Here is a 57,105-nt window from a genome sequence, read left to right as displayed (position 1 = left end):
GCACGGCGGCGCCGATCATCAGCGTGATCCGGGCGCCGATGGTGGCGATGAGCCGGCCGGAGACCGGCGCGAACAGCATCATCACCAGGCCGCCGGGGGCCATCCACAGGCCGGCGGCGAGGACCGACTGGCCCAGGCCGTAGCCGGTGGCCTCGGGCAGCTGGAGCAGCTGGGGGACGACGATCGCCTGCGCCATCATGCCGAAGCCGATCGCGACCGCGGCGACGTTGGTCATGAGCACCGGCAGCTTGGCGGTCGCGCGCAGGTCGACCAGCGGCTCGGCCTGGCGCATCTCGAAGGCGCCCCAGACGAGGAGGACGACGACGCCGGCGACCATCGCGCCGAGGGTGCGGGCGTCGCCCCAGCCCCAGGTGGTCGCCTTGGAGACGCCCACGAGGAGCGACACGAGACCGACGGCGAGGCCGATCGCGCCGACCCAGTCGAACCGGCCGGGCGCCCCGTCGTGGATGTGCGGGATCGCCAGGGCGGTGAGCACGGTGATGAGCGCGGCGAGCACGGTGGAGACCCAGAAGAGCGCGTGCCAGTCGCCGACCTCGACGATCCAGGCGGACAACGGCAGCCCGATCGCGCCGCCGACGCCGAGCGTCGCGCTCATCGCTGCCACCGCGCTGCCGGCCATCTGGGGCGGCACGATCTGGCGGATCAGCGAGATGGCGACCGGGATGAAGCCCATGGCCAGGCCCTGCAGCGCCCGGCCGGCGAGGACGGGGACGAGGGTCGAGGAGAGCGCGACGAGTGCCGAGCCGACCACGAGGAGGGCCGCGCTGGCGACCATGACCCGCTTCTTGCCGAAGAGGTCCGCGAGCCGGCCGGCGATCGGCATCGCCACGGCACCGGCGAGCAGGGTGACCGTGACGACCCAGGCGGCGTTCGCGGCCGAGGTGTCGAGCAGGCGCGGCAGGTCGCTCTGGATCGGGATGACCAGCGTCTGGGTCAGCGCGGCGGTCAGGCCGCCGGCGCAGAGGACGGCGATCGCGAGACGCGGGTTCGGCGTCCGGGTGGGGCTCGGCACAGGTGTTCCTCTTCGGTCGGTGAGGTGCCTACCGTAAAGATGATTGCCTTCGACAACCAACTACTCGTGATGTGATCCCGGCCGCACACCACTTCTCCGGGGAGTCCTGCACATACCGGGGCGAATCTGCCCCGGGATGTGCAGGGGTCACCGGTGAACCGGTGACCCCTGCACGCGGACGGTGCGGCTCAGACCGCCGTCGGGAACCGGTCCCAGACCCGGTGGAAGGCCATCTGCTCCGAGACGCCGGTGAAGACGTCGGCGGGGGAGTCGCCGGTCACGATGCCCGCGTCGTCGGCCGCGATGCCGGCCCCGTCGAGCGCGGTGACGCCCTCGCCCCAGGCGCCGATCACCTTGGCGTGGCGGTGGCACTCCTGGACGAGCAGCGCGACGCGCGGGTCGAGCGCGGGGGAGCCGGGCGTGCCGGCCTTGGCGTCCCGGTTGGTGAGCGCGTCCGGCGCCGGCTTCGGGGCCCCGGCCAGCAGCAGCACGTCGACCTCGACCGAGCGGCCGGTGGCGAAGGTGCGCTGCACCGGCATGCCCCCGATGGTGCCGCCGTGCGGCCCGAAGACCAGCGGCACCATCCCGGCGCCGTGGATCGTGCGGCGCAGCGCGTCCACGCCGCTGAGGTCCCCGTCGGGGTCCACGACGATGCCGACCATCCGGCCGTCGGGCGGGAACGGCCCCTTGACCTGTGACAGCGCCGGGCTCGGCTCGAGGTCCTCGAGCGGCACCGTCGGCTCCGGCGCGGGCAGGCCCAGGCCGGTGGCCACCTCCTGGCACAGCACCGGGTCGATGTTGGCCAGGCTCTGGAGCTGGCGCTCCTTGACGGCCTGCTCGTAGCACTTGCCGAGCTCGAAGGTGTAGGCCCGGATGATGTGCTCCTTCTCCACCGGCGTCATCGACAACCAGAACTGGCGCACCTGGCTGTAGTGGTCGTCGTACGACGCCGGGTTGGCACGCACCTTGGTCGCCTCGGAGACCTTGACCGCCGCCTCGACGAACGCGCGGGTCTCCTCGTCGGAGAGGTCCGCACCCGCGGCGAAGGGGCAGCCGCCGTCCAGCGAGTTCGGCTTGTACGGCGCCACGCCGGAGTGCACCGCGTGCTGGTGGAAGCCGTCGCGGAACATGTCGTTGGTCGGCACGTGCGGCCGGTTGACCGGGATCTGGTTGTAGTTCGGGCCGCCGAGCCGGGACAGCTGGGTGTCGACGTAGGAGAAGAGGCGCGTCTGCAGCAGCGGGTCGTCGGTGACGTCGATGCCCGGCACCAGGTGGCCGACGTGGAAGGCGACCTGCTCGACCTCGGCGAAGAAGTTCGTCGGGTTGGCGTTGAGCGTCAGCTTGCCGATCGGCTGCACCGGCGCGATCTCCTCGGGCACGATCTTGGTCGGGTCGAGGAGGTCGATGCCGGCGAACATCTGGTCCGGCTCGTCCGGGAAGACCTGGATGCCGAGCTCCCACTCGGGGTGCGCGCCGGCCTCGATGGCGTCGTAGAGGTCGCGGCGGTGGAAGTCGGGGTCGATGCCGCCGACCATCTGCGCCTCCTCCCAGGTGAGGGAGTGGACGCCGAGCTTGGGCTTCCAGTGGAACTTCACGAGCGACGTCGCGCCCTCGGCGTTGATGCACCGGAAGGTGTGGACGCCGAAGCCCTCCATCATCCGGTAGGAGCGCGGGATGCCGCGGTCGGACATGTTCCACATCGTGTGGTGCTGGGCCTCGGTGTGCAGCGAGACGAAGTCCCAGAACGTGTCGTGCGCGCTCTGCGCCTGCGGGATCTCCCGGTCCGGGTGCGGCTTGCCGGCGTGGATGACGTCGGGGAACTTGATGCCGTCCTGGATGAAGAAGACCGGGATGTTGTTGGCGACGAGGTCCCAGTTGCCCTCCTCGGTGTAGAACTTCGTCGCGAACCCGCGGGTGTCGCGCACGGTGTCGGCCGACCCGCGCGAACCCAGGACGGTGGAGAACCGCGTGAAGACCGGGGTCTGCTTGCCCTTCGCGAACAGCCCGGCCATCGAGACCGACTCCGCGGTGCCGTAGCCCTCGAAGACGCCGTGCGCGCCGGCGCCGCGGGCGTGGACGACGCGCTCGGGGATGCGCTCGTGGTCGAAGTGGGTGATCTTCTCCCGCAGGTGGTGGTCCTGCAGCAGCGTCGGGCCGCGACTGCCGGCCTTGAGCGAGTGGTCGGTGTCGCGCAGGCGGGTGCCGGTCGAGTTGGTGAGGTACGCCGACTGCTGGGCGCGCGCGGTCGGCGGCGCGCCCGTCTGCGCGCCGGTCGCGGTGCCGGTCGCCGGCGCGCCCTGGTCGGGCTTGGGCGGCAGCGGCGGCTTCGGGGCGGTCGGCTCCTCGACCGTGGCGGGCGCGGGGCCGGGCGCTCCCGGGACCGTGACGTCGAGCAGGCCCTCCAGCTTGTCCTTCGCGGCCTTCGCGGCGTCCTTGGGGTTCACGTGCATGCTCACCTTCCGTCGAGTGTCGGTCGGTGGTCCCTTGCCCGGCGGGAGGCTTCCGTGAACGGGGATGGGCGCTTCGGCCTCAGCCAGTCGCGCCGAACTGCTCCACGCGGATCGTCGTCGGGTCGACGCCGGCCTCGATCAGCAGGGGAGTGGCGAGCGCGACGAAGCGTGGCGACCCGCAGACGAAGGCCACCTCCGCGGCCGCCGCCAGCGGCGCCAGCTCGTCCACCGTCGCCACGCCGCGGGCACGGTCGCCGTCGTCGTGACGGGTGTAGGCGACCAGCGCTCCGGCGCGCGCCAGCTCGGCGGCGTACGGCAGGTGCTCGGGGGAGCGGCCCACCGCGGCGACCCGGAGCAGGTCGCGACGGCCGAGCCGGCGCGCGGTGCGGAGCATCGAGACCGCCGGCACGACGCCGGTGCCGCCGACCAGGCAGACCGCCGGGGTGCGGGTGTCCCAGCGGAACCAGCGGCCGATCGGCCCGCGCACCTCCAGCACGTCGCCGACCTCGGCGACGTCGGCCAGGTGCCCGGAGACCTCGCCGTCGGGGAAGCGCTCGACCAGCAGCTCGACCAGCGGGTCGTCGTCGTCCGAGGCGACCGAGTAGGAGCGTTGCGCGGTGTAGTCGTCGGGCGCGCGCAGCCGCACGACGTAGTGCTGCCCGGGGTCGTGATGCTGCCGGTCGTCGACGTGGAGCCGCAGCCGCACCTGGTCGGGCGTCGGCTGCTCCTTGGTGATGATCGTGCCGGTGGTCCAGGTCGTCTCGCGCGGGACGACGTCGTCGATGGACCGGTCCGCGCTCACGCGTCGCCCTGGTAGCGCTGCTCGCGCCACGGGTCGCCGCGGTCGTGGTAGCCGTTGCGCTCCCAGAAGCCCTGCTGGTCCTCCGCGAGCAGCTCCAGCCGCGAGACCCACTTGGCCGACTTCCAGAAGTAGAGGTGGGGGACCAGCAGCCGGGCCGGGCCGCCGTGCTCGGGCGTCAGCGGCTTGCCCTCGGCCTCCCACACCACCCACGCCTTGCCGCCGGTGACGTCCTCGAGCGGCAGGTTGGTCGTGTAGCCGGTGCTTGAGTGCGCCAGCACGAACCGCGCCTCCGGTCGCGGCCGCGCCGCCGCCAGCAGGTCGTCGACGCTGATCCCGCGGAAGACCATGTCCAGCTTGGTCCAGGTCGTCACGCAGTGGATGTCGCCGGAGTACGTCGCCGACGGCAGCCGGTGCGCCTCGTCCCACGTCCACGTGGTCGGCTCCTCGACGAGACCGTCGACGGTGATCGACCAGTCGGCCGGGTCGATCCGCGGCGTCGCCTCGGCAGTGAGCACCGGCCAGCCGCTACCGGTGTCGTACTGACCCGGCGGGATCCGCCCCTCCGGGCCCTGCGCGCGCTTGCGGAAGAAGCCTCGGGTCACGGGCACGGAGGTCCTCCTGGGGTCGATCGGCAGCTCACCTGCGAGTCTAGGGAACGCCCGGTGCACCTGTGTTGGCCGTCGATGGCCTACGGTCACCTCCGCAGGGTCGTCCCCGCTCGTCTCGGGAGGTGCAGTGGAGGACCTCGACGCCCAGCTCCGGCACGCGACCGGTGGCCGGTTGTCCTACGACGCCCGCGCGGGGGAGCTGCGGCTGCGCGCGGCCGCTGGTGAGGCGCGTGCTGGTGACCCGGCGGACCCGGCGGACCTGGTGGTGCGGGTCGGCAAGGAGGCCGTGCGCAACGCGATGCAGTCCGCGTTGCTGGCCGCCGAGTCGCCGAGTGTGCCTGACGGCGCGCTCGCCGCCGGCGCGCGCGCCCTGCTGGCGGCGTACGACCGGGAACCCGCCGTCGCCGAGCGGCTCCTGCGGCGCAGCGCTGCCCAGTTCGAGGGCACCGCCGCCGCCCGGCGCCGCCGGCGCGGCTGACCGTCGCGCGGAGCTCGGGTCCGGTCCTACCGGCCCGGTCGGCGCACGCGGTTGTGCGCGACGTCCGGCGGACGATCGGTGACATCCCGTGCCGGTGGTATAGCACGTTCTAGTTTTGGCAACGTCCGATGGAGTCTTGGGGGAGTCGCATGCAGCACCTGGCAGGTCGGGTCGCGGTCGTCACCGGTGCGGGCAGCGGGATCGGTCGGGTCACCAGCGAGCGGCTCGCCGCCCGCGGGTGCCACCTCGCGCTGGTCGACGTCAGCCCGGGCGGGATCCAGGAGACCGCCGAGTTGGTGCGACGGGCCGGCGTCACGGCGTCCACCCACGTGGCGGACGTGTCCGACGCCGACCGGGTGGGAGAGCTGCCCGATGAGGTGCTGGCCACGCACGGTGCGGTGCACGTGCTGGTCAACAACGCCGGCGTCACGTCCGCCGGGGCCTTCGCCGAGGAGCGGCTGGAGGATGTCCGGTGGATGGTCGGGGTCAACATGTGGGGCGTGGTGCACGGCTGCCACGCGTTCCTGCCGACGCTGCTGGAGCAGGACGAGGCGCACATCGTCAACGTCTCCAGCATGACCGGACTGCTGGGGCTGCCGCACAACGCGACGTACGCCCTGACGAAGGGTGCGGTGAAGTCGTTCACGGAGGGGCTGCGCGGCGAGCTGATCACCACGAACGTCGGCGTGAGCACGATCTTCCCCGGCACCCACCGCACCAACATCACCGGCAGCGCGCGCGGGGCCGAGGGGGAGCGGATCGCCAAGCTCGGGGCGTCGCGGGTGTCGAGGTTCATGCCGCCGCCCTCGCGCGTGGCCAAGGCGATCGTCAAGGCGATCGAGAAGGAGAAGCCGCGCATGGTCGTCGGACCCGACGCCCGAGTCCTCGACCTCGCCGCGCGTCTCGCCCCGGGCCGCACCGGCCTGGTCGGCCGCGCGACGTCGCGCCTCGCGGCGAAGCACTAGTGCCGACGCCGCGCGGGCCCGCCGGCCTCAGATGGTGCTGGTGACCTTCGCCAGTCCGCGCGGTGCGTCGGGATCGTGCTGCCGGGTCACGGCGAGCCGGTGGGCGAGCCGCTGGAGCGGGACGATCTCGACGATGGGGGACAGCTCCTCCGGGATGTCCGCCGGCAGTGGCACGACGGTGTGCACGTCGGGTACGCCGGCGGGATCCCCGATGACGGTCAGCTCGGCCCGCTGGGCGGCCAGGCGCTCGAGGGTGGGCGCCATGGCCCTGCCGCCGTCGCCGGGGCCCACCACGGCGAGCACCGGTCGGTCGGCGTCGACCAGTGCGAGCGGCCCGTGGAGCAGGTCCGCGCCCGAGAACGCCTGGGCGGCGACGTACGACGTCTCCATCAGCTTGAGTGCCGCTTCACGGGCCGTGGGGTAGGAGTAGCCGCGCGCGGTGCAGATGAGGCTCGGGGCGAAGCGGAGCCTGCTGGCCAGCCCGTCGATCCCGGGCGTGTCGAGGGCGGAGCCCACGTGGTCCGGCAGGCCGGCCGCGGTGCGACCGTCGCCGCCGCGCCAGTGGTCGACGAGCAGCCACAGGGCGAGCAGCTGGCTCGTGTAGGTCTTGGTGGCCGCGACCGCTCGCTCCGGCCCGGCCAGGACGTCCACCCCGAGCTCGGCCGCTGCGGCGAGGGGCGAGTCGGGAGCGTTGGTGACGGCGACCGTGAGAGCCCCGCAGGCGCGGGCGGTCTCGGTCGACCGGACCAGGTCCGGCGACCCGCCCGACTGGCTGACCGCGACCCACAGCACGTCGTTCAGGTGCGGGCGCGCGCCATAGACCGTGAGCGTCGAGGGGGACGCCAGGCCCACGGGCAGGCCGAGGGAGATCTCGATGAGGTACTTGGCGTAGAGCGCCGCGTGGTCGCTCGTCCCACGGGCGGCGAGGACCACGAAGCGCGGCCGAGCCTCGCGGATGCGGCGGGCGACCTCCCTGACCTGCGCGGTGTCGTGCAGGAGGCGGGAGAGGGCGGGGGGCTGCTCGGCGATCTCGCGAGCCATCTGCTCGCCGACGGGCGTGATCATGTCGTCTCCTGTGGTCGGCTCGGGGTCAGTTCGCGGCGCGGGCGGTGGGGACGGCGAGGTGGTCACGCAGCCACGCGATCGTCAGCTCGTCCTGGGGAATGCCGCCGCCCTCGTGCTCGTTGTAGGGGTAGATCTCGAGCCGGGTCGGACCGGCGTAGGCGTTGTGGGCGGCGTAGACCGTGGACGGCGGGCACACGTCGTCCATCAGCGCGACCGAGAACAGCGCGGGTGCACTGGCCCGGCCGGCGAAGTTGACACCGTCGAAGTAGTCGAGGGTCGCCAGCGCATCCTCGGCACGGGCGCGGTGCGTGCGCAGGAAGCGCAGCAGCTCGGCGTACGGCTCCGAGGCGGTCACGTCGACCGCACGGCTGTAGTGGCACAGGAACGGCACGTTGACCACGGCGGCACGGACACCGTCCGCGAGTGCCGCGGCGGCGAGGGCGATGCCGCCTCCCTGGCTGGTGCCCGCGACCGCCAGCCGCGCGGCGTCCACGCGGTCGAGCTGCGCGGCGCACTCGACCGCGCGGACGGCGTCGGCGAACACGCGGCGGTAGTAGTAGTCGGCGCGGTCGAGCACGCCCTTGGTCAGGAAGCCCTCGACGTGCGGGGAGCGGCTGCCGTCATGGTCGCCGGTCGCGCCGCCGCGCCGGGCGCGCGCTCCCTGGCCGCGCGTGTCCATCACCAGGGTCGCGAAGCCGGCCGCCGGCAGGCCGAGCCAGTCCAGCGGGCTCCCGGTTCCGTCGCCGTACCCGAGGAACTGCACCACGACCGGCAGCGGTCCAGCGACGACCGCGGGGGAGGGCCGCAGGAAGAGGCCATGGACGGGCTGACCGCCGTAGCCGGCGAACCAGACGTGGGAGGCCTCGACCGCGGTCAGTGCGAGCTCGTGGGTCTCGACCACCACGTCGAGCGGGTGGGCGGACGTCTCCGCGAGCGTGGCTGCCCAGAACTCGTCGAAGTCGGCCGGCTCGGGTCGCGGCGAACGGTAGGCGGTCAGCTCGTCGAGGGGCAGGTCGAACAGCGGCATCCGGTCAGTCCTCGCGTGCTCGGGCGATGTGGGCGGCGATGTTGGTCCGGATCGGCTGGTAGTGCGCTGCGATCGCCTCGCGCAGACCGACGGCATCCTCCGCGGCCACCCGCTCGGCGATCCGCAGGTGGGCGTCGGCGGTCTGCACCAGCTGTTCGGAACTGCTGCCCAAGCCCGGCGCCACGATCGCGTGCACGTCCCAGAATGCGCCGGTCAGCTGCAGCACCAGGTCGTTGTCCAGTGGGGCCATCAGGGCGAGGTGGAAGTCCCGGTCCAGGTCGATGATGTCCTCGCCGCGCTCCGCCCTGGTCCGCATGCCGGTGGCGAGCGCGTGGAGGCGGTCCCGCTGCTCGGGCGTGGAGGACGCGACGAGGGTCTCGGCGAACCCCTGCTCCAGCGTCGCCCGCACGTCCACCAGGTCCGCGATCAGTCGGTAGTCGTTGTCCCTGCTGAGAAATCCGCGGAAGGCCAGGCTCTCGACGAGTGCAGCCATCGACATCTTCCCGACGTAGGTTCCGTGGCCGTGGCGCACCTCGACGATGTCGAGGGCGGCGAGGACCTTGACGGCCTCGCGAACGCTCGAGCGGCTGGCCCCCAGCTCCTCGCACAGCTCGCCCTCGGTGGGCAGCAGGTCGCCGGGCCGCATCCGGTTGCGGATGATCAGCTGCTTGATCTGCTCGGCCACCTGCTCGCGCAGCGAGACGCCACGCGTGCGGGCCGAGCGTCCAGCCGAGATTGCTCCGTCGAGATCGACCACGATGCTTGACCCTTCCGTCGAACTCGTGTGAGGCTCACCCTAACGCATAAGACATCAGACGTCATAGGTCTGATGCCGAAACCCTTGGAGGTTCGTGTGAGCATCACCCGCAGGGCGGTCCGGTCCCGCCTTCGTTCCGCGAGCGGCGCCGCCGCAGCCGCACTCGTGTTGTCGCTGGGGCTGGCAGCCTGCGGCGGGCCGTCGTCCAGCAACGGGGGTGGTGGCACCGGCGGCAACACCATCGAGGCCACCCTGGCGTTCGCGCTCTCGAGCGGCTTCGACCCGGACAACGCCTCCAGCGCCGTCGCCACCGCCGCCAACCAGCACATCTTCGAGGGCCTGATCGATCTCGACCCGGTCACCCGCGAGCCGTACCTGGCGCTCGCCGGGTCGGAGCCGGAGGAGAGCGCCGATGGGCTCTCCTGGACGGTGCAGCTGCGAGACGGCGCGAAGTTCTCCGACGGCAGTGACGTGACGGCCGACGACGTCGCGCACTCGTTCATGCGGGTGATCGAGCCCGAGGATCCGGCTGCGCCTCCGCTGATGGCGGGTTTCGTCAACTTCATCAAGAAGGTCGAGGCGGTGGACGCCACCACGGTGGAGTTCACCCTGAAGAGCCCGTTCCCGCTGTTCGAGCAGCGCATCTCGGTGATCAAGGTCGTTCCGAAGGCGCTCACCGGTGACGCCGAGGCCTCCGAGAAGTTCGACACCGCCCCGATCGGGTCCGGCCCCTACCAGCTCGACAGCGCCTCGGAGACGGTGCTGAAGCTGAGCAAGAACGAGTACTACAACGGTCCGCGCCCGGCGAAGGCCGACGCGATGACGTGGAACACGAACACGGACGGCTCCGCCCGCATCGCCGACCTCCAGGGCGGCCGCGTCCAGGCCATCGAGGCCGTGCCGTACCTCAACGTCGACTCGCTCGGGGACGGCTTCGAGGTGGCGGAGAAGCAGGCCTTCAACCAGGCCTTCCTCATGTTCAACAACAGCGCAGCGCCGTTCGACGACAAGCGGGTCCGGCAGGCCCTGCACTACGCGCTGGACAAGGACAAGATCGTCGACACGGCGCTGAACGGCTTCGGCACGCCGGCGAGCTCCTACCTCGATGAGGGCAACCCGTCCTACCAGGAGGCCGCGACCGTCTACGGCTACGACCCGCAGAAGGCCGAGCAGCTGCTCGCCGAGGCCGGCGCCGAGGACCTGCAGTTCGAGCTCGTCACCACGGACGCCTCGTTCATCAAGGACATCGCCCCGCTCGTGATCGAGCAGTGGAAGCAGGTCGGCGTCACCGCCACGCTCAACACCGTGCCGTCCTCCGCCGTCTACGGCGAGCTGGTGCCCTCCGAGAAGTTCCGTGTCCTGCTGGCCTCCGGTGACCCGAGTGTGTTCGGCCCCGACCCCGACCTGCTGATGCGCTGGTTCTACTACGGGACGACCTGGCCCGAGGACCGGATGCGGTGGAGCTCCCCGAACCGGCAGAAGGTCGCCGACCTGCTCGACCGGGCCGCTGCGACCGACGACGAGAGCGCTCGCGACGAGCTGTGGAAGCAGGTGCTCGACATCGTCGCTGACGACGTCCCGCTCTACCCGATCCTGCACACCAAGGTCGTCACCGCCTACGACGGCGACGAGCTGAGCGACTTCGACGGCCCGGCCACCACCGGCCTGTACTTCCTCGACGCGTCCCGCTCGTGACCGGCTGATCCGGCGTGCCTGCCCCCGACCCCGGGGGCGGGCACGCCGCCGGTCGGCGGCCCTGCGACCGTCCGACGTCCCCCACCCGACTCCGCCCACCCGGCCCGGACCCACGAGGAGAGCCGTGCTCGCCGTCCTGAACCTCGTCGCCCGCCGCTTGCTCACCCTCGTGCCCCTGACGCTCGGCATCACCCTCTTCGTCTTCGTGGTCCTGCAGTTCTCGCCGTTCGACCCGGCGCTGTCGGTGCTCGGCGACCAGGCCTCGGCGGCCCAGATCGAGGCGTTCAAGGCCTCCCACGGGCTCGACGACCCCTTCGTGCTGCGCTACGTCCACTTCCTGGGCGACCTCGTGCAGGGCAACCTCGGCGTGACCTTCCCGCCCGCGGTCCCGGTCGCGGACCGGATCGGCGAGGCGCTGCCCCTGACCATCCAGCTCACCGCCCTGGGCGTGCTCGGCGCCCTGGTCATCGGGCTCGTCCTCGGCATCGTCGCCGCGCTGTACCGCGACCGCTGGCCGGACCAGGTCATCCGGTTCGTGTCGATGACGGGGATCGCGATGCCGTCCTTCTGGCTGGCTCTGCTCCTGATCCAGTACCTCGCCATCAACAACCGGGTGTTCCCGTCGGGCGGATACGTCAATCCGGGGGATTCCGTCGCTGGGTGGCTCGAGAGCCTGGCCCTGCCGGCGATCGCCCTCGCCGTCCCCGTGGGCAGCTCCCTGGCCCGCATCGTGCGGACCTCGATGGTCGAGGAGCTCGACCGTGACTACGTGCGCACCGCGATCGGCGCCGGCCTGCCGCCGTACGTCGTGGTCGGCCGCAACGTCCTGCGCAACGCGCTCGTCAACCCGCTGACCGTGCTCGGCGTCCGGATCGGCTACCTCATTGGCGGCACCGTGATCATCGAGGCGATCTTCTCGCTGCCGGGCATGGGGACGCTGATCATGACGGCCGTCCGCAACAACGACACCGCGCTCGCGCAAGGTGCCGTGCTCACCATCGCACTCGGCTTCGTCGTGGTGAACCTCGTCGTCGACATCCTCTACTACTTCGCCAACCCTCGACTGCGAGGAGGTCACTGATGCGGACCCTCGACCCCGCCACGCTGGCGGCGACCCTCTCCCGGCCGGGCGTCGCGTTCCGTCGACTCGGCCCCGCCTCGCGGGTGGCGCTCTGCTTCGTCGTCCTGATCGTGCTCGTCGGCCTCCTCGGCCCGCTGCTGCTCACCCACGACCCCGGCCGCACCGGCCTCGCGACGCCGACGACCGGCCCCTCGCGCGAGTACTGGTTCGGCGTGGACAAGCTCGGCCGCGACGTCTTCTCCCGCCTGCTGTCGGGCACCCGTCGTTCGTTGCAGGTCGGCTTCGGCGCGGCCGGCATCGCCCTGGTCCTCGGCGGGTTCCTCGGCGCCCTGGCCGGCACCGCGCGATCCGTGGTCGACGAGGTCGTCATGCGCTGCCTGGACGTCGTGATGGCGTTCCCGGCGATCGTGCTCTCGGCGCTGCTGATCGTCTCCTTCGGCAAGAACAACCTGACGGTCCTGATCTTGGCCATCGGGTTCGTGTTCACGCCGCCGGTCGCCCGCATCGTGCGCGCCAACGTGCTCTCGCAGTACGGCGAGGACTACGTGGCAGCGGAACGGATCATCGGCGCCCGGCGGCCGCACATCTTGTGGCGGCACGTGCTGCGGAACTGCGCCGCGCCGATCCTCGTCTACGTCACGGTCATGGTGGCCGACGCGATCGTCTTCGAGGCCTCACTCTCGTTCATCGGCGGCGGGCTCTCCCCGCAGGAGGCAGCCTCGTCGTGGGGCTCGGTGATCGCCTTCGGCAAGGAGATGATCCAGTTCGGCGGCTGGTGGGCGACGTTCTTCCCGGGCCTGCTGATCCTGCTCACGGTGCTCGCGCTCAACGTGCTCTCCGAGGGCATCTCGGACGCGTGGGCCGCTCCTGCGGCCCGGCGAGGGACGCAGGTCGCCCCAGCAGGGGACCGACTGGAGGTCGCGGCACCCGGCAGCGGCGTCGCGGTCGACCTGCCCAGACTCGCCGAGGCCGCCCGGCGGCTCGGCGCCCGCAGCCGGCCGGTCCCCGCCGGTGACCCGATCCTCGTGCTCGACGACGTCTCGATCGCGTTCGCACGCGCCCACGGCGGTGTCGACGTCGTCCGAGGCATGTCCTTCGACGTGCGGCCAGGCGAGGTGCTCGGCCTCGTCGGTGAGTCCGGCTCAGGCAAGTCGCTGACCACGCTGGCGGTGATGGGTCTGCTGCCCGCCGGCTCGCGCCTGCGGGGCAGCATCCGGTTCGACGGCCGCGAGATCGCGGCGCTGTCGCCGACGAAGCGGCGCCCGCTGCTGGGCCGGGACATCGCGATGATCTACCAGGACGCTCTCTCGGCGCTGAACCCGTCGTTGAAGATCGGCGTCCAGCTGCACCAGTTGGTCAAGCGGGGCGGACGCCGCTCTGCCGAGGAGCTGATGCAGCTGGTCGGCCTCGACCCGGCGCGCACCCTCGCGGCGTACCCACACGAGCTGTCGGGCGGCCAACGGCAGCGTGTGGTCATCGCCATGGCACTCTCCCGCGACCCCCGGCTGGTCATCGCCGACGAGCCCACCACCGCGCTCGACGTGACCGTCCAGGCTCAGGTCATGGAGCTGCTGCTGCGGCTGCAGGACGAGCTGAACTTCGCCCTGATCCTCGTCAGCCACGACCTGGCGCTGGTCAGCGACGTCGCCCACCGCGTGGTCGTCATGTACGGCGGCCAGGTGGTCGAGAGCGGGCCGACAGCGGCGGTCATCGGCGCGCCGGCGCACCACTACGCACGCGGCCTCCTCGGTTCCGTGCTGAGTCTGGAGACCGGTGCCGAGCGGCTCACCCAGATCCCGGGCGTGGTGCCCTCGCCGGCGGACTTCCCGCGCGGCTGCCGGTTCAGCGACCGCTGCCCGATGGCCACCACCGTGTGCCACGACGTGGCCCCTGCGCTCGAGGGGGGAGCGGGCCACCGGTTCGCCTGCCACCACCCCGTCCTCGTCCCGACCCTGACGGAGGTCGCCCGATGAACGAGACCGTCGCCGAGCTCCGGGACGTGCACGTGGTGCACCGCATCTCGGGAGGCCGGCTGTTCGAGAGGCAGCGGGTCCACGCGCTCACCGGGGCGGACCTGGCCATCGCACGTGGCGAGACCGTCGGCATCGTCGGGGAGTCCGGCTGTGGCAAGTCGACGCTCGCCAAGGTGCTGGTCGGCCTGCAGCGGCCCACCAGCGGCCAGGTCCTGGTCGCGGACACCGACGTGTGGACGATGAGTCCGGCGCAGCGTCGCGAGCACATCGGTGCCGGCGTGGGCATGGTCTTCCAGGACCCGTCGACCTCGCTCAACCGGCGCATGGCGATCCGCAGGATCCTCAGGGACCCGCTGGACGTGCACCGCCGCGGGACGGTCGCCCAGCGCGAGGAGCGGGTCCGCGAGCTGATGGCGCTCGTCGGCCTGCCCCGGTCGGTCGCCGACGCGCTGCCCAGCCAGCTCTCGGGCGGGCAGCGCCAGCGCGTGTCGATCGCCCGGGCGCTGGCCCTCGAGCCGGGCCTGCTCATCGCCGACGAACCGACCAGCGCGCTCGACGTCTCGGTGCGGGCCCAGATCCTGAACCTGCTGATGGACCTGCAGGACCGGCTCGACCTCGCGATGGTCTTCGTCTCCCACGACATCCAGACCGTCAAGCGGGTCAGCGACCGGATCGTGACGATGTACCTCGGCCGGATCGTCGAGCAAGCGCCGGCACGCGTCATGCCCGAGGGGGCGGCCCACCCCTATACCCGTGCGCTGTTCTCCGCGACGCCCGGGCTGCTCTCTCCGCTGGACCCGATCCCACTGGTCGGACCGGTGCCCTCGGCGACCCGGCCCCCCAGCGGGTGTCCGTTCCGGACCCGCTGCTGGCGCGCCGACGACCTCTGCGCGGAGACCATGCCGCCGTTCGGGACCGGCGCGTCCGGCACGACCCACGTCCTCCGATGCCACCACCCGGTGCCGTCGGGCACCAGCGACGCCGAGCTGGTCGACATGGCCCGGCGCGCCACCCACACCCCCACCCCGTTGCACGTCGAGGAGCACGCGTGATCAGTCCCACCCGCCCGTACGCCGGAGTCGTCCCGCCGGTCCTCACCCCGCTCACCGCTGACGGCGAGGTCGACGTGCCCTCGCTGGAGCGGCTCGTCGCGCACCTGCTGGACGCCGGGTGCCACGGGCTGTTCCCGCTGGGCAGCTCGGGCGAGACGGTCTACCTCACCGACGCGCAGCGCGACCTCGCCCTCGAGGTCGTCGTCAAGACGACGGCCGGCGCCGTGCCCGTGATCGCCGGATGCATCGAGCCGACCACCGCGCGCGTGCTCGGCCGGACCAGGGCGGCCGAATTCCTGGGGGCAGACGCGGTGGTCGTGACGGCGCCGTTCTACACGCTGGTCGGACCACACGAGGTCGAGCGGCACTTCCGCGCAGTGGCCGAGCGCACCGCGCTCGACGTCCTGGCCTACGACATCCCGGCATGTGTGCACACCAAGCTGCCGGTCGAGCTGCAACTGCGGCTCGCCGTCGACGGCGTCCTGGCAGGGGTCAAGGACTCCAGCGGGGACGACGTCGCGTTTCGCCAGCTGCTGGTCGCGGTCGCCGAGCAGGGACTGGAGTACGCCGCCCTGACCGGTCACGAGGTCGTCGTCGACGGGATGCTGCTGGCCGGTGCGGACGGCTCGGTGCCGGGCCTCGGCAACGTCGACCCGGCCGGTTACGTGCGACTGCACGCCGCTGCAGCAGCGGGGGACTGGACCACCGCCAGGGCCGAGCAGGACCGTCTCGTCCAGCTCTTCCGCGTCGTCGACGCCGCCGACCCCCGCACGACCCATGGGAGCACCCGCGGTGTCGGCGGGTTCAAGACGGCGCTCGCGCTCCTCGGGGTCATCGAGACCAACACCGTGTCCCTGCCGATGCGTTCGCTCGACGCCGAGGAGACCGCCCGGGTGCGCGCGGTCCTCGAGTCGACGGGACTGCTCTGACCGCGATGGGCCTGGAACTGGTCGCCGCGGTCGACGTCGGAGGCACCAAGACCGCGGCCGCGCTCGTCGGGCGGGACGGCGCCCTGGTCGCACGGCTCGAGACCGCGACCCCGGCGTCGCTCGGAAGCACGGCCATCCTCGACACCGTGGCCGGCCTGGTGGGACGCCTGGCCGCCGCCGAGGGTGGCACCGTGGGAGCTGTCGGCGTCGGGACTGCGGGTGTCGTCGATGCGGACGGCGTCGTCGTGGGGGCGACCGACGCGCTCAACGGATGGGTCGGGACCGACGTGCGCGCCGGACTCCAGGCGCGGATGGAGGTGCCGGTGACCGTCGTGAACGACGTGCACGCCCACGGCCTGGGCGAGGCGACGTACGGCGTCGGCCGCGGCCACCGGAGGGTGCTCACCGTGGCGGTCGGCACGGGCATCGGCGGAGCGGTGGTCGACGACGGCGTCCTGGACCGCGGCCGGCACGGTGCGGCCGGCCACGTGGGGCACCTGCCGTGCCCCCAGGCCGAGACCCTCGCCTGCAGTTGCGGTGCCACGGGGCACCTGGAGGCGTTCGCCTCCGGGCCCGCGCTGGCACGCGAGCACGCCCGGCGCACCGGCGGCACCGCCGGAGACCTGCGGGCGGTCGCGGCCGCCGCGGCGGCGGGGGACACCACGGCCGGCGACCTCCTCGCGGACGGCGGACACGCGGTGGGGGAGGCCCTTGCCGGACTGGTGAACGTCCTGGACCCCGACGTCGTGGTGGTCGGCGGCGGGGTCGCGAGCATCGGAGGGACGTGGTGGGCGGCGCTCACGCGCGCCGCGGCGGCCGGCGTCCTCCCGCTGCTGCGGGACGTGCCGGTGCTGCGGTCGGAGATCGGTGCGACCGCGGCCCTGCTCGGCGCCGCGGCGCTGGTGCGGACCAACGCGAAGGAGGTTGCAGCGTGGACGAGGTGATCGAGAGGCTGCGGGGCGGGCTGGTCGTGTCGTGCCAGGCCTACGGTGGCGAGCCGATGAACGACGCCGAGACCATGACCCGGGTCGCGCAGGCTGTGGTGGCCGGAGGTGCCGTCGCCGTGCGTGCGCAGGGGCCCGGCCACCTGCGGCGCATGCGCGCCGAGCTCGACGTGCCGCTCGTCGGACTGTGGAAGGACGGGCACGACGACGTGTTCATCACCCCGACGCTCGAGCACGCCGCCGCCGTGGCCGAGGCCGGCGCGGAGGTGGTGGCCCTCGACGGCACGGACCGGTGCCGGCCGGACGGGTTGGACCTCGCAGAGACGATTCGCCGTCTGCGGGAGCGTCATCCGGTCCTCGTGATGGCCGACGTGTCGACCTTCGAGGAGGGCGTTCTCGCCGCCGAGGCCGGTGCGGACCTGGTCGGCACGACGCTGTCGGGCTACACGGCGTACACCGTCAAGACGCCCGGTCCCGACCTCGACCTCGTCGAGCGCCTCGCGGGCGCACTGAGCGTCCCGATCGTCGCAGAGGGCCGTTACCACACCCCCGACCAGGCGGCCGAGGCCCTGGAGCGTGGCGCCCACTGCGTCGTCGTCGGCACGGCGATCACCCACCCGGCGACGATCACCTCGTGGTTCGCCGCCGCGCTCGAGACCGGCGATCGGCGAGCGACGTGAGCGCCGCGGAGCAGGTGCTGCGGGGGCGTGTCGTCCTACCGGACCGGGTCCTCGAGGACGCCGTCGTGGTCGTCGTGGGGGAGCGCATCGTCGAGGTCGCACCGGCGTCGGCCTGGTCGGGCCCACCACCGGAGGAAGTCGGCACGGTGGCCCCGGGCTACGTCGACCTGCACTGCCACGGGGGCGGCGGCCGGTCGGTCACGACGGGTCGCCCCGACGACGTCGCCGCCGTCGTCTCCCACCACCTGCAGCGGGGGACCACCTCGCTGGTCGCCAGCATGGTGAGTGCGCCGTACGACGTCCTCGCGAGCGCGTCGGCCGCGGTCGCCACGGTGGCCGCGGCGCAGCCGGGGCTCCTGGGCGCCCACCTCGAGGGCCCGTGGCTCGCGCCCGGCCACTGCGGGGCCCACGACCCGGCTGCGCTCGAGCTGCCGGACCCGGTGGCAGCGGCGGAGCTCCTCGTCGCGGCCCGGGGAGCGCTGCGCATGGTGACTTTGGCGCCCGAGCTCGATGGTGCCCGCGAGACAGCTCGGGCGCTCGACCGAGCCGGCGTGCTGGTTGCCGCCGGCCACACCGACGCCGACGCCGCCGGCTTCGCCGCAGCGCTCGCCTGGCCCGAGGTCAGCCTCGTGACGCACCTGTTCAACGGCATGGCACCTTTCCACCACCGCGAACCCGGACCGTCCGGCGCCGCGCTGGCAGCGCTGGCACGCGGACAGGTGCACGCGGAGCTGATCTGTGACGGCGTCCACCTCGCGGACGAGACGGTCCGCCTCGTGTTCGCCGTCGCGCCCGAGCGGGTCGTCCTGGTGAGCGACGCGATGACCGCGGCGGGGATGCCCGAAGGTTCCTACCGCCTCGGGCCGCTCGAGGTCGAGGTCCGCGGAGGCACGGCGTGGACGACGGCCGAGCAGCCGGCACTCGCCGGCAGCACGCTTCACCTCGCCGATGCCGTGGCCCGGGCAGTCACCGAAGCTGGCATCCCGCCGCACCAGGCGGTGCGCGCCGCCAGCGCGACACCGGCGAAGCTCCTGGGGCTCGCGGACCGCGGTCGCATCGTCGCGGGCGCTCGGGCCGACCTCGTTGTGCTCGACGACGACTGGCGGATGCGCCGGGTCATGGCCGGCGGCACCTGGGTGACGCCGGCCGCGGCGTGACCTGGCTCTCCTGCGAGGGACGCGGCAGCGCCGGGCCTTCCGGTCGGCGGTAAGGGACAGCCTGTCAAGCGAGACCTGACATAATGTCAGTTATCGGCGTTACCGGGGAGGTGCGACCAGTGTCCGGGAAGTGCTGCTGGGCACCGGGTGGCCGGGGCAACCGCTCCCAGCACTCCCGAGCACCGAAGGATGGTCGTCCATGAAGGCAGTCACGTGGCAGGGCAAGCACGACATGCAGGTCACCGAGGTTCCCGACCCGCGCATCGAGGAGCCCACCGACGTGATCATCAAGGTCACCTCGACCGGCCTGTGCGGCTCGGACCTGCACCTCTACGAGACGCTCGCGGCGTTCATGGAGCCGGGCGACATCGTGGGTCACGAGCCGATGGGCATCGTCGAGGAGGTCGGGTCGGCCGTCACGGAGCTGGCCGTCGGCGACCGCGTGGTCGTGCCGTTCAACGTCTCGTGCGGCTCGTGCTGGATGTGCGACCGGCACCTCTACAGCCAGTGCGAGACCACGCAGAACCCCGAGCACGGCACCGGCGCGAGCTTCTTCGGCTACTCCAAGCTCTACGGCCAGGTGCCGGGCGGCCAGGCGGAGTACATGCGGGTGCCGTTCGGCAACTTCCTGCCGGTCAAGGTGCCGCACGAGCACGACGACGACCGGTTCCTGTTCCTCTCCGACGTGCTGCCGACCGCCTGGCAGGGCCTGAAGTACGCCGACGTCCCCGACGGCGGCACGCTGCTGGTCATGGGCGCCGGCCCGATCGGCGACATGGCCGCCCGGATGGGTGTGCGCGCCGGTCACCGCGTCATCAGCGTCGACCGGGTCCCCGAGCGGCTCGCCCGCGTCGAGGCGTTCGGCGCCGAGCCGCTGAACTTCGACGAGGCGGCCGAGGCCGGCGGCGTCGCGTCGATCGTCCGCGAGCTGACCGGCGGCCGCGGCGCCGACTCGGTCATCGACGCGGTCGGCATGGAGGCCCACGGGTCGCCGAGCGCCCAGGGCGTCCAGAAGCTCGTCGGGCTGATGCCCGACGCGATCGCCGAGCCGATGCTGAAGAACGCCGGCCTGGACCGGCTGGCCGCGCTGCACACCGCCATCGAGTCCGTCCGCCGCGGCGGCACGGTCTCGATCTCCGGCGTCTACGGCGGCGCGGTCGACCCGATGCCGATGTTCCAGCTCTTCGACAAGCAGGTCCAGCTGCGGATGGGCCAGGCCAACGTGCGCGCCCACACCGACGAGCTGCTCGCGATGCTGGTCGAGGACGACCCGTTCGGCGTCGACGCCTTCGCCACGCACCACCTCCCCCTCGCCGAGGCTCCCCGGGCCTACGAGCACTTCCAGAAGAAGGAGGAGGGCATGGTCAAGGTGGTCTTCCAGCCCTGAGCCTGAGCCGGAGCCCGGGCCGGGGCCGGAGCCCGGGCGGTCCGGGTGCGCCTCCCCGGGCGCGCCCGGACCAGGCTCAGGCGGAGGCCGCCGCGGGCTCCTGCGCGGCCTGCTGCATGGCGAGCTCCGCCTCCTCGCGCTCGCGACGCCGCATGGCGCACTCGAGAGCGGATCGGCGAGCGTTCTGTCGGGCGCGGGCCTGCGACATCGGCAGGGTCCGGGCGCGGCGGGTGAGGATGACGGTCCACGAGGTCACTGGGCAAGGGTCCTCGCTGAGGCGTGTGCTCCACATCACCAATGCTGGGGAAACCCGCCAGTAGCAGGTTTGCCCGCCGCTCAGGCGGTCAGGAACACCCGCAGCGCCGAGACGAACGCCTCCGGCTGCTCGGAGTGCACCCAGTGGCCGGCGCCCTTGATCGTGACGAGCCGGGTGCGCGGGAAGAGCCGGCGCATCGTGTCGTCGTGCTCGGGACGGACGTACGGCGAGCGCTCGCCCGCGAGCCACAGCACCGGGCGGTCGAAGGTCGCGTCCAGCTCCGGGAACCCACCGATGGTCGCCAGCTCGGCGCGCAGCAGCGAGAGGTTCGTCTGCCAGCGGAAGTCCGGGCCGTGCGAGCGGAGGTTCTGCAGCAGGAACCCGCGGACCCGCTCGTCGGGGATGTCCTCGGCGAGGAGGCGGTCGGCGTCCGCACGGCGCACGACGGCGTCCAGGTCGAGCCGCGCGAGGCTGTCCAGCAGGTGCTCGAACTCCCCCGAGCCGCCGCCCGACGCGGTGTCGACCGGCGAGATGTCGACGACGACCAGCCGGTCGACCAGGTCGGGGTGCCGCAGCGCCAGCACCATGGCGATCTTGCCGCCCATCGAGTGGCCGACGACGTTCACCGGCCCGTCGGCGGCGAACCCGCCGCGCAGGTGCTCGGCCACCGCGTCCGCCACGTCGACGTAGTCCACCGAGTCGGTCCACCCGGATCGGCCGTGGTTGGGCAGGTCGACGAGCAGCGAGTGCAGTTCGGGCGTGAGCGCCTTGGCGGCCTGCGTGAAGTTCTTGCCCTGTCCGAAGAGCCCGTGCAGGAAGACCGTCCGCTCGCCGTCGGGCCCGCCGACCTCGGTGTCGTGGATCGCTCGGTCCGGCTCCGTGGTCACGTCCGCAGCCTAGGTGGCCGGCAGCGGCCGAGCCCGACCGGTCGACCGGCGTGACCCATCTGGGTCATCTCCGGTGTGTTGCACTCCACACCGGTCCCCCGCGGCCTACCGTCGCACCGACGACTTTTTGGGGGTCACCGCCATGTGGGACACCGTCCAGACCAACGCCCGACCGATCTCGCACGACCTGCCGTGCGGGCACTGCGGGCACGCCGCGCACACCTACCTCGCCTGCTCCGACACCTGCGACTGCCGGCCGACCCGGGACCTCGTCCGCAGCTGACCGGCCCGACCCGCCTCGTCCGAGCCCGGCTCAGCCGCGGGCCGGCACGTCCACCGCGGCGACCTGCTCGAGGACCGGCCGATCGGCCTCGCCGCGGTCGGCCCCGCGCGACCACGCCAGGTGCAGCCCCTGGTCGCGCAGCTCGAGGACGGCCAGGTTGTTGTCGTACCAGGGCCCACGCGGCAACCGCCACCGCAGCGGGCTGCGGGGCACGCGTCCGCCGAGCAGACGCCCGGTCGGCCGCGCCGTGCCGTACGCCGCCAGCGCGGTCGCCAGCTGCATGGCCCGCGGCAGCGGGTTGCGGATCGGCGAGCACACGGCCTGCACGATCGCGCTGTGCGCGGTGCGACCGCTCGCGGGGTCCGGCTCGGCCAGCGCGACGTAGCTGTGGTGCACGTCGCCGGAGAGGAACGTGACCGTGCCGGGCGGTCTCCCCCGCTCCCCCGCGGCCACCTCGACGACCATCCGCCCGACCTTCTGGAAGCCGTCCTGGAAGGCCGCCCAGTGCTCGAGGTCCGCGGCCTGGCGCGCCCACTCGCCGAACGGCTTGAAGACCCGACCGAGCCGGCCCTGGGTCAGGGCCTCGCCGAACGCCTCGGCGTGGTGCAGCGCCGGCGCGAGCAGGAACGGCAGCGACGTGCCGACCAGCAGGTGGTCGACGTCGCCGCGCATCCGCTCGTCGAGCCAGGCCATCTCGGCGTCGTCGAGCATGCTGCGCCGGTCGGGGGTCAGCACCCGCGCGGCGCGGGAGTCCACGACCACGAGCCGCGCCTGGGTGTCGAAGTCGCGGCAGAAGCTCCAGCGGTAGCTGTCGGGCTGCTGGTCGGCCCGGTCGGCCAGGGCGTCGACCTCGGCGGTGACGTCGAGCTCCTCCGCACCGTCGTAGGACCGGATCCGCTGCCACAGCGCGTCCTCCGCCCGCTCGGCGGGGCTGAGGTTGCCCAGGTGCTGGTGGACCCAGTACGACGACAGGCCACCGACGACGCGGTCGTGCCACCAGTCGGTGGCCTCCATCTGCGCCCGCCAGTCGGCGCTGGTGTTCCAGTCGTCGCGGATGTCGTGGTCGTCGAAGATCATCGCGCTGGGCAGCGTCGAGAGCAGCCAGCGGTTGGCGGGCTCGCTCCACGCGAGCCGGTAGAGGTGGGCGTACTCCTCGTAGTCCTGCAGCTCGTACCAGGGTGCCTGCTGCGGGTCGCGCCGCTGCTCGATGAACGCCTTCATCTCGTCACTGGTGTCGTCCGCGTAGACCTGGTCGCCCAGGAACAGCACCAGGTCGGGCCACTCGTCGTCGGCCACGCCGTCGCCCGTGTCGCCGGCCAGGTGCAGCGCGTAGGCGCGCAGCGCGTCGACGCCGTGCTGCTCGTTGCCCGCCCGGTCGTGGGAGACGCTGACCCGGCACGAGCCGAAGAGCATCCGCAGCGGTCGGCCCGCCTCGAGGGTGCCGATCACCGGCGCCGGGTAGGGGCTGTCCGCCGGCGGCCAGACCTGGCCGCCGTCCAGCTCCACGACGTACGCCGTGCGGGTGCCGGGCGCGAGGCCGCTGACCTCGACGAGCGCGTAGTGGTGGCCGTGGACGGCGAACGTCCGCGCCTCGCCCGTCGCGTCGCCGGCCCGGACCGTCACCCGCGCGGCGCGCTCGGTCTCGACCCAGACGGTCGCGCTGGTCTCGTCGACGAACCGCAGCAGCGGTCCGAGCCGGAGGTCGCTCACGGTTGCAGCAGCACCTTGATCGCGCGGCGCTCGTCCATCGCCCGGTAGCCCTCGGCGACCTCGTCGAGCGGCAGCGTGAGGTCGAAGACGCGCCCCGGGTCGATCGTGCCGGCGAGCACGAGGTCGAGGAGGTCGGGCAGGTAGCGGCGGACGGGCGCCATGCCGCCGGCGAGGCCGACGTTCTTGGAGAACATCCGTCCCACCGGCAGCTCGACGCCGTGCGGGACGCCGACGAAGCCGACGGTGGAGCCGGGCCGCGCGACCGCGAAGGCCGTGCCCACCGCCTGGCCGGTGCCGACGCACTCGAGCACCGCGTCGGCGCCGATGCCGCCGGTGATCTCCTTGATCGCGGCCGCGCCCTCCTTGCCGCGCTCGGCGACGACGTGCGTGGCGCCGAAGTCGCGGGCGATGCGCTGGCGTGGCTCGTGGCGGGACATGACGACGACCTTCTCGGCGCCCATGGTCGACGCGGCCAGCACGCCGCAGAGCCCGACGGCGCCGTCGCCGACCACGACGACGGTGTCGCCGGCCTTCACCCCGGCCGCCACCGCGGCGTGCCAGCCGGTCGGCATCACGTCGGAGAGAGCCATGAGCGACGGCACGAGGGCCGGGTCCGGCACGCCGCCGTCCCCCACCCCGTTGACGCGCACGAGGCTGCCGTCGGCGTGGACCACCCGGGCGTACTCCCCCTGACCGCTGGTGGTCATCCCGAGGTTGACGCACGCCGAGTGCACGCCGGCCAGGCAGTGGGCGCACGTGCCGTCGCAGTGGTCGAACGGCACGACGACGAAGTCTCCGACGCGGAGGTCGCGGACCTCGCTGCCGACCTCCTCGACGACGCCGATGCACTCGTGGCCGATCGTCGCGCCCTCGGTGATCGGGTTCTCCCCGCGGTAGGGCCACAGGTCGGACCCGCAGATGCACGACGAGGTCACCCGCACGATGGCGTCGGTCGGCTCGAGGAGGGTCGGGTCGGGCACCTCCGAGAGGCGGATGTCACCGGGGCCGTGGATCGTCGTCGCGCGCATGCCGCTCATCCTGCACCTCCCCCGGTCGGCGAGCGACGCCGTCGACACGCCGTTCCCGGCGAGATCGGCGTTATCTCACATGTGAGTTACCGTGGATGGCATGACGCAGACGCAGACCCTGGACTACAAGGGCCGGATCGGCAACCTCATCCGCGACGCCCGCAAGCACCGGGGACTCACCCAGCACCAGCTGGCTGACCTGCTCTCGACCAGCCAGAGCGCGATCAACCGGATCGAGAAGGGCCAGCAGAACCTCTCGCTGGAGATGATCGCCCGCATCGGCGCGGCACTCGACTCCGAGATCGTCGCCCTCGGCGCCGGCCCCACGCACCTGCGCGTGACCGGCCCCACCACGCTGTCGGGCCGCATCGACGTGAAGACCTCCAAGAACGCCGGCGTCGCGCTGCTGTGCGCCTCGCTGCTGAACCGCGGCCGCACGACGCTGCGCAAGGTCGCCCGGATCGAGGAGGTCAACCGCCTGCTCGAGGTGCTCGGCAGCCTCGGCGTGCAGACGACCTGGCTCAACGAGGACAACGACCTGGAGATCGTCCCGCCCCGCGAGCTGGAGCTCGGCGCGGTCGACGAGGTCGCCGCGCGGCGTACCCGCTCGATCATCATGTTCCTCGGCCCGCTGCTGCACCGGGCCGAGACCTTCGAGCTGCCGTACGCCGGCGGGTGCGACCTCGGCACCCGCACCGTCGAGCCGCACATGGCCGCGCTGCGCCCCTTCGGCCTCGAGGTGAAGGCGACCGACGGGTCGTACCACGCGCAGGTCGACCGCGCGATCGAGCCGAACCGGCCGATCGTGCTCACCGAGCGCGGCGACACCGTCACCGAGAACGCGCTGATGGCCGCCGCGCTGCACACCGGCACCACCGTCATCCGCAACGCCTCGTCCAACTACATGGTCCAGGACCTCTGCTTCTACCTGCAGAAGCTCGGCGTCCGCGTCGACGGCATCGGCACGACCACGCTGACCGTCACCGGTGTGAGCGAGATCGACGTCGACGTCGACTACGCCCCAAGCGAGGACCCGATCGAGGCGATGTCGCTGCTGGCGGCGGCCATCGTCACCCAGTCGGAGATCACCATCGAGCGGGTGCCGATCGAGTTCCTCGAGATCGAGCTGGCGCTGCTGGAGGAGATGGGCTTCTCCTACGACCGCTCCGAGGAGTACGTCGCCCTCAACGGCCAGACCCGCCTGGTCGACATCACCACGCACCCCTCGGTGCTGCACGCCCCGCTGGACAAGATCCACCCGATGCCGTTCCCCGGCCTCAACATCGACAACCTGCCGTTCTTCGCGGTCATCGCGGCGGTCGCCACCGGTCAGACGCTGCTGCACGACTGGGTCTACGAGAACCGCGCGATCTACCTCACCGACCTCAACAAGCTCGGCGGCCGGGTCAAGCTGCTCGACCCGCACCGGGTGATGATCGAGGGCCCGACGTCGTTCTCCGGCGCCGAGCTCATGTGCCCCCCGGCCCTGCGCCCGGCCGTCGTCATCCTGCTGGCGATGCTCGCCTCCAAGGGCACCTCGGTGCTGCGCAGCACCTACGTCATCCACCGCGGCTACGAGGACCTCGCCGAACGGCTCAACCTCCTGGGCGCCAACATCGAGTCCTTCCGGGACATCTGAGCCGGAGCGCCGCGCTGACCGGGGGCAGCCATACTGCTCCGGTGACCGCACCTCGGACCGGGTTCGCCTTCCTCGACGAGGTGCTGGCGACGCCGGGGGCGGTGCTGGCCTTCGCGCACCGGGGCGGGGCGTACCACCCGGAGATCGAGGGGCTCGAGAACACCCGGGCGGCCTTCGCCCACGCGGTCGGGCTCGGCTACGACTACCTCGAGACCGACGTGCACGTGACCGCCGACGGCGTGCTGCTCGCGTTCCACGACGCGGTGCTCGACCGGGTGACCGACGCCCGCGGGGCGATCGAGCACACGACGTACGCCGAGGTGCGCCGCGCGCTCGTCGGCGGGCGCGAGGAGGTCCCCACCCTGGCGTCGCTGCTCGACGCGTTCCCGGACGCGCGCTTCAACATCGACCTGAAGTCCGACGGTGCCGTCGACGCGCTGGCCGCGTTCGTCGAGGAGCGGGACGCTCACGACCGGGTGCTCGTCGGCTCGTTCGGCCAGCGACGCACCGGCCGGTTCCGTGAGCTGACCGGCGGGCGCGTGCCGACCGCCGCGACCCCGGCCGAGATCCTGGCGTTCCGGCTGCTGCCCAGCGGCCGCCTGGCCGACCGGCTGACCCGTGGGCGGGTCGCGGCGCTGCAGGTGCCGCACCGGCGCGGCCGGTGGCGGGTGACGACGGCCGGCCTGGTCCGGCGCGCGCACGCCGCCGGGAAGCACGTCCACGTGTGGACCATCGACGACCCCGAGGAGATGGCGGTCCTGCTCGACCTCGGCGTCGACGGGCTGATGACCGACCGCACCGACCTGCTCAAGGACGTCCTCGTCCGCCGAGGACAGTGGAGGGAACGCGCATGACCCAGACCCCGAGCGACCAGACACCCGGCCCCGGGCCGATCGCCCACCTCGAGCCGTTGAACCGGGTCCGCGAGCAGCGCGCCTGGTACTGGTACGACTGGGCCAACAGCGCGTTCGCCACGACGGTCGCCGGCGTGCTGTTCGGGCCCTACCTGATCGCGGTCGCCGAGGAGGACGCCGTCGGCGACCGGGTCTCGTTGCTCGGGCTCAGCCTGGCGCCGGGGTCGCTGCCGGCGTACGTCATCACCGCCTCGACCCTCATCGCCGCCGTCCTGCTGCCGCTCCTGGGGGCGGTGGCCGACCGGACCGCCCGCAAGAAGGACCTGCTGGCGGGCTTCGCGTGGGCCGGGGCCGCGGCGGGGGCCGTCCTGTTCTTCGTCACCGAGGACAACTGGCAGCTCGGCGTGGCGGCGTTCCTGGTCGCCAACGTCTGCTTCGGCGCGGCGGCGGTCTTCAACGACGCGATCCTCGTGCAGATCTCCGACGAGCACGAGCGCGACCGGGTCTCCTCCCGCGGGTGGGCGTTCGGGTACGCCGGCGGCGGTCTCCTGCTGGCCGTCAACTTCGTCGTCGTGAGCGCCCACGACACCTTCGGCCTGTCCGAAGGGATGGCGGTGCGGCTGAGCATGCTGTCGGCCGCCGTGTGGTGGGCGGGGTTCACGCTCATCCCCTGGCGGCGGCTGCGCAACCACCCGCCCATGGACGTCGAGCACGTCGAGGGTGGCGTCGTGCAGCGCAGCTTCGGGCAGCTGTGGGTGACGCTGCGCGAGCTGCGCAACTACCCGGTCGCGCTGACGTTCCTGGTGGCCTACCTGTTCTTCAACGACGGCATCCAGACCGTCATCGGGCAGGCCGCGGTCTACGGCGAGAAGGAGCTCGGCTTCGAGACCGGCACCGTCCTCGGCACCTACCTGCTCGTGCAGCTCGTCGCGATCGGCGGCGCGCTGTCCTTCGGCCGGGCCGCGGGGCGGTACGGCGCGAAGAGGGTGATCCTCGTCGGCCTGGTCATCTGGTGCCTGATCGTCACCGCGGCGCTGTTCATCCCCGACGGCGCGCTCGTGCCGTTCCTGCTCCTCGGCGCCGCGATCGGCGTGGTCCTCGGCGGCACCCAGGCGCTCGCCCGGTCGTACTTCTCGTTGTTCGTCCCGCGCGGCAAGGAGGCGGAGTACTTCAGCTTCTACCACGCGATGGAGCGCGGCACCTCCTGGCTCGGCGCGCTCGTCTTCGGCCTCGTCTACCAGTTCACCGACTCCTACCGGCCGGCGATCTTCGCCCTGATCCTGTTCTTCGTCGTCGGCGGGCTCCTGCTGATGCGCGTCGACACCGCCAAGGGTATCCGCGACGCCGGCAACGAGATGCCGGCCGTCGTCTGAGGCGCGCGGTCGGGGTGGTCGTCAGGTTCATCGGGGCCCCGGTGAACCTGACGGATCCCCGATGGAATTTCGTCGGGGAGCCGTGAGGTCCGTCGGGGCCGCGATGAACCTCACGCCCGCCGCCGCCGTGTGGGGCCCCCCGACGCGGGGCACCGGGGTGACGGACGCCGCTCGATTGTCGGAATTCTGGGCGGCTCAGTACCGTTGAGCACTTCGAGTGTCAACGGCCGTATCAGGCATCGAGCATCAGATTTTGGGAGGCGTCTCATGGCAGAGCGCACACTGCGTGGAGCGCGGCTCGGAGGCCAGAGCTTCGAGGACGAGCGTGGCATCGAGTTCGCCGCCCGCCAGCAGGTCGGCTACAGGTGCAAGCAGGGCCACGAGTTCGAGATCACCATGTCGGTCGAGGCCGACATCCCGGCGGTCTGGGAGTGCCCGCGCTGCGGCGCCGAGGCGCTGAGCACCGCCGGCATCCTCCCCGAGGAGAAGGCCGAGAAGCCGGCCCGCACGCACTGGGACATGCTCCTCGAGCGTCGCTCGGAGAAGGAGCTCGAGGACATCCTCAAGGAGCGGCTCGAGCTGCTCCGCGGGGGCGAGATCGGCCCGGCCCACCTGCACCGCGCGAACGCGAAGAAGCGCAAGGCCGGCTGAGCCAGCCGCTCGTCGGCTCCAGTAGTTCCTCGGCAGCCCTACGGCTCGTCGACCACGTCGCCCCGGACCACGTCAGGTCCGGGGCGTCCGTCGTTCCCGGGGCCGGGACGACGCGGACCGGGCGTGCCGAAGCCCGGCATGCCGGGGCCGGGGACGACGAGCCTGCGGGTGACCGCCGAGGTGAGCAGGCCGCGGAACAGCGGGCGGGTCACCGGCAGGATGAGCAGGACGCCGAGGGCGTCGGTGACGAAGCCCGGCGTCAGCAGCAGCGTGCCGCCGATGAGCACCAGCGCGCCGTCGGCGATCTCGCGGGCGGGCAGCCGCCCGGAGGCCAGGGTGGTGCTCAGCGCGGTCCAGGCGCGGGCGCCCTCGCGGCGCACCAACCAGGCGCCGACGGCGCTGTTGAGGACCAGCAGGAGGATCGTCCACCACGCGCCGATGACCTGGCCGACCTGGACCAGGGCGAAGATCTCGAGCAGCGGCACCCCGACGAAGGCGACCAGCAGCACCCACGTCCAGCGCCGGCGCCGCGGCGTACCGGCAGCTCCTGCGCGCGGGCTCATCCGCGCCTCCGCTGCAGGGCGCGGCGCAGCTGGTCGCGTCGCTCGGCGAGCCCCCACTGCGTGATCCGCTTGAGCGACTCGGTGGCGACCGCGCCGCTCATCTTGGAGTCCCCGCGCTCGCGCTCGACGAACTCGATGGGCACCTCCACGACCCGGAGGCCGGCGGCGAGGGTGCGGGCGACGAGGTCGGTCTGGAAGACGTAGCCGGTCGACCGCACGGCGGACAGGTCGATCTTCTCGAGCGTCTCGCGGCGGAACACGCGGTAGCCCGCGGTCGCGTCGCGCACGGAGACACCGAGCAGCAGCCGGACGTAGAGGTTGCCGCCGCGCGAGAGCGCCTCCCGGCGCCGCGGCCAGTTGACCACCGACCCGCCGCGGACCCACCGCGACCCGATGACCAGGTCCGCGTCGGCGAGTGCGTCGAGCAGCAGGTGCAGCTGCTCGGGCTGGTGGGAGCCGTCGGCGTCCATCTCGCCGATGACGTCGTAGCCCTGCTCCAGCGCCCAGGCGAAGCCGTGGAGGTACGCCGCGCCGAGGCCGCCCTTGGCGGTGCGGTGCAGGACGTGCACGTGGTCGTCCTCGGCCGCGAGCCGGTCGGCGATCTCGCCGGTGCCGTCGGGCGAGGAGTCGTCGACGACGAGCACGTCGACGTCGGGCTCCGCGGTGCGCAGGCGCCCGATGATCCACGCGATGTTCTCGGCCTCGTCGTAGGTCGGCACGACCATGACGACCCGGCCCCGGGGCTCCCTCACCGCACGCTCCCCTGCTCCTCGCTCCCCGGCCCCGCCGGAGCGGCGGGCACGGGCGTCTCCCGCCGCCGACGATACGTGAGCACGGACCACAGCAGGCCGAGACCCGTGAGCACGGCGGCGCCCCGGCCGACCCACGGTCCGACCAGCACGCCCGGCGTGGTGCCCGACCACAGGCCGACCTCGGCGAGGAGCACCTCCTGCGTGCGCGGCGCCGCGCTGGTGACGACCTCGCCGTCGGGCGTGATGATGCCCGAGACGCCGTTGGTCGCGGCGACCACGACGGTCCGGCCGGTCTCGATCGCCCGGAGCCGGGTGATGGCGAACTGCTGGTCGATCTGGTCGGTCTCGATGAACGTCGCGTTGCTGGTCTGCACGGCGAGCAGCTCGGCGCCGTTGCGCACCTGGGCGTGGATGCCGTCGTCGTAGGCGACGTCGAAGCAGATCGCGTCGCCCACCGCGGTGCCGGCGATGGTCAGCGGCGTCTCGCGGGTGCCGCTCATCATGTCGCGCGGGATCATCGCTAGCCGGCCGAACTGCCCGGTGAAGAACTCGCGGAACGGGATGTATTCGCCGTAGGGCACCGGGTGCCACTTGGTGTACCGCTCCCCCGGCCCCGTCACCGGGTCCCACACGATGCCCTGGTTGAGCACGTTGGTCTCGCCCGCGTCGACGATCGCGCCCACCAGGACGGGTACGCCGACCGCCTCCACCGCGCGCCGGATCGCCGCGTTGGTCGCGGCGTCGGCGAAGGGGTCGACGGCGGTGGAGTTCTCCGGCCAGACCACGAAGTCCGGGCGGGCCGACCGACCCGCGGCCACGTCGTCGGCGAGCGCGACGGTCGCCTCGACGTGGTTGTCGGTCACGCCGCGGTAGTCGTAGAGGATGTCGTTGCCCGGTCCCGGCACGTCGCCCTGGACGGCCGCGACGGTCACGTCTCCGTCGTCGCCCGGCTCGAAGGGCACCAGCGCCGGCAGCACCGTCACCAGCGCGACCCCGGCGAGGACCGCGCCGGACACGAAGGCCCTCCGTCCTCCGGCGGGCTCTCGCGCCCGCACCAGCGCCAGCACGAGCGCCGCGAGCAGGCAGCCCAGGAGCGCCAGCAGCGCGCTGAGGCCGACCATCCCGACGTACGCCAGGGCCGGCGCGACGGGGGTGTCGGCGGCGGCGAACGCGAGCCGGCCCCACGGCATGCCGCTGAAGGGCCAGCCGCTGCGCCAGACCTCCATCGTGGTCCACGCCGCGGCGAGCCAGAGCGGCCAGGCGGGCAGGCGATGGAGGTACGCCGCGGCGGCGCCGAGCAGGCCGTAGAACACGGACTCGACCCCGGCCAGCGCCAGCCATGCGTCGGTGCCGACGGCGGTCATCCAGTGGATGTGCGGGAAGTAGAACGCGACGCCGAAGACCAGACCCACCACGAACCCGGACCGGGCGCGCAGCCCGCGGGTGGCAAGGGCGAAGCCCGCGACGGCGACGGGCACGACGTACGCCGCGGCGACGGGCTCGAAGGCGAGCGCCAGGAGGAGGCCGGCCACGAGGGCGGCGAGGCACCGCTTCAGCACGAGGACGACCGTATCCGGCCGCACCTGGGGCAGCGGAGCGCCCCCGAACCCCTTCGGGCCATCCCGGCCGCTGCTGGCTGCCGGCGCCGGGAAGTTGTCTAGGGGGGTCGGGGGCTGCTCCACGTCCACCCTCGCGGGGCGGACCGACCTCCGCGAACAGGGCTGGAGCGGCGTTGGGCACCACACCCCCCGGCCCGGTCACTCGGACGTCGGTCCGCGGCCACGATCTGCCTGGGCGGACGGCACACACTCGCCTCCGACGCCGCCCCGTGTCAACGTGCTGCTGACCTGCGCCGACGCGCAAAACGGCAGGTCAGGAACGGTGCCTGCATCGCCCAACCGGGTGAAAAATCTTCGGCCCCACGGCGTGTCGCGCCCGCGACCCGCCGAGGACCGGTCCAGACGACCGGACCCGCTGGCTAGACCGCGGGGCCGGCCTCCTGGCGCTCCCGCACGAGGGCGAGCACCTCGCGGCGCAGCACCTTGCCCATCGGGTTGGTGGGCAGCTCGTCGAGGACGACGTAGCGCCGCGGCACCTTGTACGCCGTGAGCGCGGCACGCGCGTGCGCGTCGAGGGCCGCGGGGTCGGGGGTGCGACCGGGCGCGGCCACGACCGCGGCGACGACCTGCTCGCTGCCCGACCCGTCGGGCACGCCGACGACGGCGGCGTCCGCCACGTCGGCGTGGGTGCGCAGCGCCGCCTCGACCTCGCTGGGGTACACGTTGAAGCCGCCGGTGATGATCAGCTCCTTGACCCGGTCGACGACGGTGAGGAAGCCGTCCTCGCTCATCGTCACCACGTCACCGGTGCGGAACCAGGCGTCGTGGAAGGCGGCATCGGTCTCCTCCGGGCGGCCGCGGTAGCCGGCGAAGACCTGCGGGCCGCGAACGAGCAGCTCGCCGGGCTCGCCCAGCGCGACGTCGCGGTCCGGGTCGTCGCGGTCGGCGACGCGGACCTCGGTGTCCGGGAACGGCACGCCGATCGCGCCTGGCCGCCGCCTGGTCGACATCGGGTTGCCGACGATGACCGGGGAGGTCTCGGTCAGCCCGTAGCCCTCCACCAGCAGACCGCCGGTCGTCGCCTCCCAGCGCTCGACCAGCTCGGCGGGGAGCGGCATCGCGCCGGACAGGCCGTAGCGGATGCCCTGCAGCGAGACGCCCCGCCGCTGCGCCTCCTCGGCGATCTTCCGGTAGAGCGGCGGCACGGCCGGGACGAATGTCGGCACGCGGCGGCCGACGGCGTCGAGCACCAGGTCGACGTCGGGCTTGGGCAGCAGCACCAGCCGGGCGCCCAGCATGACGCCGAGCAGGACCGACACGGTGACGCCGTAGGCGTGGAACAGCGGCAGGGCGACCAGGAAGGTCTCCTCGCCCTCGCGCAGCCCGGAGACCCAGGCGCGGCCCTGCACGCAGTTGGCGACCAGGTTACGGTGGCGCAGCTCGGCGCCCTTGGGGATGCCGGTGGTCCCCGAGGTGTAGAGCACGAGGGCGACGTCGTCGGCGGTCGGCCGCGGGTGGTCGCCGGCGACCGGCGGCGCGGTGACCAGGTCGGCCCACGGCACGGCGCCCGGCGCCGGGGCGGTCAGCTCGGCGCGAGCCCGGCGCGCCTTGGCGACGGGCAGCCGCAGGGCGAGCCGCTTCCCCAGCGGCAGCGCGGCGGTGAGGTCGACCGCGACGACGTGCTCGAGCGCGGACCCCTCCCGCAGCGCGTCGACCACCGGCACGACCTTGTCCCACACGACGGCGACCCGGGCGCCGTGGTCGGCGAACGGCGCGCGCAGCTCCTCGCTCGTGTAGAGCGGGTTGTGCTCGACCACGACCGCGCCGAGGCGGACGACGGCGTGGAAGGCGACGACGTGCTGCGGGCAGTTCGGCATGAGCAGCGCGACCGGGTCCCCCGGTCCGACACCGAGCCGGCGCAGGCCCTCCGCGACCCGCTCGACCTGGTCGGCCAGCTCGGCGTACGTCGTCGTCCGGCCCAGGAAGTCCAGCGCCACCCGCTCCGCGTGCCGTTCGACGGTCAGCTCGAGCTGGTCGACCAGCGAGCGGTCCGGGTAGTCCAGGTGGAGCGGCACCCCGGGTGCGTACGAGCCTGCCCACAGCGGAGCGTCGGTGCTCAACGGAGATCCTCCTGGAGGTCGGGTGCCGGGCCCGGTAACGCTACGCCGGGGCGTCGCTCCCGTTGCCCGCAGGTGCCGTCGGTACGCCGAGCAGCTGGCGCGCGAGCGCGGCGTAGGTGTCGGCCAGCTCGGCCAGCGGCATCGGGCCGGTGGCGTCGTACCACCGCGCGACGCCGCTGCACATCTCCAGCAACGCCCGGCGGGCGACGGCCGGCGAGCCGACCGTGAAGGCGCCCCCGGCCGTCCCGGCGTCGATCGCGTCCTGCCAGACCCGCTCGTAGCGGTCGCGCAGCGCGACCACCTCGGCCCGCGCCTCCCCCGTCAGCGCGGCGAGCTCGCCGTCGACGACCCGGGTCTCCCGGGGCTGCTCGGCGTGGCTGACCACGTGCGCACGGACCAGCGCCTCGACGCGGGACGTCGGGTCCGCGTGCTCGGCGGCAGCCGCCTCGGCGTCGGCGACCAGGCGTCCGAGGCACTCACGCATGATCGCGGCGAGCAGGTCGGTCTTGGTCCCCATGTAGTGGTAGAGCGAGGCCGACGAGAGCCCGGCGCGCTCGGCGAGCTGGCGGATGCCGACGCCGTGGAAGCCGCGCTCCGCGAAGAGGTCGAGCGCCGCCTCGCGCACCCGGTCGGCCGCTCCCGCCACGCCGGTCCCCTTCCGCTGCTTGTGCCGGCCGCCGGTCGCGGCCTACCGTCAGGATGCCCGATCGATCGATCGATCGGAAGTGCGGGCGTCGACAGATGAGGGAGGCGGACGGTGGTCGTCCACTACGAGCGCGACGGGGCGGTCGCCCGGATCGTCCTGGACCGGCCGGAGCGGCTCAACGCCGTCACCGCCGAGCTGACCGACGGGCTGGTCGCCGCGCTGCGGCGCGCGCTCGCCGAGGAGGTGCGGGCGGTCGTGCTGAGCGGCAACGGGCGGGCGTTCTGCGCCGGCCACGACCTCAAGGAGGAGCCGCCGGTCGAGACCGTGCTGCAGACGCGCGCCCGGCTCGAGGCGATCCAGGACGTGACCCGCCTGGTCCGCGAGCTGCCCGCGCCGGTGGTCGCCGCGGTGCACGGCTACGCGCTCGGCGCCGGCTGCGAGTTCGCGCTGGCCTGCGACGTCGTCGTCGCGACCGAGGACGCCGCCTTCGGCTTCCCCGAGGTCGGCGTCGGGCTGTCGGTGACCGGCGGGATCTCGCGACTGCTCCCCCACCTCGTCGGCTGGGCCCGCGCCAAGGAGCTGCTGCTGCTCGGCGAGCGCATCTCGGGCGCGGAGGCGGCGCGGATCGGCATGGTCGCCCGGGCGGTGCCGCCCGGCGAGCACGAGACGGTCGCGCTCGACCTCGCCCGTCAGTTGGCCGACCGGCCGCCGCTGGCGGTCAGCCTGGCCAAGCAGGTGCTGGACCAGGGCCTCGACGCGACCTTCGGCGAGGCGCTGGCCCGCGAGGTCGACCACGCCGTCCTCACGTCGCTGTCGGGCGAGGGCGAGGCTCCGCGCACGGAGTTCGTCCGTGGCTGAGCGGGTTCCCGACCAGCTGCCCGCCGACCTGGTCGCAGCGGTCGAGACCGCGGCCGCCACCTGGCCGGACCGGCCGGCGTGGACGTTCGAGGCCGCCGACGGGAGCACCACCCGACTCACCTTCGCCGAGGTGGCCGAGCGGACGGCGGCGTACGCCGCGGGGTTGCGGGCGCTGGGCGTCGCTGCCGGCGACCACGTCGCGGTGATGGTCGGCAACGAGCCGGGCTTCCCGCTGACCTGGCTGGCACTGGCGCGGCTCGGCGCGGCGATCGTGCCGCTGAACGTCCGCTACCGCTCCGCCGACGCCCAGCACCTCGTCGACGACGCCGACGTGCGGCTGGCGGTCACCACCGACGAGCATCGAGCCGTGCTCGACGGGCTCGCGCGCCCGCCGCACGTGGTGCTGCTCGCCGAGCTGGACGCGGAGCCCGCCGACGCGTCGGCGTACGACCAGGGTCCGGTGGACCCCGAGGCGGTCGTCAACGTGCAGTACACCTCCGGCACGACCGGCAGGCCGAAGGGCTGCCTGCTCACCCACGAGTACTGGACGACGCTCGGCGGCTCGATGCTCCGGGAGTTCCCGCACCTGACGAGTGACGACGTCATGCTCACCGCGCAGCCGTTCCACTACGTCGACCCGCAGTGGAACGTCGTGGCGGCGCTGCTCTCGGGTGCGCACCTGGTCGTGCTCGACGGCTTCCACCCCTCGACGTTCTGGGAGCGCGTGCGCGCGCACGGCGTGACGTACTTCTACTGCCTGGCCTCGATGCCGGTGCTGCTGCACAAGATGCCGCCGGACCCCGCCGACCGCGACCACCGCGTCCGCGCCGTGCAGTGCTCGGCGATCCCGCCGGCGCTGCACGCGGCGCTGGAGGAGCGGTGGGGCGTGGGGTGGTACGAGGCGTTCGGCATGACCGAGACCGGCGCCGACATCCGCGTCACCGCCGAGGACCACGACGTCCTGGTCGGCACCGGCAGCCTCGGGCGACCCGCCGGCCACCGGGAGGCGCGGGTCGTCGACGGCGAGCTGTGGCTGCGCGGGCCGGGGATGATGACCGGCTACCTCGGCCACCCCGACCCGTTCCGCGAAGGCTGGTTCCCGACCGGCGACCTCGCCCGGATCGACGAGCACGGCCGGGTCTTCCTCCAGGGCCGGCTCAAGGACATGATCCGGCGCAGCGGGGAGAACGTCGCCGCGCACGAGGTCGAGGAGGTGCTGATGGCCCATCCCGAGGTGCGGCTCGCGGCCGTCGTCGGCGTGCCCGACGAGGTGCGCGGCGAGGAGGTCATGGCGTACGTCGTCGCGCCGGGCCTACCCGAGGCGGACGTCCCAGCGGTGCTCGGCTCGTGGTGCTCCGAGCGGCTCGCGGCGTTCAAGGTGCCCTCGCGGTGGGCGGTGCGCGACGAACTGCCGCTGACGGCCTCGCACCGGGTGGCGAAGGCGCAGCTCACGTGAGCGGCACGCTGCAGGCCGACCTGCTGCTGACCAACGCCCGCGTGCGGACGCTCGGCGGACCCGACCACTCCGCGGTGGCCTCGTCGGTCGCGGTGCTCGGTGGCCGCGTCGTGGCGCTCGAGGACGTGGCCGCGCGCCGGGTCGTCGACCTCGACGGCGCCGTCGTGGTGCCGGGCTTCCACGACGCGCACAACCACATGGCCTGGCACGGGCTGGCGCTCGCGGAGGTGGACCTCCGGTGGCGTCGCTCGACCACCTCTACGAGGCGGTGGCCGCCCGCGCCGCGACGCTCGGGCCCGACGCGTGGGTCGTCGGGTCGGGCTACGACGAGAACAAGATCGGCGCGCACCCCGACCGGGACGCGCTCGACCGAGCGGCCGGTGGCCGGCGGGTCTGGCTGAAGCACACCTCGGGCCACATGTGCGTGGTCTCTTCCGCGGTCCTGGCCGACCTGGGCCTGGCCGACGCTCCCGTCGACGTGCCGGGCGGGCTGGTCGTCACCGACGCCGCCGGCCGCCCGACCGGGCTGCTGCAGGAGCAGGCGCAGTCGCTGCTCTCCCGGCTGGTCCTCCCCTACCCCGTCGCGACCCTCGTCGACGCCATCGAGCGGGCCGGCCGCGCCTACCTCGCCGAGGGCATCACCAGCGTCGTCGAGGCCGGCGTCGGCGGCGGCTGGATCGGCAAGAGCCCGGTCGAGGTCGCGGCCTACCAGGCCGCGCGCGACGCCGACCGGCTGCCGGTCCGCGTGGAGCTGATGGTCGCCGCGGACGTCCTGCACCCGGTGCCCGCCCACGAGGCGGACGGGATGCCGCTCGGGCTCGACCTCGGCATCAGGACCGGCCTCGGCGACGACCGGCTTCGGCTCGGCCCGGTCAAGGTCTTCTCGGACGGGTCGCTGATCGGCCACACGTGCGCGCTGACCGAGGACTTCGCGGACACGCCCGGCTCGCGCGGCTACCTGCAGGACGACGCCGACGCGCTGCGCACCCGCATCCTCGACGCCCACCGGTCCGGGTGGCGGGTGGCCGCCCACGCGATCGGCGACGCCGCGATCGACCTCGTCCTCGACGCGTACGACGAGGCGCAGCGCCGCTGGCCGCGCCCGGACGTGCGCCACCGGGTCGAGCACTTCGGAGTCGCCCGGCCCGACCAGGTCACGCGCGCCGCCGCGCTCGGCGTCGTGCCCGTGCCGCAGGGGCGGTTCGTCGGCGAGATCGGCGACGGGATGCTGCGCGCGCTCGGGCCGGAGCGGGCCGGCTGGGCCTACCGCGGCCGGTCGCTGCTCGACGCGGGGATCGTGGTCCCCGGCAGCTCGGACCGACCGGTGGTCGACGGCCGCCCGCTGCTCGGCATCCACGACCTGGTCAACCGCACCACCGACGGCGGGCAGCCGCTGGGCCGCGAGGAGGCGATGACGGGGCTGGAGGCGCTGACGGCGTACACGCTGGGGTCGGCGTACGCCTCCCACCAGGAGCACGAGCGCGGCCAGGTGCTGCCCGGGCGGCTGGCGGACCTGGCGGTGCTCTCCGACGACCCGGCGACCGTCGACCCGTCGCGGATCCGCGACATCGAGGTGCTGCGCACGGTGCTCGGCGGACGGCTGGTGCACGGATGAGCGCGCCGGAGGGGCGGCTGGTCGAGGCCGGCTCGCTGTCGACGGGCGACCTCGCGGCGGTGCGGGCGATCTACGAGGGTGCCTTCCCGGACGAGCTGCAGGCGCCGTTCGAGGACCTCCTGGTCGACCGGCTGCTGGTGTACGTCGACGCGGACGGCCCGGCCGGCCTCGCGCTGGTGCGGGACCTCGGTCCGACGTCGTGGACGTTCCTGCGCTACTACGCCGTCGGCCGGCGGGGTCGTGGCACCGGCTCGGCGATGTGGGCCGACCTGGCCGCGCTGCTGGCCGCGGAGGGGCGCACCCGGTTGGTGTGGGACGTCGAGGACCCCGACGAGCCGGGCCTCTCCCCCGCACTCGTCGAGGAGCACCGCCGGCGCATCGTCTTCTACGAGCGGCTCGGCGGCCGGTTGCTGCCGGTGCGCGAGTACGAGCCTCCGCACGACGACGGGCACGCGCCCCGGCTGCTGCTCATGGACACACCGCTCGGTGCCGGTGACGACGCGCCGCTTCGGGACGTGGTCGAGGCGGTGTTCCGGTGGCGGTACGGACGGGACGCGTCCGACCCGGTCGTCCGCCGGACGTTGGAGGCCAGCCGACTGGCGTGAGCAGAAGATCCTGCGGCATGTGCGTGGATATGGCGCAGATCATCCGTTAGCGTGGTCACATGAGCATCGAGACGTCGATCGGCCTGGAGACCGGGCAGCCCTACCCCTACCGCCGGGTCGAGCTGGTCGAGCCCGACTGGACCCGCTTCCCCGGCTGGCGCGACGTGACCCGCGCCGAGTGGGAGTCGGTCCAGTGGCAGCGCGCCCACTGCGTCAAGAACGTCAAGCAGCTGCGCGACCTGATGGGCGACCTGATCGACGAGCGGTTCTACGCCGACCTCGAGCGCGACCAGCGCGAGCGCGCCACGATGTCGATGCTCGTGCCGCCGCAGATGGTGAACACGATGGTCCCCCACGCCGTGCCCGCCGGCCCCGGCTCCTTCACGGAGGCGTTCTACGGCGACCCGCTGCGGCACTACATGATCCCGGTCTTCTCCGACCGCCGCACCGACTGGCCCTCGCACCCCTACGCGAGCCGCGACTCGCTGCACGAGCACGACATGTGGGTCGCCGAGGGGCTGACCCACCGCTACCCGACCAAGGTGCTCGCCGAGCTGCTGCCGACGTGCCCGCAGTACTGCGGCCACTGCACCCGGATGGACCTCGTCGGCAACTCCACCCCGGCGGTGGACAAGCTGAAGTTCCTCGCCAAGCCGAACGACCGGCTCGAGGCGATGCTCGACTACCTGCGCCGCACCCCCGCCGTGCGGGACGTCGTCGTCTCCGGGGGCGACGTCGCGAACATGCCGTGGCCGAGGCTCGAGGCGTTCGTGACCGCCCTGCTCGAGGTCGAGAACATCCGGGACATCCGGCTCGCCACCAAGGCGCTGGTCGGGCTGCCGCAGCACTGGCTGCAGGACGACGTGCGCGCCGGCATGGAGCGTGTCGCCGGGCTCGCCCGTGCGCGCGGCGTCTCGCTGGCGATCCACACCCACGCCAACCACGCGCACTCGGTCACCCCGCTGGTCGCCGACGCGGCGCGGGCGATGCTCGAGGCCGGCGTACGCGACGTGCGCAACCAGGGCGTGCTCCTCGACGGCGTCAACGCCGACCCGCACGCGCTGCTCGACCTGTGCTTCGCGCTCCTCGACGGTGCGGGCGTCATGCCCTACTACTTCTACATGTGCGACATGATCCCCGCCGCCGAGCACTGGCGGGTCTCGCTCGCCGACGCCCAGCGGCTGCAGACCGCGATCATGGGCTACCTGCCCGGCTTCGCGACCCCGCGGATCGTCTGCGACGTCCCGTTCGTCGGCAAGCGGTGGGTGCACCAGGTGACGACGTACGACACCGAGCGCGGCGTGTCCGGCTGGACCAAGAACTACCGGACCTCGATCGAGGCCACCGACGCCGAGGCCCTCACCCGCACCTACGAGTACTACGACCCGATCCACACCCTCCCCGAGTCCGGCCAGGACTGGTGGCGTCGCCGCGCCGGCCTCGACGCCCAGCTCGCCCTCACCTGACCGCCCCGGCTGGTCTGGGGCGCCGTCGTCGAACGGGCAGAACGTTGATCGCAGCGACGTTTCCGCAGGTCGGCATCGGCCGTACGTCACTTCTGCCCGTCCGTCGACGGAGCCGGCTGACCGCGCCGCGCTCAGTCGGCAGCGTTCGCGGGCTCGGCGGCGCTGACGGGCCGGTTCTCGTAGAAGGTGTTGAGGACGATGGTGGTCCGGGTGTTGACGTTCGCGGCGGAGCGGATCCGGGCGAGCAGGCCCTCGAGCGCGGACGGGGTCTCGGTTCGGACCTTGAGGATGTAGGACTCCTCCCCCGCGACCGACCAGCACGACTCGATCTCGGTGATGGCGCTCAGCCGCTCCGGGGAGTCGTCGGGCTGGGAGGGGTCGATCGGGCGGATCGAGATGAAGGCGGTCAGCGGCAGGCCGACCTGCTCGTGGTCGATCGTCGCGCCGTACCCCAGGATCAGCCCGCGCTGCTCGAGCCGCTTGACCCGCTGGTGGACCGCGGAGGTCGAGAGGCCGGTCGCCTTGCCGAGGTCGGTGAACGACATCCGCCCGTCGGTCGCGAGCAGCTCGAGGATGTGTCGGTCGGTTGCCTCGACGTCGCCGGTGCTCACGTCGGCCACCCTAGCCAGCGGCGAGGCCGGCCGGCCGGGCACCTGCCGGATCGGCGGGCGTCGCCGTCCGCGAGAGTTCTGACAGGATGCGGCGCGTGACCTCCGAGCCCGGCCGCCTGATGCTCCTCGACACCGCCTCGATGTACTTCCGGGCCTTCTTCGGCGTGCCGGAGATCAAGGCGCCCGACGGGACGCCGGTGAACGCGGTGCGCGGGCTGCTGGACTTCATCAGCCGGCTGGTCGACGAGTACCGCCCCACCGACCTGGTCTGCTGCTGGGACAACGACTGGCGGCCGCAGTGGCGCGTCGACCTGCTGCCGACGTACAAGGCGCACCGCGTCGTCGAGGTGGTCGCGGGCTCCCCGGACGTCGAGGAGGTGCCGGACCCGCTGGAGGTGCAGGTCCCGATCATCCGCGACGTGCTGGACGCGTTCGGGATCCGCGTGCTGGGCGCCGACGGCTACGAGGCCGACGACGTCATCGGCACCCTCGCCACCGGTGCCGGCCAGCCGGTGGATGTGGTCACCGGCGACCGGGACCTGTTCCAGCTCGTCGACGACGAGCTTGACGTCCGCGTCCTCTACATCGCCCGTGGCGTCGGGCGGCACGAGCGCGTGACCAACGACTGGGTGCGGGAGAAGTACGGCATCGACGCCTGCCAGTACGCCGACTTCGCCACCCTCCGCGGGGACGCCTCCGACGGGCTGCCCGGCGTGGCCGGGGTGGGCGACAAGACCGCGGCCAGCCTGCTCGGCCGGCACGGCGACATGGCCGGCATCCGTGCGGCGGCGCTCGACCCGGAGTCGGGCATGGGGCCGGGCCCGCGGGCGAAGCTGAAGGCCGCCGCGGACTACCTCGAGGTCGCGCCCCGCGTCGTCGCCGTCGCCCGCGACATCGACCTCGACCGGTCGGGCACCGCGCTGCCCCGCACCCCGCGCGACCCCGAGCGGCTCGCGGCCCTGGCCGAGCAGTGGGCGCTGACCAGCCCGGTCGAGCGGCTCACCGCCGTCCTCTCCGGCTGACCCACCGGACGCCGAGGGCCCTCACCGACCCGTCCGTACGGTGGGGAGCATGAGCCAGATCGCGATCGTCGGGGGCCACGGCAAGGTGGCCCAGCACCTCATCACCACCCTCGCGGCCCGGGGTCACACCCCGGTCGCGCTCGTCCGCAAGGAGGAGTACCGCGACGAGCTCGAGGGGAAGGGCGCCGTCGTGCGGATGCTCGACATCGAGGCGCAGGACGGCGCGGCGTACGCCGAGGCGTTCGAGGGCTGCGACGCCGTCGTGTTCGCCGCCGGTGGCGGCGCCGACGGCAACATCGAGCGCAAGCGCACCGTCGACCTCGAGGGCTCGCTGAAGTCGATCGAGGGGGCCGAGCAGGCCGGCATCGCGCGCTTCCTCCAGGTCTCCGCCATCGGCGTCGACGCCCCGCTGCCCGACGACACCGAGGACGTCTGGAAGGCCTACGTCGAGGCGAAGCGTGACGCCGACGCCGCCCTGCGGGACAGCGGGCTGGCCTGGACGATCATCCGTCCCGGCGCCCTCACCGACGACCCCGGCACCGGCCTCGTCACCCTCGGCGAGTCCGTCGAGCGGGGCGAGGTCACCCGCTCCGACGTCGCCGCCGTCCTCGCGGTGTGCCTCGACGAGGACGCCTCGATCGGCAAGCAGTGGGAGCTCGTCGGCGGCGACACCCCCGTCGCCGACGCCGTCACCTCCGCCGGCTGAGGATCGTCCGTCGACGCCCCAGCGACTGGTGTGCTGCGTCCGTCCCCGACCCGGGCACACACGATCGTTCAATTGCGCGGTTGTAGCGAGGTTCCGGGCGTTCAGCCGCTACTTCCCAGCAAATGAACGATCGTCGACGCCCCCGCCCGTCCGCGCCCGAGCAGCGGCGGGGGCGGGGACGGGGTCAGTCGGCGATGGCGGAGTAGGCGACGACGCCGCGGCGCAGGCGCTTGACGACGTCGCGGGCGGTGCCGCGGACGGGTGAGTCGCCGGCGGCGTCGGCGACCTGGCCGGCGAGGTCGAGGAGCTGCTTCATCCAGCGGACGAAGTCGCCGGCGGCGAGCTCCGAGGCGCCGAGCACGTCGTCGAGCTCGTCGCCCTCGGCCCAGCGGTAGGCCATCCAGGCGAAGCCGAGGTCGGGCTGGCGCAGGAAGTCGAGACGGTGCTCCTTCTCCAGCCGGTCGAGGTCGGCCCAGAGCCGCATCATCTCCTCGACGACCGACCGCACCCGCCCGCCCGGGATCCGCGGCGAGGACTGGTCGTCGGCCCGGCGCGCCTCGAAGACGAGCACCGACAGCACGGCCGCGAGCTCGGAGGCGGTGAGGTCGTCCCAGAGACCGTGCCGCATGCACTCCGCGGCGAGCAGGTCCATGTCGGAGTAGAGCCGCATCAGGTGGCGCCCCCGGTCGGTGACCTCCTCGCCGTCGAGGTAGTCCAGGTCGGTCAGCACGTCGCAGACCCGGTCGAACTGACGAGCGACGGTGTTGGTGCGGTTCTCGACGCGGCGCGCGAGCGTGGCGGCGTCCCGCTCGAGCTTGTAGTACCGCTCGGCCCACCGACTGTGGTCCTCGCGCTCCGGGCAGGCGTGGCACGGGTGCGCCTTGAGCTGGCGACGCAGCTCGGCGACCTCGGGGTCGACGTCTGCCTCCGGGGAACCCTTGCGGCGTCGCACCGCCGTGGGCGGGAGGTCGCGCGTCCGCTCCCGCAGCGCCGAGGCCAGGTCGCGCCGCATCTGCGGGTTGCGTCCGTTGAAGCTGCGCGGCACCCGGAGCCGGGTCAGCGACTCGACGGGCGTCTGGAAGTCCATCATCGCGAGGCGACGCGCCTGGCGGTCCAGCGTGACGACGTACGGCCGCGGCCCCTCGTCGCTGTAGCCGGGGTCGACCACGACGGCGTACCCGGCGAACTTGCCGGACGGCACGTCGATGACGTCGCCGACCTTGAGCCGCGCCAGCGAGGCGATCACCTCGTCGCGACGGTCCTGCCGCCGTGACCGGCTGGCCTCCTTCTCGACGTCGGAGATGCGGCGGCGGAGCGCGGCGTACTCCATGAAGTCGCCGAGGTGGCACTGCGCGGCGTCGCGGTAACCCTGCAGCGCGTCCTCGCTCTTGCGCAGCTGCCGCGCGAGCCCGACGACGGCCTTGTCGGCCTGGAACTGCGCGAAGGACTGCTCGAGCAGCTCGCGCGACCGGGCCCGGCCGAACTGGTTCACCAGGTTGACCGCCATGTTGTACGACGGGCGGAACGACGAGCGGAGCGGGTAGGTGCGGGTGGAGGCGAGGCCGGCCAGCTCGCGCGGGTTCATCCCCGGCTGCCACATGACGACGCCGTGGCCCTCGACGTCGAGGCCGCGACGGCCGGCGCGGCCGGTGAGCTGGGTGTACTCCCCCGGCGTGATGTCGGCGTGCGTCTCGCCGTTCCACTTGCTGAGCTTCTCGATGACGACCGTGCGGGCCGGCATGTTGATGCCGAGCGCGAGGGTCTCGGTCGCGAAGACGACCTTGCAGAGCCCGCGGAGGAACAGCTTCTCGACGCACTGCTTGAACGCCGGCAGCATGCCGGCGTGGTGGGCGGCGACGCCGCGGCTGAGCGCCTCGAGGAAGTCGTGGTAGCCGAGGACGTGGAGGTCCTCCTTGGCCAGGTGGCGGGTCGCCTCCTCGACGTAGGTGTGGATCTCGTCGCGCTCGGCGGGGGTGGTGAGCCGCACGCCTGCGTTGAGGCACTGGGTCACGGCCGCGTCGCAGCCGACGCGGCTGAAGATGAAGACGATGGCCGGCAGCAGGTTCTCCCGCTCGAGGCGGTCGATGACGTCGTACCGGCTGGGGATCCACACCCGCCGGCCGTTGCCGACCTGCCGGGCGCCCCGAGCGCCCGATCCGCGCGGTGAGCGGCGGTCCTTGATCCGGGAGGCGGCCCAGTCGTCGCGGGCGACCTTCATCAGCTCGTCGTTGACCGGCGCACCCTCCTTGACGAAGCCGGCGGCCGCGTCGACGTCGGAGGAGGCGAACAGGTCGAGCAGCCGCCGTCCGACCATGACGTGCTGGTAGAGCGGGACGGGCCGCTTCTCCTCGACGATCGTCGCGGTGTCGCCGCGGACGGTCTCCAGCCACTCGCCGAACTCCTCGGCGTTGGAGACCGTCGCCGACAGCGAGACCAGAGAGACCGACTCGGGGAGGTGGATGATGACCTCCTCCCAGACCGCGCCGCGGGCGCGGTCGGCGAGGTAGTGGACCTCGTCCATGACCACGAAGCCGAGCCCGATGAGGGTGCGCGAGCCGGCGTAGAGCATGTTGCGCAGGACCTCGGTGGTCATCACGACGATCGGCGCCTCGCCGTTGACGACGTTGTCGCCGGTCAGCAGGCCGACCTGCTCGGGTCCGTAGCGGCGGACCAGGTCGTTGTACTTCTGGTTCGACAGCGCCTTGATCGGCGTCGTGTAGAACGCCTTGCGGCCGGTCGCGAGCGCGAGGTGGATGGCGAACTCGCCGACGATCGTCTTGCCCGACCCGGTGGGCGCCGCGACGAGCACGCCACGGCCCTCCTCGATGTGCTCGCAGGCGCGGACCTGGAAGTCGTCGAGCGGGAAGTCGTGGAGCGCGCGGAAGTCCTTGAGGACCGGGTGCTGCTTGGTGGCGCGGTACGCCGCGTAGCGCTGCGCGGGGGTGAGCTGCTGGTCGTCGGTCTCGTCAGCGGTGCTCATGCGAGAACGGTAAGCGCGCCGGGCACGGCCTCGACGGTCAGGGGCAGCGGGCCGAACCGCTCGCCGTCGGCGTACGCCACGATGCCCGGCGCCGCGACGGTGACGGTGCGGGCGCGGTGGTGCTCGTACTGCGGCAGCCGCGTGTGGGTGCCCTGGAACAGACGCGGGTAGGCCCGCACGAGGCCCACCTTGCTCAGCGGCTTGATGATCACGACGTCCAGCATGCCGTCGTCGAGCAAGGCGCCCTCGGCGATGCGCAGGCCGCCGCCGAACGACGGCCCGTTGCCGACCGCGACGAGCATCGCGTCCGTGCGGATCCGGCGGCCGTCGACCTCGATCGTGTACGGCAGCGGCTCGAAGACCCGCAGCTCGGCGAGGGTCGCGAGGTTGTAGCGCATCTGGCCGCGCGGCCAGGTCATCGCGTTGGCGCGCTCGTTGACGATCGCGTCGAAGCCCGCGGCGAGGACAGTCACGAACCACCGCGAGCCGGACCGGGCCAGGTCGATGGTGCGGGTGCGGCCGGCGATGACCCGGTCGGCGGCCGCGAGCGGGTCCGTGCGGGGGACGTCGAAGTACCGGGCCACGTCGTTGCCGGTGCCGGCGGGCACGAGGCCGAGCGGGACGCCGGTACCGGCAAGTGCCTGCACGCCGAGGTGCGCCATGCCGTCGCCGCCGCAGACGACCAGCGCCTCGACGCCGTCGGCGACGGCGGCGCGGGCGAGGTCGAGCGCCTCGTCGGCGTCGCGGCCCACCAGGTCCCTCACCAGCAGGCCCGCGTCGCGGAACCGTCCGAGCGCGGCCGCCCGGTGCCGGGCGCCCCGGCCCTGGCCGGCGGTGGGGTTCGTCAGGAGCGCGATCTCGCGGGAGCTGCCGGCCACGGGCGGACCCTACCGGCGCGCGGCCTACCGCGAGCCGCGTTCGGTGCCGATCCGCAGGTGCGCGGCGTACCGCTCGGGGTCCGCGCCCACCGCCCGGGCCAGCCGCTCCAGGGCGTCGAGCACCCGGTCGGCGGTGAACGACGTCCCCGGCACGGCGAGGGTCAGCCGCTCGCCACGGCGTACGACGTCGACCTGGCCGTGCCGCCAGGCCTGGTGCGCGCGGCGGCGAGCGGCCTCGTCGGCGACCGGCGCGGGCCAGGCCTCGTCGACGGCGAGCAGGTCGCAGGCGAGCTCGTCGGCGCCGTCCGCCGGCCCACGGGCGAGCCGGCCACGGACCAGGTGGCCGGTGCGCACCCCGGACTCCGGGCGCCAGGCGACCTCGCCGGTGCCGAGCCACTCGGGCAGGTCGAACGGGTCGACCGGCGCCAGCCCGTGCTGGTCGTCCTGGTCCCCCGGCGGCGGCGTCACAGAAGCATCACAGCGGTGAGAGGGCGTCGTCGTCCCACTGGTCGGTGCGGTCCGCACCCCGGCCGCGGGAGCGGTCCACGAGCCGGGCGATGACCTCGGCGACGACGAAGAGCAGCAGCATCGGCAGGGCGAGCATGAGCATGGAGAACGGGTCGGTCGAGGGCGTGGCGACGGCGGCGAAGACGAAGGTGCCGATGATGATCCAGGGCCGGTAGCGGCCCAGGGCCTTGCCGCTGACCACGCCGGCGAGGTTGAGCATGATGACGAACAGCGGGATCTCGAAGGCGACGCCGAAGACGAGCAGCATGCGGGTGAAGAACCCGAAGTACTCGCCGAACTCCACGAGGTTCTCCAGCCCGTCGGGGGTGAACCCGATGAGGACCTCGAGGCCCTTGGGCAGCACGTAGTAGCCCGTGCCGACGCCGAGGAAGAAGATGGGGCCGGCGATGGCGGCGAAGACCCGGGTCCAGCGCCGCTCGTGGGCGTGCAGGCCGGGCACGATGAACGCCCAGATCTGGTAGAGCCAGAACGGGCTGCTCGCCACGATCGCGGCGACCCCGGCGAGCTTGAGCTGCAGCAGCAGCGGGCCGCCGGCGGAGGCGATGTAGGCCTTGGTCTCGGCCTGGCCCTCGAGCGCGGCCTGGGCGTCGTTGTAGGGGTCGAGGATCAGGTCGAGCAGCCACGGGTCGTAGACCACGAGCCCGATGACGAAGGCGATGAGGAAGAACACCGTCGCCTTGAGCAGGCGCGCGCGCAGCTCACGCAGGTGGTCGGACAGCGCCATGCGGCCGTCCGCGCCCACCGGGTGGTGCGGTCGACCGCGGAAGAGGTCGAGGACCCCGGAGATGGACAAGCGGGGGCGGGTCAGGCGGTGTCGCCGCGGCGCTGGCGCTCGGTCTCGGTGTCGAGCTGCGCCTGCTGGCGGGCCTCGATCTCGCGCTGCTCGGTGGTCTTCGTGGCGTCGCTGTCGGCGTCGTCGTCGTCCATCAGGCCCTTGGTCTCGGCCTTGAAGATGCGCAGCGCGCGACCGCTGCCACGAGCCAGCTCGGGGAGCTTGGAGGCACCGAACAACAGGATCAGCACGGCCAGGATGATGAGCAGCTCGGTGGTGCCGAGACCTGCGACGAGCGGAAGCATGAGGGTCCTCACGTGTGCTGGGGTGCTGGGTGGTCGTGCTGGGCCCATCCTACGCCGGGGGCCCGGTAGTGCTCGAGCGCTTCCGCCGCTGCGGCGGTGAACACCTCGGTGAACTCCTCGGGAACGAGCACCCGCGCGTGCGGGGCCAACCGGAGCAGCAGGCGCAGCAGCCAGCGGTCGTCGGCCACGACGAGGTCGACCTCGAGCGAGCCGTCGGCCGCGGAACGGGCATCCTCGACCGGGTAGTACTCGGTCACCCACCGCGCGGGCGGCTCGAGGCGCAGCGTGACCCGCCGGGTCTCCTCGGACTGGCTGAAGATCCCCTCGCTCAGGTCGCGCGGGGCGGCCGGCTCGGTCTCGATCGGCCGGTCCAGGACCTCGAGCTCGTGGATCCGGTCCAGCCGGAACAGCCGCGGCGCCTCGGCGCCGTGGTCCCACGCGTCGAGGTAGGAGAAGCCGTGGTGGTTGACCACGCCGCGCGGGTCGACGACCCGGACCGACTGCTCGTCCCGGCTCGGCACCCAGTAGGTCATCCGCACCTGGCGGCGCTCGTCCGCGGCCTGCTGCAGCCGCGTCGCGCGCAGCGCCAGGTCGACGTCGGCGGCGTCGAGCCCGGGGTCCACCTGGGGTGCGGCCTCGGCGGCGGCCGCCTCGAGCTTGCCGAGCGCCCGGTCGACGATGCCGCGGGTCTCCTCCCCCGCGCCCTCCCGCAGCGCCCGGAGGGCCACGATGATCGCGGTCGCCTCGGTGGGCGTGAGCCGCAGCGGCCGAGCGAGGTAGTCGGCGTTCGAGACCCGGATGACGCCGTCGGCCTCCGGCCCCTCGAGCGAGTCGAGGTCGACGTCGATGAGGTCGTCGGGATAGCCGCCGGGCAGGCCGACCATGAGCAGCACCTTGAGGTCCTTGACGACCTGGTCGGGCGCGACGCCCAGCGCCGCGGCCGCGTCGTCCACGCGGACCTGCCCGTGGGCGTGGAGGTACGGCACGAGCGCCAGCAGCCGCCCCACCTGGTCCTTGGCCCCGCTGGCCGGCTGCTTCGCCGGCTGCTTGTCGGAGGGAGTACGCCGCGCGCTCACGACGCCTGCCCCGCCGTCGGGTCCAGGGTCGGGTCCAGCGACGGGTCCAGCGACGGGTCGAGCCTCAGGTCCAGCGCCGCGGAGAGCCGCTGGACCACCTGCTCGCGCAGCCAGGCCGGCTCCTCGACGACGACGTCGGCGCCGTGGGCGAGGATCTCGTCGGCGGCGCCGGGGATGCCGCGCGTCAACACCAGCCGGTCCCACGCGGTCCGCTCGTCCGGGCCGGGGACGCCCACCTGGGTCTCGTCGGCGTTGCGGCGCAGCGCGTACCCGGCGCCCGCCCGCACCAGCACGACGGTGCGGTCGCTGGTCGGAGGTGGCGCCAGCCGGCGGGCCACCTCGCGCACGTCGGTGCCCGGCGGGACGTCGTACGACCCCGGCTCGCCGACCTTGGTCGCCTCGCCCTGCACCCGCGAGAGCCGGAAGACGCGCTCGGCGCCGCGGTCGGTGTCGAGCCCGACGACGTACCACCGGCCGGAGTAGCGCACGACGCCCCACGGCTGCAGGTGGCGGCGTGCCGGTGCGGTGCCCCCGCTGCGGAGGTAGTCGAACTCGACGGGGGTGCGCTCGGTGGTCGCCTCGAGGAACACGTCGAAGGACGGCTCGTCGGCGGTGAGCCGCGGCTCGACGATGTCGAGTGCGCTGACGTCGACGGGCACGCCGAGGGCGACCAGCTTGCGGACCGCCTCGGTGGTGGCGTCGGCCAGCCGGGCGTGCTCCCAGACCTTGGTCGCCAACGCGATCACCGACGCCTCGTCGGCCTCGAGGTCGATCGCCGGCAGCGCGAACTCGTCGGGCCGGATGCGGTAGCCCGGCTCGTCGTCGAAGTAGGCGTCGATCTGCCCGACCTCGATCGGCACGCCGAGCGAGCGCAGCTCGTCCTTGTCGCGCTCGAACATCTTCTCGAACGCCTCGTCGCTGGCCCCCGCGTAGAGGATCGAGCGGATCCGCTCCTTGGGCACGAACCGGCGCTGGACCAGCAGCATGATGAGGAGGTTGAGCAGCCGCTCGGTCTTCTTGCCCGTCGACCCGCTCATCGCTCTCCCGTCGTCACGTGGGTGCGCCCCGGCGCGCGGCCGGGGCGCCGCGTCACTTCGCCGAGACGATGTCGACGACGAAGTACAGGGTGCTGCCGGCCGGGATCGCAGCCTGTGCCTGGTCACCGTAGCCGAGGTCCGGCGGGATGGAGAGCAGGACGCGGCTGCCGACCTTGACCCCGGCGAGGCCGTAGGTCCAGCCCTGCACGACCTGCTGCAGGGAGAACTCCGCGGGCTTCTTCGAGAACGACTCGTCGAACGGCTTGCCGGCGCCGTAGACCATGCCGAGGTAGTCGGCCTTGACGGTGCTGTCCTGGGTGAGGGTCTTGCCCTTGCCCTCGCGGACGACGTACCGCTTCAGGTCGTCGTCGGCCTTCGGCTTCGGCAGCCCCTTGAAGCGCAGGCGGACCGGGTCGCCGCCCTCGCCGAAGACGATGCCGGGCATCTCGTCGGCGCCGACGTCCTCCGGCTTCGGCGGCACGAACTCCTCGACGAGGTCGACCAGGACGAGGACGGTGTCCTTGTTGGCGATGTTGAGCTGCGGGTTGCCGACCTCGCCGAAGGCCTCGTCCGCGGACGCGGTGACCGCGACGCGGGAGCCGATCGTCCGCCCCTCGAGGGCGTCCTCGAAGATCGGCGCGAGGTCGTCGCCGACGGTCAGCGTCTCGGGGCTGCCGCCCTCGTCGTAGGTGCTGTAGGCCTTGGTCTTGGTGAAGCCGTTGCCGATCCAGATGTGGGTGACCACCTGGTCGCCGTCCGCGAGCTCCTCGCCGTCACCCTCGACGACCGTCTCGGCCACGATGTCGCCGGCCTCCATGACGCCGTTCCACTCGACCTTCGGCTGCTTGCCGACGTCGCCAGTGATCTCCACGGCATCGAGGCGCTCCTCGTCACCGCTGACGCCGCTGTCGCCCTCGTCGTCGCCGCACGCGCTCAGCGAGGCGGCCAGGAGGAGCGGGACCAGGGCAAGGGCGGGGCGACGGGTTCGACGGGGGCGTCGGAGCACGGGGTTCACCTTCGGGGATCTGGGGTCGGAGCGGCGCTCACCCTACAAGCGGTCCCTGAGAGCGGCCTGGGGAGGCTCACATGCCGTCGATGAGGCGCTGCACGCGCTCGTCGTAGGCCCGGAACGGGTCCTTGCACAGCACCGTGCGCTGGGCCTGGTCGTTGAGCTTGAGGTGCACCCAGTCGACGGTGAAGTCGCGCCGGCGCTCCTGGGCCTTGCGGATGAACTCGCCGCGAAGGCGGGCGCGCGTGGTCTGCGGCGGCACCGACTTGGCCTCGAAGATCTTCAGGTCCGTGGTCACCCGGGCGACCTTGCCCCGCTTCTCGAGCAGGTAGTAGAGCCCGCGGCCGCGGTGGATGTCGTGGTACGCCAGGTCCAGCTGCGCGATGCGGGGGTGGCCCAGCGGCAGCCCGTGCTTGGCGCGGTAGGCGTCGATGAGCTTCCACTTGATGACCCAGTCGATCTCGGTGTCCACCAGGCCGAGGTCGTCGGACTCGATCGCCTTGAGCCCGCGCTCCCACAGGTCCAGCGCCTGCTCGATGACCGGGGTGCTGATGCCGCGGCGGTCGACGAAGTCGCGCGCCTTCGACAGATACTCCCCCTGGATCTCCAGGGCGCTGGCCTCGCGGCCGTTGGCCAGCCGGACCTTGCGGGTGCCGGTGACGTCGTGGGAGATCTCCCGGATCGCCCGGATCGGGTTCTCCATCGTGAGGTCGCGCATGACGACCCCCTCCTCGATCATGCGCAGCACCAGGTCGCAGCTGGCGACCTTGAGCATGGTCGTGGTCTCGCTCATGTTGGAGTCGCCGACGATGACGTGGAGCCGGCGGTACTTCTCCGCGTCCGCGTGCGGCTCGTCGCGGGTGTTGATGATCGGTCGGCTGCGGGTGGTGGCGCTCGAGACGCCCTCCCAGATGTGCTCCGCGCGCTGGCTCACGCTGTAGCCGGCGCCCCGCGGTGTGTGCGTGACCTTGCCGGCGCCCACGACGATCTGCCGGGTCACCAGGAACGGGATCAGCACGTCCGCGAGGCGGGAGAACTCACCGCTGCGCCCGACCAGGTAGTTCTCGTGGCAGCCGTAGGAGTTGCCGGCGGAGTCGGTGTTGTTCTTGAACAGGTAGATCTCGCCGGCGATGCCCTCGTCGTGCAGCCGCTGCTCGGCGTCGAGCAGCAGCCCCTCGAGGACCCGTTCCCCCGCCTTGTCGTGGGTCACCAGCTCCACGACGTCGTCGCACTCGGGCGTCGCGTACTCCGGGTGGCTGCCGACGTCGAGGTAGAGCCGCGCGCCGTTGCGGAGGAAGACGTTGCTCGAGCGCCCCCAGCTCACGACCTTGCGGAACAGGTAGCGCGCGACCTCGTCGGGCGAGAGCCGACGCTGGCCCTTGAACGTGCACGTGACGCCGTACTCGTTCTCGATCCCGAAGATCCGGCGGTCCATGGCTGAACACTACGCACCGGATGGGCGCCGCGGGGCCGACCCGCGGGCGCGGTCAGGACATCGGCGGGGCCACCGGCGGCTCCGGGTCCGCAGCGGGCGGCTCGGGGTCGGGGTGCACCTGCGACGGCGAGGTCTCGCCCCGTCCACCGAGCAGCACCTCGAGCCGGGCCGGCGCCAGGCGCGAGAACTTCCGCGGCTGGATGCGCGTCCGGTCGAGCACGGCCACCTCGAGGTCGTCGACCGCGATCACGCGGTCCTCCGTCTCGGTGTGGCCGAGCGCGGCGACGGCGGTCTTGAGGGCCTCCTCGAGGGCGGCACCCGAGCGGTAGTGCTCCTTGAGGTGGGCCGTGACGGCCTCGGCGGCGCCGCCCATGACGGCGTACCCGTGCTCGTCGGCGACCTGACCGTCGTACGTCAACCGGTAGATCTGGTCGGACGCGGCCTCGTCACCGATCTCGGCCACGAACAGCTCGACCTCGTAGGGCTTCTCGCCCCCGCTCGAGAAGATGGTGCCGAGGGTCTGCGCGTAGGCGTTGGCGAGGCCGCGGCCGGTGACGTCGCGCCGGTCGTAGGCGTAGCCGCGCATGTCGGCGAGCCGGACGCCGGCGATGCGGAGGTTCTCGAACTCGTTGTAGCGCCCGACCGCGGCGAAGGCGATCCGGTCGTAGATCTCGGAGACCTTGTGCAGCGCCTGCGAGGGGTTCTCGGAGACGAAGAGGACGCCGTCGGCGTACTGCACCGCCACCACGGACCGGCCGCGGGCGATGCCCTTGCGGGCGAAGTCAGCCCGGTCCTTCATCAGCTGCTCGGGCGAGACGTAGAACGGCGTGCTCATCGCGCGTCACCTCCGGTCGAAGGACCGGTCAACGGTGCGGCCGGGCCGTCGGGACGGACCATCCGGCCGGCGACGACGCGGTCGGCGATCTCGGCGACCTCCTCGTCGCGCATCCGGCGGCCGCCCTCGGCGGTGATCACCTGGACGACCGGGAAGATCCGGCGGGCCAGGTCGGGACCACCGGTCGCGGAGTCGTCGTCGGCGGCGTCGTACAGCGCCTGGACGACGACGGTGACGCAGTCCTCGGTGCTGAGGTCCTCGCGGTACAGCTTCTTGAGCGCGCCGCGGGCGAACAGGGAGCCGGAGCCGACCGAGTGGAAGGCGGTCTCCTCGTAGCGACCGCCGGTCACGTCGTAGCTGAAGATCCGGCCCTGGCCGGCGGCGAGGTCGTAGCCGGCGAAGAGCGGCACGACGGCCAGCCCCTGCATCGCCATGCCGAGGTTCCCGCGGATGAGCGCGGCCAGGCGGTTGGCCTTGCCGTCCATCGACAGCGTGGTGCCCTCGATCTTCTCGTAGTGCTCGAGCTCGGTCTGGAACAGGCGGACCATCTCGACCGCGAGGCCCGCGGTGCCGGCGATGCCGACGGCGGAGAACTCGTCGGCCGGGAAGACCTTCTCGATGTCGCGCTGGGCGATGATGTTGCCCATCGTGGCGCGGCGGTCGCCGGCCATGACGACGCCACCGGGGAAGGTCGCCGCGACGATGGTCGTGCCGTGCGGGGCCAGGTCGCCGGCGTTGCCCTGCGGGACGGCGCGGCGCGCCGGCAGCAGGTCAGGAGCCTGCTCGGCGAGGAAGTCGGCGAACGACGAGACGCCCGGCTGCAGGTAGGCAGCGGGCAGACGGGGATCGGACAAGGCCTACTGCCCGCCCTTCTGGATGAAGGACTTCACGAAGTCCTCGGCGTTGGTCTCGAGGACGTCGTCGATCTCGTCGAGCAGGTCGTCGACGTCGCTGTCCAGGGCTTCCTTGCGCTCGGCCACGTCCGTCTCGGGGGCCGTCTCGACGACCTCCTCGGTCTCCGAGGACCGCTTCGGCTGCTTCTGCTCCTGTGCCATGTCCCCAACCTACTCAGTCACCGGGTGAGTGCGGTGAACAAGTCCTCGGCCGTCCGGCACCGGTTGATCAGCTCGCCGACCGACGCCTTGCTGCCCCGCAACGGGTCGAGGGTCGGCACGCGCTGGAGCGAGTCCCGGCCGGGCAGGTCGAAGATCACCGAGTCCCAGGAGGCGGCGGCGACGTGCTCGGCGTACTTCTCCAGGCAGCGGCCGCGGAAGTAGGCGCGGGTGTCCTCAGGCGGGTCGTGCATCGCGGACTCGACCGCGGCGTCGTCGAGCAGCCGCTCGATGCGACCCGCGGCGGCGAGCCTGGCGTAGAGGCCCTTCTCGGGGCGGATGTCGGAGTACTGCAGGTCGATCAGCGCCAGCTTCGCGTCGTCCCAGTCCAGGCCGTCGCGGGAGCGGTAGGACTCCAGCAGCTTCAGCTTCGCGACCCAGTCGAGCTCGCCGGCGCACAGCATCGGGTCGCGCTCGAGCCGGTCCAGGACCGACTCCCAGCGGGCGAGCACGTCGACGGTCTGGGGGTCGGCGTCGGCGCCGTACCGGTCCTCGACGTACTTGCGGGCCAGGTCGAGGTACTCCAGCTGCAGCTGGACGCCCGTCAGCCGGCGACCGTCGCGCAGCGTGACCGTCTGCTTCAGGGTCGGGTCGTGGGAGACGGCGCGCAGCGCGGAGACCGGGCCGTCGACGGAGAGGTCGACGTTGACGAACCGGTCCTCGATCATCGCCAGCACCAGCGCGGTCGTGCCGACCTTGAGGTACGTCGACACCTCGGCGAGGTTGGCGTCGCCGATGATGACGTGGAGCCGGCGGTACTTCTCCGGGTCGGCGTGCGGCTCGTCGCGAGTGTTGATGATCGGGCGCTTGAGCGTCGTCTCCAGGCCCACCTCGACCTCGAAGAAGTCCGCGCGCTGGCTCACCTGGTAGCCGTGCTCGCGCCCGTCCTGGCCGATCCCGACCCGGCCCGCGCCGGTGACGACCTGGCGGCTGACGAAGAACGGCGTCAGGTGCTTGACGATCTCCGCGAACGGGGTGGACCGCCGCATCAGGTAGTTCTCGTGCGCCCCGTAGGACGCGCCCTTGCCGTCGGTGTTGTTCTTGTACAGCGCGATGGGCGACCCGCCGGGCAGCAGCGCGGCGCGGCGCTGGGCGTCGAGCATCACCTGCTCCCCCGCCTTGTCCCAGCGCACGATGTCGAGCGGCGTGGTGACCTCGGGCGTGGAGTACTCCGGGTGGGCGTGGTCGACGTAGAGCCGGGCGCCGTTGGTCAGGATGACGTTGGCCAGGCCCAGGTCCTCGTCGGTCAGCTGGCTGGCGTCGGCGACCTGGCGGGACATGTCGAAGCCGCGGGCGTCGCGCAGCGGCGACTCCTCCTCGAAGTCCCACCGCGCCCGGCGCGCCTTGGCCGTCGCGGAGGCATAGGCGTTGACCACCTGCGAGGAGGCGACCATCGGGTTGGCCAGCGGCTGGCCGGTCACCGAGATCCCGTACTCGACCTCGGTGCCCATCACTCGGCGGACGCTCATGCTCCGAGCCTACGGGGGCAGCGCGCCTAGGCTGGGCGGATGGGTCTGTGGACCGAACGGGTCGTCCCCCACCTCACCGACCGCGCGCTCGCCGGCGGCGAGGTCACCACGCTGCGCGAGGCCGCCTGCGAGGGCCTGGCCGGGCGCGTGCTCGAGATCGGGTTCGGCAGCGGTGCCAACCTCCCGTGCTACCCACCCGAGGTGGTCTCCGTCGACGCCGTCGAGCCCTCCGACGTCGGCTGGCGGATGTCCGCCGGCCGTCGTGCGGCGGCCCGCGTGCCGGTGCACCGGACCGGGCTGGACGGCCAGCGGCTGGACGCCGGGGACGCGGCGTACGACGCCGTGCTGTCGACGTTCACGCTCTGCACCATCCCGGACCCCTCGCTCGCGCTGGCAGAGGTACGCCGGGTGCTGCGACCCGGCGGGTCGTTTCACTTCCTCGAGCACGGCCTGGCGCCGGACGCCAAGGTGGCCGCCTGGCAACGCCGGCTCGACCCCGTGCAACGGACCGTGTGCGGCGGCTGCCACCTCAGCCGCGACGTGCCGGCCCTGGTGGCTGCCGCCGGGCTGGTCGTCGAGGACCTCGAGGAGTCCTACCTCCCCGGCCCGGCCGTCTCCCGGCCGTGGACCCACGCGTTCGTGGGTCGCGCGGTGGCGCCGTGAGTGGTCACGCGCGGGTCGTCGCGGCGGCTCGCGAGCTCGGGCTCGACGTCGAGGTGACCCGGCACGGCCCGGTGCGATCGTTGGCGGAGGCGGCCGCTGCGCGCGGGGTGGAGCCCCGCCGGCTCGTCAAGACGATGGTCGTGCGGGTGGCCGAGGGCGACCACCGGTTCGTCCTGGTGCCCGGCGACCGGGAGATCGCCTGGCCCAAGCTGCGCGGGCTGCTCGGCGTCAACCGCCTGACGATGGCGTCCGCGGACGAGGCG

General features: G+C 72.8%; 54 protein-coding genes and 1 pseudogene (2 of these 55 only partly in view). 25 read left to right on the top strand and 30 right to left on the bottom strand.

Annotated elements, in window-relative coordinates; genetic code table 11:
• The 4 genes from H7344_RS03270 to H7344_RS03255 form a co-directional block, all read right to left on the bottom strand.
• Positions 1-1,033: the 5' portion of an MFS transporter gene (locus H7344_RS03270; protein WP_186344544.1), read on the bottom strand. The gene continues 410 nt to the left of window position 1, outside the view; 1,033 of the gene's 1,443 nt are visible here — the first part of the coding sequence; its start codon is at positions 1,031-1,033; its stop codon lies off the left edge, out of view.
• 188 nt (positions 1,034-1,221) lie between these two features.
• Complete coding sequence (locus tag H7344_RS03265; RefSeq protein WP_186344644.1) at positions 1,222-3,483, bottom strand: catalase; 2,262 nt, start codon at positions 3,481-3,483, stop codon at positions 1,222-1,224.
• A 79-nt stretch (positions 3,484-3,562) separates the two neighbouring features.
• Entirely contained in the window at positions 3,563-4,285 is a 723-nt protein-coding gene (locus H7344_RS03260) for an FAD-binding oxidoreductase (RefSeq protein WP_229706767.1), read from the bottom strand.
• Positions 4,282-4,893, bottom strand: a complete 612-nt coding sequence (locus H7344_RS03255; protein WP_186344543.1) for a sulfite oxidase-like oxidoreductase — start codon at positions 4,891-4,893, stop codon at positions 4,282-4,284. Before H7344_RS03255 ends, H7344_RS03260 begins: the two co-directional genes overlap by 4 nt.
• A 127-nt stretch (positions 4,894-5,020) precedes the next feature.
• Between H7344_RS03255 and H7344_RS03250 the strand changes: the two genes are divergently transcribed.
• A complete protein-coding gene (locus H7344_RS03250) occupies positions 5,021-5,371 on the top strand; it encodes a hypothetical protein (protein WP_186344542.1) in 351 nt (116 codons plus the stop codon).
• 149 nt (positions 5,372-5,520) lie between these two features.
• Positions 5,521-6,336, top strand: a complete 816-nt coding sequence (locus tag H7344_RS03245; RefSeq protein ID WP_186344541.1) for an SDR family NAD(P)-dependent oxidoreductase — start codon at positions 5,521-5,523, stop codon at positions 6,334-6,336.
• Between the two features lie 27 nt (positions 6,337-6,363).
• Here H7344_RS03245 and H7344_RS03240 read toward each other — a convergent pair whose 3' ends face one another.
• From H7344_RS03240 to H7344_RS03230, 3 genes are read right to left on the bottom strand one after another with little or no spacing between them, the layout of a single operon-like run.
• A complete protein-coding gene (locus H7344_RS03240) occupies positions 6,364-7,401 on the bottom strand; it encodes an SIS domain-containing protein (protein ID WP_186344540.1) in 1,038 nt (345 codons plus the stop codon).
• 25 nt (positions 7,402-7,426) lie between these two features.
• A complete protein-coding gene (locus H7344_RS03235) occupies positions 7,427-8,428 on the bottom strand; it encodes an acetylxylan esterase (protein ID WP_186344539.1) in 1,002 nt (333 codons plus the stop codon).
• Between the two features lie 4 nt (positions 8,429-8,432).
• Positions 8,433-9,185, bottom strand: a complete 753-nt coding sequence (locus tag H7344_RS03230; RefSeq protein WP_229706768.1) for a FadR/GntR family transcriptional regulator — start codon at positions 9,183-9,185, stop codon at positions 8,433-8,435.
• Positions 9,186-9,281: 96 nt separating this feature from the next.
• Here H7344_RS03230 and H7344_RS03225 point away from each other — a divergent pair, with 96 nt between their 5' ends.
• From H7344_RS03225 to H7344_RS03185, 9 genes are all read left to right on the top strand, one after another.
• Positions 9,282-10,880, top strand: a complete 1,599-nt coding sequence (locus H7344_RS03225; RefSeq protein ID WP_222130094.1) for an ABC transporter substrate-binding protein — start codon at positions 9,282-9,284, stop codon at positions 10,878-10,880.
• 124 nt (positions 10,881-11,004) lie between these two features.
• The gene (locus H7344_RS03220) at positions 11,005-11,961 is read left to right on the top strand and encodes an ABC transporter permease (protein ID WP_186344537.1); all 957 of its coding nucleotides are present in this window, start codon (positions 11,005-11,007) and stop codon (positions 11,959-11,961) included.
• Positions 11,961-13,934 (top strand): dipeptide/oligopeptide/nickel ABC transporter permease/ATP-binding protein, encoded by a 1,974-nt coding sequence (locus H7344_RS03215; RefSeq protein ID WP_186344536.1) that lies wholly within the window; start codon positions 11,961-11,963, stop codon positions 13,932-13,934. The genes H7344_RS03220 and H7344_RS03215 overlap by 1 nt, the downstream gene beginning before the upstream one ends.
• Positions 13,931-14,986 (top strand): oligopeptide/dipeptide ABC transporter ATP-binding protein, encoded by a 1,056-nt coding sequence (locus tag H7344_RS03210; RefSeq protein ID WP_186344535.1) that lies wholly within the window; start codon positions 13,931-13,933, stop codon positions 14,984-14,986. Before H7344_RS03215 ends, H7344_RS03210 begins: the two co-directional genes overlap by 4 nt.
• Complete coding sequence (locus H7344_RS03205; protein ID WP_229706769.1) at positions 14,983-15,915, top strand: dihydrodipicolinate synthase family protein; 933 nt, start codon at positions 14,983-14,985, stop codon at positions 15,913-15,915. The genes H7344_RS03210 and H7344_RS03205 overlap by 4 nt, the downstream gene beginning before the upstream one ends.
• 5 nt (positions 15,916-15,920) lie before the next feature.
• On the top strand, positions 15,921-16,859 hold the full coding sequence (locus H7344_RS03200; RefSeq protein WP_222130093.1) for an ROK family protein: 939 nt from the start codon (positions 15,921-15,923) through the stop codon (positions 16,857-16,859).
• The gene (locus H7344_RS03195) at positions 16,847-17,539 is read left to right on the top strand and encodes an N-acetylmannosamine-6-phosphate 2-epimerase (RefSeq protein WP_186344533.1); all 693 of its coding nucleotides are present in this window, start codon (positions 16,847-16,849) and stop codon (positions 17,537-17,539) included. Before H7344_RS03200 ends, H7344_RS03195 begins: the two co-directional genes overlap by 13 nt.
• Positions 17,536-18,696: an N-acetylglucosamine-6-phosphate deacetylase gene (locus H7344_RS03190; protein WP_186344532.1), complete on the top strand. Its 1,161-nt coding sequence runs from the start codon at positions 17,536-17,538 to the stop codon at positions 18,694-18,696. The genes H7344_RS03195 and H7344_RS03190 overlap by 4 nt, the downstream gene beginning before the upstream one ends.
• Positions 18,697-18,895: 199 nt before the next feature.
• Entirely contained in the window at positions 18,896-20,083 is a 1,188-nt protein-coding gene (locus H7344_RS03185; RefSeq protein WP_186344531.1) for a zinc-dependent alcohol dehydrogenase, read from the top strand.
• 76 nt (positions 20,084-20,159) lie between these two features.
• On the opposite strand, the gene H7344_RS03180 is transcribed toward H7344_RS03185, so the two are convergent.
• Complete coding sequence (locus H7344_RS03180; RefSeq protein ID WP_186344530.1) at positions 20,160-20,339, bottom strand: hypothetical protein; 180 nt, start codon at positions 20,337-20,339, stop codon at positions 20,160-20,162.
• An 80-nt stretch (positions 20,340-20,419) separates the two neighbouring features.
• Positions 20,420-21,226 (bottom strand): alpha/beta fold hydrolase, encoded by an 807-nt coding sequence (locus tag H7344_RS03175; RefSeq protein WP_186344529.1) that lies wholly within the window; start codon positions 21,224-21,226, stop codon positions 20,420-20,422.
• A 142-nt stretch (positions 21,227-21,368) separates the two neighbouring features.
• On the opposite strand from H7344_RS03175, the gene H7344_RS03170 reads away from it, so the two are divergent.
• Positions 21,369-21,509, top strand: a complete 141-nt coding sequence (locus H7344_RS03170; protein WP_186344528.1) for a hypothetical protein — start codon at positions 21,369-21,371, stop codon at positions 21,507-21,509.
• Positions 21,510-21,539: 30 nt separating this feature from the next.
• Here the strand turns inward: H7344_RS03170 and H7344_RS03165 are convergent, their stop codons facing one another.
• Positions 21,540-23,219 carry an alkaline phosphatase D family protein gene (locus H7344_RS03165; RefSeq protein ID WP_186344527.1) on the bottom strand — a complete coding sequence of 560 codons (1,680 nt, stop codon included), beginning with the start codon at positions 23,217-23,219 and terminating at the stop codon, positions 21,540-21,542.
• Complete coding sequence (locus tag H7344_RS03160) at positions 23,216-24,247, bottom strand: zinc-dependent alcohol dehydrogenase family protein (protein ID WP_186344526.1); 1,032 nt, start codon at positions 24,245-24,247, stop codon at positions 23,216-23,218. The genes H7344_RS03165 and H7344_RS03160 overlap by 4 nt, the downstream gene beginning before the upstream one ends.
• 91 nt (positions 24,248-24,338) lie before the next feature.
• Between H7344_RS03160 and H7344_RS03155 the strand changes: the two genes are divergently transcribed.
• From H7344_RS03155 to H7344_RS03140, 4 genes are all read left to right on the top strand, one after another.
• Positions 24,339-25,886, top strand: a complete 1,548-nt coding sequence (locus tag H7344_RS03155) for a UDP-N-acetylglucosamine 1-carboxyvinyltransferase (protein ID WP_373286504.1) — start codon at positions 24,339-24,341, stop codon at positions 25,884-25,886.
• A gap of 41 nt (positions 25,887-25,927) precedes the next feature.
• Positions 25,928-26,740, top strand: coding sequence for a glycerophosphodiester phosphodiesterase (locus H7344_RS03150; RefSeq protein WP_186344524.1), 813 nt, complete (start codon positions 25,928-25,930; stop codon positions 26,738-26,740).
• Positions 26,737-28,113 carry an MFS transporter gene (locus tag H7344_RS03145; RefSeq protein ID WP_186344523.1) on the top strand — a complete coding sequence of 459 codons (1,377 nt, stop codon included), beginning with the start codon at positions 26,737-26,739 and terminating at the stop codon, positions 28,111-28,113. The genes H7344_RS03150 and H7344_RS03145 overlap by 4 nt, the downstream gene beginning before the upstream one ends.
• Positions 28,114-28,380: 267 nt before the next feature.
• The gene (locus H7344_RS03140; RefSeq protein WP_166190949.1) at positions 28,381-28,764 is read left to right on the top strand and encodes an RNA polymerase-binding protein RbpA; all 384 of its coding nucleotides are present in this window, start codon (positions 28,381-28,383) and stop codon (positions 28,762-28,764) included.
• Between the two features lie 38 nt (positions 28,765-28,802).
• Here H7344_RS03140 and H7344_RS03135 read toward each other — a convergent pair whose 3' ends face one another.
• From H7344_RS03135 to H7344_RS03115, 5 genes are all read right to left on the bottom strand, one after another.
• Positions 28,803-29,327, bottom strand: coding sequence for an FxsA family protein (locus H7344_RS03135; protein WP_186344522.1), 525 nt, complete (start codon positions 29,325-29,327; stop codon positions 28,803-28,805).
• Positions 29,324-30,052, bottom strand: coding sequence for a polyprenol monophosphomannose synthase (locus H7344_RS03130; RefSeq protein WP_186344641.1), 729 nt, complete (start codon positions 30,050-30,052; stop codon positions 29,324-29,326). The genes H7344_RS03135 and H7344_RS03130 overlap by 4 nt, the downstream gene beginning before the upstream one ends.
• 23 nt (positions 30,053-30,075) lie before the next feature.
• A complete protein-coding gene (lnt, locus tag H7344_RS03125; protein WP_186344521.1) occupies positions 30,076-31,638 on the bottom strand; it encodes an apolipoprotein N-acyltransferase in 1,563 nt (520 codons plus the stop codon).
• 419 nt (positions 31,639-32,057) lie between these two features.
• On the bottom strand, positions 32,058-33,758 hold the full coding sequence (locus H7344_RS03120) for a long-chain-fatty-acid--CoA ligase (RefSeq protein ID WP_186344520.1): 1,701 nt from the start codon (positions 33,756-33,758) through the stop codon (positions 32,058-32,060).
• Positions 33,759-33,798: 40 nt separating this feature from the next.
• Positions 33,799-34,404: a TetR/AcrR family transcriptional regulator gene (locus H7344_RS03115; protein ID WP_186344519.1), complete on the bottom strand. Its 606-nt coding sequence runs from the start codon at positions 34,402-34,404 to the stop codon at positions 33,799-33,801.
• A 111-nt stretch (positions 34,405-34,515) separates the two neighbouring features.
• Here H7344_RS03115 and H7344_RS03110 point away from each other — a divergent pair, with 111 nt between their 5' ends.
• From H7344_RS03110 to H7344_RS03090, 5 genes and pseudogenes are all read left to right on the top strand, one after another.
• On the top strand, positions 34,516-35,262 hold the full coding sequence (locus H7344_RS03110; protein WP_186344518.1) for an enoyl-CoA hydratase/isomerase family protein: 747 nt from the start codon (positions 34,516-34,518) through the stop codon (positions 35,260-35,262).
• On the top strand, positions 35,255-36,718 hold the full coding sequence (locus tag H7344_RS03105) for an AMP-binding protein (protein WP_186344517.1): 1,464 nt from the start codon (positions 35,255-35,257) through the stop codon (positions 36,716-36,718). The genes H7344_RS03110 and H7344_RS03105 overlap by 8 nt, the downstream gene beginning before the upstream one ends.
• A 197-nt stretch (positions 36,719-36,915) precedes the next feature.
• Positions 36,916-38,333 (top strand): annotated as a pseudogene (locus H7344_RS03100) (amidohydrolase).
• Positions 38,330-38,938: a hypothetical protein gene (locus H7344_RS03095; RefSeq protein ID WP_186344516.1), complete on the top strand. Its 609-nt coding sequence runs from the start codon at positions 38,330-38,332 to the stop codon at positions 38,936-38,938. Before H7344_RS03100 ends, H7344_RS03095 begins: the two are co-directional and overlap by 4 nt.
• Positions 38,939-38,997: 59 nt before the next feature.
• Positions 38,998-40,404 (top strand): KamA family radical SAM protein, encoded by a 1,407-nt coding sequence (locus H7344_RS03090; protein ID WP_186344515.1) that lies wholly within the window; start codon positions 38,998-39,000, stop codon positions 40,402-40,404.
• Between the two features lie 131 nt (positions 40,405-40,535).
• On the opposite strand, the gene H7344_RS03085 is transcribed toward H7344_RS03090, so the two are convergent.
• Positions 40,536-41,015: an Lrp/AsnC family transcriptional regulator gene (locus H7344_RS03085; RefSeq protein WP_268238523.1), complete on the bottom strand. Its 480-nt coding sequence runs from the start codon at positions 41,013-41,015 to the stop codon at positions 40,536-40,538.
• A gap of 119 nt (positions 41,016-41,134) precedes the next feature.
• On the opposite strand from H7344_RS03085, the gene H7344_RS03080 reads away from it, so the two are divergent.
• The gene (locus H7344_RS03080; RefSeq protein ID WP_186344640.1) at positions 41,135-42,037 is read left to right on the top strand and encodes a 5'-3' exonuclease; all 903 of its coding nucleotides are present in this window, start codon (positions 41,135-41,137) and stop codon (positions 42,035-42,037) included.
• A 49-nt stretch (positions 42,038-42,086) separates the two neighbouring features.
• The gene (locus tag H7344_RS03075; RefSeq protein WP_186344514.1) at positions 42,087-42,743 is read left to right on the top strand and encodes an SDR family oxidoreductase; all 657 of its coding nucleotides are present in this window, start codon (positions 42,087-42,089) and stop codon (positions 42,741-42,743) included.
• Positions 42,744-42,927: 184 nt separating this feature from the next.
• Here the strand turns inward: H7344_RS03075 and H7344_RS03070 are convergent, their stop codons facing one another.
• The 13 genes from H7344_RS03070 to dop form a co-directional block, all read right to left on the bottom strand.
• On the bottom strand, positions 42,928-45,723 hold the full coding sequence (locus tag H7344_RS03070) for a DEAD/DEAH box helicase (protein WP_186344513.1): 2,796 nt from the start codon (positions 45,721-45,723) through the stop codon (positions 42,928-42,930).
• On the bottom strand, positions 45,720-46,601 hold the full coding sequence (locus H7344_RS03065; RefSeq protein WP_186344512.1) for a diacylglycerol kinase: 882 nt from the start codon (positions 46,599-46,601) through the stop codon (positions 45,720-45,722). The genes H7344_RS03070 and H7344_RS03065 overlap by 4 nt, the downstream gene beginning before the upstream one ends.
• A 24-nt stretch (positions 46,602-46,625) precedes the next feature.
• On the bottom strand, positions 46,626-47,069 hold the full coding sequence (locus tag H7344_RS03060) for a hypothetical protein (RefSeq protein WP_186344511.1): 444 nt from the start codon (positions 47,067-47,069) through the stop codon (positions 46,626-46,628).
• 7 nt (positions 47,070-47,076) lie between these two features.
• Complete coding sequence (gene tatC, locus H7344_RS03055; RefSeq protein ID WP_186344510.1) at positions 47,077-47,922, bottom strand: twin-arginine translocase subunit TatC; 846 nt, start codon at positions 47,920-47,922, stop codon at positions 47,077-47,079.
• 11 nt (positions 47,923-47,933) lie between these two features.
• Positions 47,934-48,206: a Sec-independent protein translocase subunit TatA gene (gene tatA, locus H7344_RS03050; RefSeq protein ID WP_186344509.1), complete on the bottom strand. Its 273-nt coding sequence runs from the start codon at positions 48,204-48,206 to the stop codon at positions 47,934-47,936.
• Positions 48,207-48,214: 8 nt separating this feature from the next.
• A complete protein-coding gene (locus H7344_RS03045; RefSeq protein WP_186344508.1) occupies positions 48,215-49,282 on the bottom strand; it encodes a helix-turn-helix transcriptional regulator in 1,068 nt (355 codons plus the stop codon).
• The gene (locus tag H7344_RS03040; protein ID WP_186344507.1) at positions 49,279-50,319 is read right to left on the bottom strand and encodes a helix-turn-helix transcriptional regulator; all 1,041 of its coding nucleotides are present in this window, start codon (positions 50,317-50,319) and stop codon (positions 49,279-49,281) included. Before H7344_RS03040 ends, H7344_RS03045 begins: the two co-directional genes overlap by 4 nt.
• 52 nt (positions 50,320-50,371) lie before the next feature.
• Positions 50,372-51,325 carry an FKBP-type peptidyl-prolyl cis-trans isomerase gene (locus tag H7344_RS21035; protein WP_186344506.1) on the bottom strand — a complete coding sequence of 318 codons (954 nt, stop codon included), beginning with the start codon at positions 51,323-51,325 and terminating at the stop codon, positions 50,372-50,374.
• Between the two features lie 76 nt (positions 51,326-51,401).
• Positions 51,402-52,763, bottom strand: a complete 1,362-nt coding sequence (gene pafA, locus H7344_RS03030) for a Pup--protein ligase (protein ID WP_166190984.1) — start codon at positions 52,761-52,763, stop codon at positions 51,402-51,404.
• A 52-nt stretch (positions 52,764-52,815) separates the two neighbouring features.
• Positions 52,816-53,598: a proteasome subunit alpha gene (prcA, locus tag H7344_RS03025; RefSeq protein ID WP_186344505.1), complete on the bottom strand. Its 783-nt coding sequence runs from the start codon at positions 53,596-53,598 to the stop codon at positions 52,816-52,818.
• Positions 53,595-54,452, bottom strand: coding sequence for a proteasome subunit beta (gene prcB, locus H7344_RS03020; RefSeq protein WP_186344504.1), 858 nt, complete (start codon positions 54,450-54,452; stop codon positions 53,595-53,597). Before prcB ends, prcA begins: the two co-directional genes overlap by 4 nt.
• A 3-nt stretch (positions 54,453-54,455) precedes the next feature.
• Entirely contained in the window at positions 54,456-54,653 is a 198-nt protein-coding gene (locus H7344_RS03015) for a ubiquitin-like protein Pup (RefSeq protein WP_166190990.1), read from the bottom strand.
• A 17-nt stretch (positions 54,654-54,670) separates the two neighbouring features.
• Positions 54,671-56,179 carry a depupylase/deamidase Dop gene (gene dop, locus H7344_RS03010; RefSeq protein ID WP_186344503.1) on the bottom strand — a complete coding sequence of 503 codons (1,509 nt, stop codon included), beginning with the start codon at positions 56,177-56,179 and terminating at the stop codon, positions 54,671-54,673.
• A gap of 39 nt (positions 56,180-56,218) precedes the next feature.
• Between dop and H7344_RS03005 the strand changes: the two genes are divergently transcribed.
• Positions 56,219-56,842: a class I SAM-dependent methyltransferase gene (locus H7344_RS03005; RefSeq protein WP_186344502.1), complete on the top strand. Its 624-nt coding sequence runs from the start codon at positions 56,219-56,221 to the stop codon at positions 56,840-56,842.
• Positions 56,839-57,105: the 5' portion of an aminoacyl-tRNA deacylase gene (locus tag H7344_RS03000; RefSeq protein WP_186344501.1), read on the top strand. Its footprint extends 216 nt past the window's final position; only the first 267 of its 483 coding nucleotides appear in the window; its start codon is at positions 56,839-56,841; the stop codon falls past the right edge of the window. Before H7344_RS03005 ends, H7344_RS03000 begins: the two co-directional genes overlap by 4 nt.

This window comes from Nocardioides deserti (genome assembly GCF_014266025.1).
GTDB lineage: Bacteria > Actinomycetota > Actinomycetes > Propionibacteriales > Nocardioidaceae > Nocardioides > Nocardioides deserti.
The sequence above is the reverse complement of the archived record's forward strand: the minus strand, read 5'-3'. Positions and strand labels throughout refer to the sequence as shown.

Coding starts and splice junctions, on each gene's coding strand:
- H7344_RS03240 (WP_186344540.1), bottom strand. CDS start 7,401: ATGATCACGCCCGTCGGCGAGCAGATGGCTCGCGAGATCGCCGAGCAG.
- H7344_RS03070 (WP_186344513.1), bottom strand. CDS start 45,723: ATGAGCACCGCTGACGAGACCGACGACCAGCAGCTCACCCCCGCGCAG.
- H7344_RS03130 (WP_186344641.1), bottom strand. CDS start 30,052: ATGGTCGTGCCGACCTACGACGAGGCCGAGAACATCGCGTGGATCATC.
- H7344_RS03245 (WP_186344541.1), top strand. CDS start 5,521: ATGCAGCACCTGGCAGGTCGGGTCGCGGTCGTCACCGGTGCGGGCAGC.
- H7344_RS03090 (WP_186344515.1), top strand. CDS start 38,998: ATGAGCATCGAGACGTCGATCGGCCTGGAGACCGGGCAGCCCTACCCC.
- H7344_RS03265 (WP_186344644.1), bottom strand. CDS start 3,483: ATGCACGTGAACCCCAAGGACGCCGCGAAGGCCGCGAAGGACAAGCTG.
- H7344_RS03095 (WP_186344516.1), top strand. CDS start 38,330: ATGAGCGCGCCGGAGGGGCGGCTGGTCGAGGCCGGCTCGCTGTCGACG.
- H7344_RS03235 (WP_186344539.1), bottom strand. CDS start 8,428: ATGCCGCTGTTCGACCTGCCCCTCGACGAGCTGACCGCCTACCGTTCG.
- H7344_RS03170 (WP_186344528.1), top strand. CDS start 21,369: ATGTGGGACACCGTCCAGACCAACGCCCGACCGATCTCGCACGACCTG.
- H7344_RS03140 (WP_166190949.1), top strand. CDS start 28,381: ATGGCAGAGCGCACACTGCGTGGAGCGCGGCTCGGAGGCCAGAGCTTC.
- H7344_RS03080 (WP_186344640.1), top strand. CDS start 41,135: ATGCTCCTCGACACCGCCTCGATGTACTTCCGGGCCTTCTTCGGCGTG.
- H7344_RS03135 (WP_186344522.1), bottom strand. CDS start 29,327: ATGAGCCCGCGCGCAGGAGCTGCCGGTACGCCGCGGCGCCGGCGCTGG.
- prcA (WP_186344505.1), bottom strand. CDS start 53,598: ATGAGCACGCCGTTCTACGTCTCGCCCGAGCAGCTGATGAAGGACCGG.
- H7344_RS03015 (WP_166190990.1), bottom strand. CDS start 54,653: ATGGCACAGGAGCAGAAGCAGCCGAAGCGGTCCTCGGAGACCGAGGAG.
- H7344_RS03040 (WP_186344507.1), bottom strand. CDS start 50,319: ATGAGCGGGTCGACGGGCAAGAAGACCGAGCGGCTGCTCAACCTCCTC.
- H7344_RS03005 (WP_186344502.1), top strand. CDS start 56,219: ATGGGTCTGTGGACCGAACGGGTCGTCCCCCACCTCACCGACCGCGCG.
- H7344_RS03075 (WP_186344514.1), top strand. CDS start 42,087: ATGAGCCAGATCGCGATCGTCGGGGGCCACGGCAAGGTGGCCCAGCAC.
- H7344_RS03210 (WP_186344535.1), top strand. CDS start 13,931: ATGAACGAGACCGTCGCCGAGCTCCGGGACGTGCACGTGGTGCACCGC.
- H7344_RS03200 (WP_222130093.1), top strand. CDS start 15,921: ATGGGCCTGGAACTGGTCGCCGCGGTCGACGTCGGAGGCACCAAGACC.
- H7344_RS03215 (WP_186344536.1), top strand. CDS start 11,961: ATGCGGACCCTCGACCCCGCCACGCTGGCGGCGACCCTCTCCCGGCCG.
- H7344_RS03160 (WP_186344526.1), bottom strand. CDS start 24,247: ATGCGCGCGACGACGATCCACGGCCCCGGTGACATCCGCCTCTCGGAG.
- H7344_RS03185 (WP_186344531.1), top strand. CDS start 18,896: ATGAAGGCAGTCACGTGGCAGGGCAAGCACGACATGCAGGTCACCGAG.
- dop (WP_186344503.1), bottom strand. CDS start 56,179: ATGAGCGTCCGCCGAGTGATGGGCACCGAGGTCGAGTACGGGATCTCG.
- H7344_RS03145 (WP_186344523.1), top strand. CDS start 26,737: ATGACCCAGACCCCGAGCGACCAGACACCCGGCCCCGGGCCGATCGCC.
- tatA (WP_186344509.1), bottom strand. CDS start 48,206: ATGCTTCCGCTCGTCGCAGGTCTCGGCACCACCGAGCTGCTCATCATC.
- pafA (WP_166190984.1), bottom strand. CDS start 52,763: ATGGACCGCCGGATCTTCGGGATCGAGAACGAGTACGGCGTCACGTGC.